Genomic DNA, 55370 nt, shown 5'->3' with positions numbered 1-55370 from the left:
AGCCACGCGTCGAGGACGACAAAGTCCACCTCGCTGAGACCACGACGGGCGTCGACACGATGAAGCAGAGCCCGGCCGTCGTGATGGGCGGACACCCAGGCCCTGTCGACGTCGGTGATCTCATCATCGACCCAGACGAACGACCGCCCGGCTGCCCACTCGACGAGAGCACGGGTCTTCCAGTGCAGCCCGCGACGTTCGTCCTCGCCCTCGTCCTCGACGTCGCAGCCCTCAGCCCAGGCCACCACCGCCAACTCGCCCAGTCCGAGTCGGGGCCCGACGCTCTCGTTCGCCTCGCCCATCCATGTCGTGGCCCAAACCAACTGACACGGAAGCGCCTTCAGCCGCGGCCCAAGCGCGGGATCGATCCGCCCCAGCAGCGGATTCGAGTCGTCCCTGACCGATCCGGAATCCACCGAATACGTCGGATACCCGTCTGGATACATCTCCGGCCCCGCCCCGAACGGAATAAGCGGCCCGTCAACATCAAGAAAGAGCAGGGGAAGCTGCACAGAACCGGCCACGACCGCACGATATCGGCTCTCGCGGAGGCGCGACCGGCACGTTTGCCTCCAGAATCACAAACTTCCCGTACCCGGCAGCATTGAGCCCCCCCGATCCCCGCTTCCCGACCGCCCCCTTTCGGGCCGCCCGGTCAAGAGGAACTCACCCTGGAACCGCCACGCTTGGCAAAACCGGGGCGGCCCTGGGCGCCTTGTAAACCGACTTCACCGACTCCCCGGCCCCGCCCCGTACGGCACCTCAGAACCACGCGATCTCCTGAACCACGCCCCAGCCGTCCCCTGATTGAGCAACGCAACAACAGTGACCGCCCCGGCCAGCGTATTCATGAGGTGCCACCGCCGGGCAGTTCCCATGCAGGTCCGTTGGGCGCCTTGTACCAGACGGTTTGCCGGCTCGGGGTGATGGTCACACGGAACTCATCGCGACGCGGTACGGCGTCGAAGGTGGCGGCGAGGTCTTCGACGACATCCCACAAGCGGCGCGGTCCTACCTGGCGCACCGCGCCGGATACATGGGCAGTCGCTGTCGAGCCGTCCTCGGTCCACAGACCAACGGCGGTGAGTTCGCCGTCGTCGTCGCGCCAGGAACACGAGCTGTGGCCGGGCAAGGCAATCGACAGGGGGAACCGCATGTGGTCGAGGACGTGGCCGGGGGCCACCTTGGTATCCGTGGGTCCCACACTGCGCGCGGCATCGAACGCAGGGGCAGTAGCGGGGGTGCGTCGGGGCATGAAGTGAGCGGGCGTCGGCAGAAACCGTCCGGTGGCGTGGCCAGGGGCGGTGACGGTGGCGCGTAGCACGCCGTACCCGATGGGGGCGACGATCACCGCGCCGGGCGCGGCCTGGTCGAGGAACGCCGCTGGTACGGCCCGGAGGGCGGCGGTGGCGATGACGCGCGTGTAGGGGGCACGCTGCGGCCAACCGCGGGCGCCGTCGCCGGTGGTGACGAACGGGCGATATCCCGCCTGTTCGAGTCGTTGGGCCGCTGCCTTGACGAGTTCCGCGTCGACGTCGAGGCTGGTCACGTTGTTGTCGCCCAGCCGGTGCGAGAGCAACGCGGCGTTGTAGCCGGTGCCCGTGCCAAGCTCGAAGACCGTGTCGCCGTCTCGCGCGTCGAGGGCGTTCAGCATGGCCAGCATGAGAGCGGGTTCGCTTGATGAGCTGGTGGGGATGCCGTGGTCGTCGAGCTGAGTGGTGAGTGCCTGGTCGGAATAGACGGTCTCCAGGTAACCGGGATCGCCCAGGTAGACCTTTCGCCATGATCTGTCATCGGCTTGCGTGTAGAAGCGGGGGACGAAGACGTGCCTGGGCACGGCCGCGAACGCATCGGCCCATCCGGTGTCGTGTTCGGGGTCGAGCGCGGCGGCGAACTTCTTCCGCAGCGCGGCCGACCTTCTGGTATCCGGCCAAGTCATTCGATGCCTCCTCGCAGATACTCGGCGTGCGCAGCGGCGATGGGCAGCCCTGTGCGGTTCTCTACCCATGCCCACGTGCCCGCAGGGTTGTTCTCGAAGAACACCCACTCGTCATCAGGGGTCACAGCGAAGTCGAACGACCCGAACACGATCCGTCGGTTGGGAACCGCCCACCGAGGACGGGTTTGCAGATGATCGGCGCGTTGATCTGCTGGGCAAAGGTTGGGGCGGCGTTTGGATCGTTGTGCCCATGGCAGAGAGCGAGATCGACCACGAATCGGCGACCCCCGTGGACCAGCAGATCGCCGCGTACGTGATCGCGGACATTGAGCGCGGCGTGTCGGCGGTCGGGCTGCGCATCTCCTCGGAATCGGCGGTGGTCCAACGGCTTCGGGGTCGCTCGTGAGACAGTTCGGAACGCCGTCGGCCATCTGCGCGACAAGGGGTACGTGCACACCGTGCCGCAGCACGGGTCATTCGTCGTGGACCGGTCAGGAGAGGGCGGCGACTAGCGCGGCGTTACCTGCGTGACTGCCAGTAGTTCAGCCAATGGTGGGCCAAGTGGGACATGTTCTTTTTCCACACTTGGGGATCGTTGCGGGCGATCTCGTCCCACGTTCGGGCGTTCGCCCCGGAGAAAGCCAGCACCGACGCGTCGGGGGCCGCTGCCCACGTGGGGAACTGTTCGCGCGCCCACGCGTCCGCCGAAGGAGCGGAGTGCCCGGCTTCCATGAGTCGCAGGATGAGTACAGCGGGGTCAATCCAGGCTGCTCCGCGGGTCGGCCATGCCCAATCGATGAGGTGCCCGCGCGTCGTGATGAGCATGTTGTGCGGCGCGAGGTCTGTGTGCAGCAGCGTGTCGCCGACGAGCTGCTCGATGCCGGCAAGGCCCGCGTATCCGCTCCATCGGTCCTCGGCGCGCTTGAGCTCGATGTCAGGGCATGGGATGTTCTGGAGCTCGACCAGGGCGCGGGCGACGAGTGGCAGATCGGGGGAGCCGGGGGTGTATTCGGCGTGGCGGCCGAGGATGCGCTCGTATCCGATCAGGTCCCATCCGGCGGCCTGGACGTGCCACAGCAGCCGGGGACACGACGGCGGTAGGTACGGGTTGATCGCGGCCTCGCGCTGTTGTGTCCGGGCCTGCGGGTGATCGCTGGGCACGCCCTTGACGAACAGGATCGCGTCGGCGGTGTGGACGGTGGCTGCGATGCCGGAGTTGGCGCCGGCGGCTGCGGTCTTGGCGCGCACAACCGGGCCGGTGTGCTGCTCGACGGCGTTGCGCGCGGCGAGCGGTAGGTCGTCCCAGTGGATGCGGTCTACGGGCATGTGGAGTTCCTGGGAGTGGAGGGACGAGCCGCCCCCGACCTTACGCAGGCGGGGGCGGCTCCGTGGTGCGTTGGGGATTAGTACGGCTGGTCGTCGTCGGCCTGGCACGAGCAGCCGAGGCTCTCGGAGAACGTGCCGATCTCCTTGGTGATCCGGAACTCGTCGTCGGCGATCGGCCGGGACGTAATCGCGACCGGGAGCGGGCCATCGGTCGGGGCGCCCCGCGGGGTGCCGTCAAAGACAGGTGCCGGAACTGAGCAAGATCTGCGTGACCGCGAGAGTCCGTGACCACACGGAGCTCCGCCTGCGGGGGCGCCAGAGCCTTCGGGATATCAGCTGCTGAACGTCGTCGGCTGCTGGCCTCCGGCATGGCTGTCCAAGTAGTCGATCAGCGCAGGCTCTTTACGAAGCAGCCGTTCCCGTTGGCCCTCGGGAAGCGATGCCAGGGCGTCGACTAGAACTCGCGTCCGGGGCACATGAACCATCGCCCCGGAGTAGATCTGGCAGCCGGAACACCACGACAAGCCGACGCATCGCTCGAACGTCGAGGACTCAGGCGGATGGAAGCGGAACTGGTAGGAGCGGACGACTGTCCCGCAGGCAGCGCACCTTCGTCGATCCCCGTCCTGGACCGTGTCCCAGGTCGAGACCTTGACCCAACGCTGCCTCTCGGCCGGTGCTCTTCAAGTTGTCATGCGCGGCATTCTCTCCCATGACTACCCCGCGAGGTATTCGCCCCGCCCTCGGATCGGAGGAAGCGACTACCCCAGGCCTGGGCCACTTCGAACCGCTAACGCCAATGGGGACACTGCCAGCCTGCTCCTGTGCCCTAGCGGTCTAGCGATTCCCACCCAAGCAAGGCCCACACGAACGACTGCCAGGCGTGGGCAGGTATGGAAACCTCGGGGCCATCAGGTGTCTTGGAGTCGCGGACGAGGGTCCTGTCACCGACGCGCGCGCACTCGACGCACTCGGTCTCGTTCCCGCCGCTGTACGACGACTTGAACCAGGCGGCATCCGGTACGGCGTCGGAACCACTGGGCATCTCACAACTCCTCACGCGCACGCTTGATCATCGACGACGAGGCGCCAATATCCAAGGCTTGTGCGCGCAAGTATTCGAATGCAAGTCGATAACGCTCCAGTTCCTCCTCCTTCTCCATGAAGAGAGAGCCGACATGGAGGTCGACGTACACCACGTCGAGTGAGGCCTCGACCCCACCGAGGATCACGAAGCTCCCTAGTGCAGCCGCATGGGCACCTCGGGCGAATGGCAGGACTTGGAGCGTGACGTTGGATGACTCGCCGGCACTCAGCAACTGGCCTAGCTGCTCCCGCATGATCTCGCGCGACCCGACTACACGACGGATCACCGACTCGTCGAGGACGGCCCAGAGGTGGGGCGCGTTAGGGCGCGCCAGGATCTCCTGCCGCTTCATGCGGATATCGACCAGTCGCTCGATCTCCTCCGGCGTACGCCGCATCTCGTTGGCCTGCTGCAAGGCGGTCGTGTAACTCCGAGTCTGCAGAAGCCCGGGCACGTACACGCAGGCGAGGTGATCCTCCCGAACGGCTTCGTCTTCGAGCGTGAGCAACAGATTCATACTCTCCGGGATGGAGTCGGCGAAGGAATTCCACCAGCCCTGTTGCTTCGCGTCCTTGGCAAGTGCCACAACGGCCCGGCGCTCAGCGTCACTTACTCTGTACGCCTGGCAGAGCGCATCGACGACGAGCCACTTCACTGGCCCGGTCTGAGTCTCATAGCGGCTGACCGTTGCCTTCGAGACCCCGACGAGCTGTCCTGCCTCCTCCAGCGTCATGCCCTTGCGTGCGCGCAATTTGCGCATGGTGGCGCCGAGTTGGCGGCGACGAGTTGTAGCCCTCGCGGACATGGTGTCTTCCTCCCCGGTGTGGTGGCGCACCACATGCCTGGTGAGCGCCAATCAGGCTAGGCCGAACGGGAGTTGGCGTACTACCAGATTCACTCGACTGAGTTTCATGAGAAGTTACACAGCGAGACTTCTCAATGCCATACTCGCAACGAAGCGCTACGCAGCGCAGCCGTACGGACACGGCAGGTGGACTGTGGTGCGCGGGAAGGAGTGTGGAACATGTCCCGTTACGACAATTTTGAACCCGGGCTTCGGTGCGTGATGCCTTTCGAAGCCGCCCCACCTGAACTGAGGCTGCTGCGACAGAGGCTTCGGGGTGCGCTTGGGCAGTGGGGTGCGTCGGCCGTGGCAGAGGAAGCGGAGCTGGTCGTTACCGAGCTCGCCACGAACGTCATCAAACACGTGGGTGAGGGAGCTGCCGCGACGCTCGTCCTGGAACCCAGACAGGGCCGCCTGCGTGTGGAACTCCACGACAAGAGCCATGCCGTCCCGAACCTGGCATCCGAGAGCTGCGATGCGGAGTGCGGGAGAGGGCTGCACCTGCTTTCCGCAATGAGCCTGGACTGGGGCACCCTTCTCACCGTCACCGGCAAGGCCGTGTGGTGCGAGCTCGCACTGGAGCCCGCGCGCCACTGCCTGCGGGTCCAGCGAGCCGCGGCACTGCTGGACGAGTACAGGCGGGTGGCTGGCGCCGGTTCCTCCACCGTTCCGACGTACTCCGTCCTCGAGGAGTCGGCCACCGACGCCATTGCGGACCTGCTCCACTGGCTGGCGGCGCAGGGCGGCGACCCGGACGAAATGCTCGACCGGGCTCAGATTCGCTACGAGGCGGAGGCCGAAGCGGCGTGAGGAGTGTCTGCGGCGGATCTGCGGATCAATGCCCGCAGCGCATCGGGCGTGCGCCAGGATTCTCCGGGAGAGCTCCTGTGGCACATGCGGTGGCAGTTGGCGCACAGGCACGCGAGGTCGTCGAGCTTGGTCTCTCGGGTCCCGGATATGTGGAGCGGTGTGACGTGGTGCACTTCGATGTAGTCCTCGCCGAGCCGTCCGTAGACGCGCGCAAAATCGAAGTCGCAGACCTCACACGTGAGAGGCAGGCCGAAGCGGCGAACCTGCTGGATCTTGAGCTTGCGGAGCTTGGGGTCACGCTCACGGACGAGTGCCCGACGGGCAAGAAGACGCCCCTCGACGGCCGTGGATCCGGTGTCGTCGACCTCGTCGGGTTGCCGCGGGAGGAGTTGCAGCTCGCCGGACCCGATGCCGTCCTCGATTGCCTGAGCAGCCTGCAGCATCTCGGCCTCACGTTCCGTGAAGGCTTTGATCATCAGACGCGTGGGCTCACCGCACCGAGTGGGCTTGCCGGTGTAGGGCGGGTAGTTGGTGGCGAAGTCCGTGGTCTTACGGCTGACACTGTCAACGGAGCGGAAGCCGGGGAGGCGAAGGGCCTCGGGGCTGTGGAGGGGAAGCGCCCGCAACAGCTCAGACAGCTCCTCGACCTCCCGGTCGCCGGTCCGCAACTCACGCCAGCTGTTCTTCACGACGAGCGCTCCAGCCAACACAAGCTCGTCCTCAGTCCACGCAGGGCTCCGCATGAGCAATATCGTATGAGTGTTCGGCGTGACGGAGGGTGCGTTCTGCGAACTGGGGGGCGTGCTGCACACTTGGTCGGGTCTCGTTGTCAGTGGGGTCTGTCACCCTCAGTGATGGTGGATTGCAAGATGTGTCTGCCGCTGTACGACTGTAAGGAGGGGGCATGACCCGCACGAACGAACTCAAGTACACCTCGGTGGAGATCTGCGCTGGTGCCGGGGGGCAGGCTGTCGGCCTGCACAATGCGGGTTTCAAGCACGCCGCTCTGATCGAGATCGACAAGGACGCCTGCGAGACCCTCAGGACCAACACGGATGGGAATCCGGAGTGGGACGGCTGCAAGGTCATCGAGGCTGACCTCAGAGAGTTTGACCCAACCGATCTGGGGTTGAAGCGTGGAGAGCTTGATCTTTTGGCCGGCGGAGTGCCGTGTCCTCCGTTCTCGGCCGCGGGCAAGCAGCTCGGGCGCGAAGACGAGCGTGACCTCTTCCCGACCATGCTTGATCTCGCTGACTACCTCGATCCCAAGGCCGTGATGATCGAGAATGTCCGAGGTCTGCTGGATCCGAAGTTCGCCGAGTACCGCCAGGAGATCATCAAACGCCTCGAATCGATGGACTACGAGGTGTGCTACTGGGACATCCTGGAGGCCAAGAACTACGGTGTGCCGCAGCTGCGTCCCCGAGCCATCCTGGTCGCGATGAAGCCGGAATACGCCCGGTACTTCGAGCACCGGAAGCCCGCGGAGAGCAAGCAGGTCAGCGTGGGAGAGGCCTTGGAAGACTCGATGCGGGCACGGTACGACGCACTGGCAGGCGACCCCAGGGCCGAGAAGGCGTTCAAGAACTGGTACGAGAAGGCGCTGGAGGGCGTGGCGCCCACGGTCGTTGGAGGTTCCAAGAAGCACGGCGGTGCCGATCTGGGGCCGACGCGCGCGAAGCGGGCCTGGGCAGATCTCGGGGTGTGCGGGCTGGGTGTCGCCAACGAGCCACACGAGATGAAGGACGCGGAACGCGATCTTTTTGCTCCGGCAGGCCCCAAGCTCACAGTGCCCCAGGCCGCCCTTATCCAGGGGTTTGACGAAGACTGGAAGTTCTCCGGGCGTAAGACGGCTGCATACAGGCAGGTGGGGAACGCGTTTCCGCCGCCGGTTGCAAAGGCCGTTGGCGAACAGATCTACGCAGCGTTTGAGGCTGCTGAGAAGGAGCCGAAGGGCTGAAGAGCGGTTCGGCTCACTGTTTGGTCACCTGGAGACGACTGACTGTAGCCGCGATCTTGACTGCGCAGTCTTCGGCGGGATCGTGCTCCCAGAAGCGGAGCACGGTCCATCCAGCTGCCTTGAGCTGCTCATCGGTGTCGCGGTCGCGGGCCATGTTCCGGGCCACCTTGTCAGACCAGTAGCCAGGGTTTGTCTTCGGCGGGACGTAGTGCTCAGGGCAGCCATGCCAGTAGCAGCCGTCGATGAACACAGCCAGCTTTGCGGGACGAAAGACGATGTCAGCGGTCCGGCGAAGATCTGGAAGTGGCTTGGCGGCTACTCGGTACCGCAATCCCCGGGCATGCAGGAGGCTGCGCACCAGCCGTTCGGGTTTCGTGTCGCGGCTACGAATCGCCTGCATGTTCCGCCGCCGGGCCGCGGATGACGCCCACGATCCGGTGGGTGGTTCCCAGTCGTCATCGGGCATTTCCGTCCCTTTCCTGTCGTTGCTCACAGGATGTCGCCGCTACTCCGTAGGGCATCAACACGACTCTTGATCCGGGGTGAGTGGCATTATCCTTCCAGAGATTCGGCCCGAGGTATTGCTTGGGACAATCGGTTATGCGTAAGACGTGTGGGCCGGTAGCTGTGGGGCCGTTTCGGCGGGGTCGCTGCCATCGGCGACCACCCAGCTCTGGCCGTCGAGGGTTATTTGTGGTGCCGAATGATGGCGAGCCTGAGCCCGGGCTACGCGTACGCTCACGAACTCCCCTTCGCTAGGAGGCAGAATGCCTAGCTTCTGGGCGACCGCTCGGTGGCTCTCGTAGTCACCCATGATGAGGATTCCCTCGGGCCTCAGCGCCGAGCGCGAACCGCCATTGCCCCGTACCCGCTTCATGTAGTCCTTCTGCTGGGCCACCGTGCGGACCACGTTCCGTCCGATACGCCGTTGTTGCGCGCGTCGGAAAAGTTCATTGAGGCGCTGCTGTCCTGAGTTTGATGCGAACACCGCTTCACGGTCGAGGGGGTCCATGTGCAGTAGGACGTTCTCCGGCAGCTCTGCATCACGCCAGAGCCAAAGGATCTTGTCACGGTGTTCGGCCTTGACCGTGAGCTTCAGATCCCGATTGTTGCCACCGTTGAGCCACTCCCGCCGTATGCGGAGTATCCCGGCGCTCCACCGAGTCTTGTAGTCGTCCGCCCACACCAGCAGGCACAGGTGGCCCAGCGCTTCTGGAGGGATCATCCAGCCGCCGAACTGCTGTGAGTACTTGCAGTCCACGTCGATGCCGGCGATTTGGTAGTCCATCTTGATACCGTCGCCAAACCTGAACTCACGCTGGAGATTGATCTCGACGAGGGTTCCGGCGTGGGTCTTCTCGGTCTTGAACAGGGTCTTCCAGTCGTAGCGGCCAGTGACTTCGCCATTGAGCAGTTGGTCGATGGTGTCACGTAGTATCGAGGCGAACCGCTGCCCGGTGGGGTCGAGGGAGTGGATGTGCTCGTAGACCGTCTTGAGCTCAAGGTCGCCCATTGCCGCTGGCGAATTGGCGATCTGCGAGGCGGCTCTGATGTCTTCCTCGAATGGAAGCAATTCATATCCCCGTTCTGTGTGTTGGGGGCACGGATGCAGTTGGAAGCCCTAGAGGGAATCGACGATAGCGGCGTCTGGACGACTTGAGTCCTTGGTGCGGAAGCGAACGAGCTGGCGCTTGGAATCGATGGCTGAGCGGGGAGGGATTACGGTGAAAGCCATGATGACCTGAGAGGTATCGGCCGAACCGCTGGCCGCGACGTCCTTGACCTCAGCGTCTTGTTCAGCGTCGACTACCGGGTACAGCAGCACCACTCCGCGATGCGGTCCCACATCCGGAACACCGGCCCCAGACTCTCCGGACTGGATCCCGTCGATCAACTGCTGTGCGTAGGCGCGGTGTTCCACACCCGAGATTCGGCCGAAGGAGACCTTGCCGGCCTGTCGGCTTCGCCGGAACAGAGAGAAGGGACCGTAGCCGAGTACAGATGCCTCGATGCGGTTGAGCGCAGTCCTGCGTGGTGCGATCACGAGCCAGTCATCAACCCTGGCTAGGCGGCCGTCGAGTTGAGAGAGATAGGTGAGGTGTGGAGCGAGGACGTTCCCGCCGTCCCACTCCAAAGAGCTCAGGACGCCCAGCAGCGTTGCATGCGATATCACTGTCGTGGCGGCTTGGAAGCTGCGTGGCAGCGGAGTCGTGCTGTCCGGCAGAAGACGGCATGTCGCTGCCCCGCAGCTAAGTGCCGCGAGTACAGGCCGCCAGCGCTCCGTGTTGAGTGCGGTGCTTTTGGGGTCCCGCGGGTAGGCGGCGGGTTCGATGGGCTTTCCCGGTGAACGCACCTCCACCAACTCCGCGTTGAACATCTTGTTCCGCGCCGACGGCTTCACCCAGGGTAGATGCTGTGCAACCAGTGGCGGAATCTGGGCAGGTGTCACTTGCGGGCGACCGTCCACCAGCGGTGCATATCGTGCGAGTTCCGAGCGGAAGAGCTCTTCGTCGCGACAGATGGCCTCGAACGCCTCGTACAGGTCGACTGTCTTCGTCTTCGTGAGTGGTTCCTCACGGCCGATGTACAAGCGGACGAGATCCCGGTAGCCAGGACGGAAACCGAACCACCGTCCCATCTGCATCAGTGTGTCCGCCTGCTGGGTCGTCCGGCGGTAGTACGTGACTGTCAGGCCTTCTACGGTGAATCCGCGGGACAGCTTTGTGCCACCGACGAGGATCTTCCACACGTTCGGGGTCCGGTCGAAGTCCAGGTCGATCTGGGAGAAGAAGCGGTCGGTGTCGCCGTTGACGACGATGACCGGGCCGCCGCCGGAGTTGATGAGCTGGCGGGCCCTGAAGACGTACGGCTTCAAGTCGGCATAGGAGGCGGGGGCGGGCAACCCGCCGTCAGCGTATTGCTGGAAGTCCGAGGAGAGGAGGGCCTTCAGCCGGGCATGGCCGTCCGCCCCGGTGTAGTCCGCCTGACTCCACATGGACTTGATCCGCCCCGCCAGTTCCGCGTGGTCGTTCGTTCGGACTGACTGGTGTACGAGCATCGTGTGGTGGCGGAACGGGCCTGCTGGTACGTCGTGGTCGGCACGATAGAGCTTGAGGGCGCCTGCGAGGACGAAAGCGTCCATGGCCTCCTGGAGGCGGTCGCCTGTGTCCTCGTAGATTCCGCGGATGTGAGTCTGCTCCGCGGTACCTTCAGGTTTGTCGAGGTCGTGAAAGTCCTGGACCCCCATGTAGCCGGAAGGGCGGGGGAGCGAAACCAGGAAGTCCCGGGGAAAGATGTCCTCGCCGTCGCCAGGATCGACGAAGACATTGGCGAAAGGCGTGGCTGTGTAGCCGACGTACTGCGCACGGGGAAGAATTTTCAAGAGGTCCGATATGAGACCGTTGATGGCCGTCCTGGAAACCTTTCCAGCTTCCCACTTCTTAGGGTCCGTGGTGTTTACGGAAGCCTGATCGGACTCGTCGTCGATGATCAGGGCCGGGATCTCCGTGAGGAGGGGACCGATCTTGCGCAAATCCTGGACCAGGTTGGACAGGACCGTCTTGTTCTTCTTCACGACCATGATGCGAGCCGCCGTGCGGTGCAGGTTCGCCGCGTCGTAGAGCGGGCGCGTGCGGTCGTGCTTCTCGAACTCCAGCGTCCGGATGCCGTTGAGAAGCCTGCGGTAGTCGTCGTCCCGGGTGGTGAGCCGCTCGATATCGAAGGCGCCGAGCAAGGAGGGGCGTCCGCCGTGGGAGACGAATTTGGCCGGCCAGTCCTCATCGTCCTGGTAGTCGATGCCTACGAGGGCGTCCAGGTCTGCTGAGTCAGCGCCGCGCAGGATGTTCTCCTGGCCGATCAGCTCCATGTCGAGACGGCGCTGGGTCTGCGCGCGGAGCAGGTTGAGAGTTCCACCGAGGACGATCACCAGGCGGTATCCCGCGTCGATGGCTTTGGCGGTCACGCCGGTGAAATTTGCGGTCTTTCCGGACTGGACATAGCCGACCACCAGCCCGCGGGTACCAAATGCTTCCTCGCGGGTCGGGTCCGAGAACCGTTCGACGACGCTGTGTGCGGCCTCGTCGAGGCTGGAGACTGCGGCGTCGGTCCAGCCCTTGCGCCGCAGGAGGCGTTCGTATGCGTTCCAGTAGAAGGAACGGGCTGCTGCGGTTTCCCGGGTGTACCAGGGATGGAAGTCTTTGCTGATGACGACCGCGCCCGGCTCCTTGAAAACAGGCACGGCAGAATCCAGGGCCTTGCGCAGATCAGCGCCGAAGCCGAGCCGCGTGTAAGCGTCGGCGCGCCGTTCATCCGTGCGCGCGGTGGCGCTGGACCAGGTGGCGTGCTCGTCCAAGTCCCAAGCTGTGAGGGTGCGATGCCATAGCGCCGTCAGTTCATCCCCGGCGGCAGCAGCCAGCAGACGGTCGCGGAAGCGGCCGAGGTCAGTGTCGGTGGGCTCGTGTTCCTCTGAGAGGACAAATGCAAGTTTGGCGAACGGTTTGGGCCCGCCACGGTGCATTGCGGCCAGGACGTCGACGTGGAGGTTGAGCAGGTGGTCAGTCACAGGGTGTCCAGTCGTTGTTCCGGTCGGCAGCTCAGCCGGTGGCGTCGTAGCGGGCCATCTCGCAGCTGGCTGCGGAGATCAGGACGCTGTTCCACAGCGCCATCTCGTCGTCGCGCTGGGCGCTGGAGCGGCCCATGCGGAAGTTCTTCTCAAGAACGAGGTAGAGCAGGCCCTTGAGGACGGGTGCATCGTTGGAACCTGCGTGCCGGTCGCCGTTGAAGGCCTGCCGGTATGCTTTGTTCAGGCGCACGACATGCTCGTCGCGGTCGATTCCGAAGAAGGCGTCGGGAGGCATGGACTCCCAGCGGAAGGTGATGGCGGCTTCGCCTTCCAGCTGCGGCAGTTCGTCGCGAAGTGTCCGCTTCAGTTTCGGGTCGATGCCCTTGCCGGGTGGGACGACTTCCGCGCGCTTGACCTCTGTGGAACGTCGAGAAGCCTCCCGGTAGACACTCTCGGCCTCCTGCAGATACGCGGCGAAGGTGTGGCCTGTGTCGTTACTGGCTTTCTCCAGACCGCGAGCGAATGCAGGCGTGACATTCACACCGTCCTTTTTGACGGTGAGGCTGAAGACATCGTTCGGGGCTGAGGGCAGATCGACGGCGATCCGGGCCAGGTTGTGGTGGGTCTCGGCGCTACGGGTTCCGTTCCAGCCGCCCGCCTGGACGAGCCTGTCGTGACGGTAGATGTAGAAACCCTGGCGTTCAGCGAGCGCCCCTATGCCCCGATAGGCGACGAGCGGCGACCTGGGCGGCCAGACGTGCGCGGTCAGCGTGACACCGCCGACGCCCTCGACGGGGGCGGTGTACGTCCGCGGGTAGCCTGCCCGGCCCGGGATGCGGTAGCCGAACGGGTCGATGGGCTCGACGCCACGATGGTCGAGCTCCTCGCGGGTGCGTACGTCCTCAACGACGATGTCGATGTGGAGGTCCCCGCGCCCGAGGAAGCGGTGCAGATAGAGGCCGAGGTGCGTTTCCAGCTTCTCGATCGCGTCATTGAGGAAGCGGTCTGTCTGGCCGGCTGTCACGGTCTCAAAGGCGCGTACGCCATCCCAGCGCACGATCGTGCCGTGCCATTCGATGACGCCGTCGTAGCGGTCCACCAGGTTCTGGCAGTAGCGGGCATCGACGATGTCGCAGCTGAAGTCGGCCTCTGCGGCTGCTGTACGCCAGCGGCGGCCGGCTGACGGGCTTCGCTTCGTACGGCTGATGACCGTGAGGGCTTCGGCATGCGAGAGCGAGGCGGCCTTCAACCCAGCGCCGAAGTGGCCGAGCGCCGAGTGCCCGTAGTCGGTGCGGCCTCCCACGGTCATCGCGACGTCCAGCTCGGCCTCGTTCATGCCGCCGCCATCGTCGACGACGAGCAGGCTGACCAGTTGCTCGCCATCACGCAGAAAGCTGACGACGACCTTGCTGGCGTCAGCGTCGATTGAGTTGTCGATCAGGTCGGCGATGGCCGCCTCGAAGCCATAGCCCTGGTGAGACAGGGACTGCACATAGCGCGCGGCAGGCGGGAGCCTCTTGCTTCCGCTGGTCGGGACTTCGTACTCCCAGCCGGCGGACGGAGCGTAAGACATCGGTGGCGGTAGCTCCCAGACACAGGACGGGACCTGTGGGGGAGGGCGGCCCGTCAACTCCTAATAGTTACGAATGACGGTACTGCAAGCAGCCGATACGGCGTCTGGTGGTTCGAGAAAAGTACGAGAACGTCCCAATCACGGTCGCGGGATACAGACTCAAGAGCCGCCCCGCTCGCGAAGTTCGTAGTCGGGTTGAATGATTTCTGGGTCCGCACCGGAAGCCCAAGGCCAGCCAGCCTGCCGCGAAGAGGTGGGGGATGGTCAGCCAAGGTTGGGTGGGCGCCGCCACGCCTAGGCGGGCGCCCCGTGACACCCCCCATAAACCCGCCCCGACCCGCACCAACAAGCCGCCCCCCGCTGCGGCGGCCAAGCCACCGCCCGCCCCCGGGCCGCCAGCGTCGTCGCGTACTGCGGCAGCAGGGTTCCGTCTGCCGGGGACGACGCCTCTGAGGCCGCGAAGGCCTCGTACGACGGGACCGTGCCCGTGACGATGCCCAGGTTCGGGGTGCCGGAGGCGGCCAGTTCGCGCAGGGAGGCCTCTATGGTCGCGAGGTGTTCGGCGTGGGAGGGGTACTCCGAGGTCAGCGACGGGTATGCGGCGAGCAGCTCGGCCAGTTCGTCCGTCGGCCAGTGGAGGACCGCTACCGGGAAGGGGCGGGAGAGGGCCTGCCGGTAGGTGCCGAGTTCCGCTCGGAGGCGGGAGATCTCCGCGGCCAGTTCCACGGGGTTGTTCGAGCCCAGGGACCACACCCGCTTGGGGTCGTGGAGTTCGTCCAGGGAGATCGGGGACGAGTGGAGGGTGTCGGCCAGGGTGTCCCAGCCGTCGTGCGAGGCGCCCAGCATGCGGCGGACGCGGTGGCGGCCGAAGAGGACGGGGTGGGTGGAGTACGGGGGCTCCGGCACGTCTGTCAGAAGGAGGGTGGCGGCCTGAGTGAAGGTTTCCTGCGCCGCTTCCAGCTCGTCGTGGGATTCCAGGGACTCCGCCACGATCACCCAGGGCGCCGGGTCGCTGGGCGCCTCCGCGCGGACTCCGTCGATGATCGCGCGGGCTTCCGCCTCGTGGCCGTACTCCCAGAGGTTCGACGCCTTCAGGGCTCGTACCAGATGGGGGTTCTCGAGGGGGCCGGCGGACGACAGCAGGCGGTCGTAGAGCGCTGTCGCGCCTGGGCGGTCGCCGGCCAGTTCCCGGTGGGCCGCGGCCTGCAGCAGCAGGTGTTCCGCGTCCTCCGGGTACAGGTCGGCGGTCCGCTCCAGGCGTGCCGCTTCCGCGTGGTGGTCGACGTACTCGGCAGACGTGTCGGGGCGCATGGGGGACACCGTACTGCCGCCGAACGACAAATAAGAGGGAGGTGCAGGCCAGAGGGGGGAGCCTCACACCACGACCCCGTCCACCTGCAAGGTCTGCACCGCCCCCGCCGCGAACGGCACGGCGATCGACTTGCCGCTCAGATACGTGTCCGAGTGGGCCGCGTACAGATCGCCGCCGCCCGAGGTGAGCGTGTTCCAGCGGGGGACCAGGCCGCTCGTGCCACCGGACACGGAGGTGAAGCGGGAGAGGTCGAAGGTGAGGGTCTGGGCGGAGGTGGACTTGTTGACCGCCGCGATCACCAGGCGTTTCGCCGTCGAGTCGTATGCCGCCGCCGCGTAGTCCACGCCCGTGTCGACGATCGTCATGCCGGGGCGGATGTGCCGGGTGAATTGGGCCATTACGTAATACTTCGTCTGGACTGCCCCGGGCGTCAGCGTGCTCGCGTCGTACGCGATCGTCGCCCAGCCCGATGACGGGTCCATGACCTGCCAGTAGACCCAGGCGGTCGGGTGCAGCCAACGGAAGTCCAGGCACAGGTTGCTCGCCAGGGTGAGGCCCGTGCCGTCGCTGTCGCCGTACTCGGAGTTCCACAGGCCCTTGCCGGCGGTGGTGACGGTGTCGGTGTAGAGGAGGTCGCGGCGCCCGCCCGAACCCTGGTAGCCGTGTACGTTGACGCGGTTGACCAGGGACTTCGTCGTCGAGCTGAACGAGTTCCAGGTCGTACGGGCGAGGTCGTAGCTCGTCTCGTCCGAGGCCGAGATCTTCGTACTCGTCAAGCCGCGCTTGTCCAACTCGCTGCGCAGGTACGGGAGTACGGCCGACTGGACCGAAGAGTCCATGTGGCAGCCCTCCTGGGTGCCGGTGGACGTCCACCAGCTGGAGGAGGGCTCGTTGAAGGCCTCCACCGTCGCGAAGTTCACGCCCCAGTTGTTCTTCGCGTACAGCGCCACCGCCGCCAGGTGCGAGGCGTGCTGGCGGTAGTTCCAGGACTGGAGGTTGTTGCCGCCGCCGGAGGCTCCTGACGGGTTGTGGTTCAGGCACATCCACCACATCGGGGAGTTGGCGAACAGCTCGCTCGTCGCGCCCCGCGCGGTGGCTTTGACGAGCGCGGCGCGCTGGGTGGCGTCCGCCGTCCACTTCCACGCGGAGGACGTCGGGTCCTCGTTGTTCCAGTCCTGCCAGTAGCCCTCGATCTGCTTGAAGGAGGGGATGTTGGCGGAGGCGACCATCGACGCGCCGCTCACGGTGTTCCAGCTGCACGCGCCCAGGTTGTAGCGGGCGATGTTCAGGCCGAGGCCTGGGAGCGAAGTGCCGTTGTACGTCGTTGACTTGGTGGTGAAGAAGAGGTCGGCGAAGTCGTCCCGGGCGCCGAAGACGTTGGCCCACCACGCCAGCGATGTGCCCCAGCCCTCCCATTTCCCGTACGTCGTCGCGGGGTTGACGGCGATCGTCGCGTCCGCGCGTGCGGTGCCCGTCGCCAGGGCGCTGCCCAGGACCGTACCGCCCGCGGCGGCCAGCAGTGTTCTGCGTCGGATCATGGCTTCTCCGTCCCGCCCGGCCGCCGGTCGTCCAACCGTCGCCGCGCGTCCACTCAACGACCGGTCGTCCTCCGGGCGTTGACCTGTCCCGCTGATGCCATCAGGAAGCATCGGGTGTGGCAGGTGGGGTTGTCGAGGGGTGTGACAGCGCTTTCCGCTAATTCTTCCAATGGTTATGAGAAGGGGGAGAGTAAGGGGGCGCGCACGGGCGCCCGGTCACTCGCGCGGATGGCCGCTCGGCCGGACATCCGTACGCCGTGCCGTCGGCCGGCCACAACCGGCGGGCGGCCGGGCCGGGCGGCGCAGTCACCGCCCTGGTACGGCCGCCATCTAGTAGCGGTATCGCGGCGGCAGGAGCGTCGCTATCCGGATCAGCACCGCCGTCAGCGCCCCGGCCCACAGCAGCACTCCCAGCCACACGCCGAACACCGCCGTCCGGTAGCGCTCCGGCGAGTCCAGGGCCACCGTGTCGGGGGCGCCGGGCGTGCACAGGAGGTGGACGCGACTGCCTTCCGGAAGGGCGTGGGCGCCCACCGCGTCGGGCACGGCGCGTTCGTACTCGCCGCCGTCCTCGTCGGTCCAGCGGACCACCGGGTGCAGTGCCGCGTAGGTCCCCTCCCTGGACGCGATGTGACCCGTCACGATCCCGTCGACGCGGCGGGCCATGCGGCGCAGGAGATGTTCGGTGATCGCCGTCCTGGCCTGATGGCCGGTGACGGCGAGGCCACCGAGGAAGGGGATCAGGGCGAGGAACCAGTACGCGCTCATGATCGGGGAGCATATGGGGCTGGTGAGTTGAGGAGACAGCCCTTATCGTGCGGCCCCGGCCAAGGAGGCTTACGCATGCGAGTTCGCGTGGTGCAGCACAGCACTCGGCGGCGACACGCTCTGCGCCGGCGCACCCTGTGGACCGGCGGCGAACTCCTCGTGACCGTCGGGGTGGTGCTCCTGCTGCTCGTCGTCGATCAGCTGTGGTGGACCAACCGGCAGGCCCAGCACAGCGCCGAGCGCAAGGTGCGGGCTCTGGAAAGGGAGTGGGGGACGAGTAAAACCGCGGATCCTGCAGCCGCGGGCACCAAAGAGGGTGACAGCACCGGTGCCGTGCGGAAACACTCCTCGCGGCGGCGGTCAAGTCGGGCAACCGTCAACAGCCCGCGGCCCCGTTGGTCCCAGGCCTACGCCATCCTCGCCATACCCCGGCTCTCCCTCCGCGTCCCCGTCGCCGAAGGCGTCAGCAAGCAGGACGTCCTCAACAAGGGGTACGTCGGCCACTACAAGGGCACCCAACAGCCGGGCCAGGCAGGGAACTTCGCGCTCGCCGGGCATCGGAACACCCACGGTGAACCGTTCCGCTACCTCCCCAGGCTCCAGCGCGGCGACACGATCACCGTGGAGACCAAGACCGCGCTCTACACGTACGTCGTCGACAAGAGTCTTCCGCAGACCTCGGCTCGGGACAGCGGAGTCATCCGCGGCGTGCCGCGCAGCACCGTCCATTCCTCGTACGGGTACAGCGAGCCCGGGTACTACATCACCCTCACCACCTGCACCCCCGAGTACACGTCCAAGTACCGGATGGCGGTGTGGGGCAAGCTGCGGTCCATGCGGCCTCGCTAGGCCGTCTTTTTGGAGCGATCTGCCGCAGCAGGTCTCGCGGCAGGGACTCGCGCCATGAACAGCCTCGTGACGATGGTGTGGCAGCCACGGAACGGTCGGCGAAGTAGACGGGCTGAAGGTTTTCCCCGGTTTCGGTTTCGGTTTCGGCGAGGTAGAGGAGTTGAAAGGTTGCCCCTGGCCGGCGAGGTGGTCAGCCCCGCTCTCGAAGCGCCAGCACACTCACCGCCGCCAACCCCGCCAGCCCCGCCGAGACCCCGATCGCGATGTCCGCGCCGTGCGCGAGCCCACCCGTGGAGGTCACCAGGGCGATCGTCAGGGCGACCCCCGCGCAGGAACCGATGTAGCGGAACGTCTGCTGTGCCCCCGAGCCCATCGCGGCGCGTGCCGTGGGTACCGACTCCACCGCGAGCAGCGGCAGCGCGGCGTTGAGGAGGCCGCTGCCCACCCCGGAGACCACGAAGCCGGGGAGCAGACGCGTCCAGGAACCGGCGTCGAGTGCGCCGAGCATCGTCAGGACGCCGGCCGCGTGCAGCGCGAAGCCGAGCGCGAGCTGGTGGCGCGGTGAGACCCGGCCCGCGAGGCGCCGGGCCTGCAGCGCGACCGCGAAGGAGAGGCCGGACCAGAGCAGGAGCAGCCACGCGGTGTCCATCGCGGACAGCCCGAGCGTCCGCTGGAGCAGCGCCGGCAGGAAGCTGAACAGGCCGATCACCGCGAGGCCCGTGAACAGTCCGCCGGCGGAGGAGGCGAGGAAGCGGCGGTGGCGGAGCAGCCCGAGGTCGATCATGGGCGTACGGCTGCGGCGCTCGACGACGACGAACACGGCCGTCAGGACGAGGAACGCGGCCAGCAGGAGGCCCACCGGTGCGCGCAGCCAGCCGTCGCGGCCCAGGGTCAGCGCGGCCACCAGGGCCACCAGCGCGAGCCCGAACGTCAGCGCGCCCGCCAGGTCGGGTCGGCCGCCCCGGGGCGCGCGGGACTCCGTGAGGGCGCGGGTCCCCAGCAGCGCCACGACCAGCGCGGCGGCGCCCAGGACGGCGTACGCCACCCGCCAGTCCAGTGTCGAGGCGATGCCGCCCGCGAGCAGCGGGCCCGCCGCGATGCCGCCGCTGACGAAGGCGCCCCACACGCCGGTCGCGTGCAGCCGTCCGCGCGGGCTGGGGAAGGCGTGCACGATCAGCCCCAGGCCGCTGGCGAGGATCGCCGCGCTCGCCGCGCCCTGAGCGATACGGGTCAGCGTGAACAGCCAGGTCGAGTTCGCGAGCGCGCCCAGGGCCGTCGTGATGCCGAGCGCGACCGTGCCGGACAGGAAGATCCGACGGCGGCCGTAGTCGTCCGCGAGGCTGCCCGCGACCAGGAGCAGCGCGGCCAGGCCCAGCGGGGTGCCGTTGAGGAGCCATGCCTGGGCGGAGACCGAGGTGTGCAGCGCGGCGGCCGTGTCGGGGAGCGTGACCATCGGCGCCGTGTACGTCATCAGGGCCACGGCGGTGGCGGCGCTGGTGAGGGCGAGAGTGCGGGTCGGGGCGGCGTGCGCGGTTTCGGGCACCGGAGGCGCCGCGGAGGTCGTCACGGTGGTGCGGTCGAGCCGGTTCATGGCGCGCCCCTTCGAGATCCGTCGGTTCGTTCATTGAACCTGCTGTTGCTCCTACCGTAACACCATGGGTTCGTTCACTGAACCAAGTCGTCGGAAAGTGGCTACAGTGGGGGTATGGCACTGGGCAAGGACTATGCGACGCAGGAGTGCTCGATCGCCCGCGCGCTCGAGGTGGTCGGTGAGCGCTGGACGCTCCTGGTCGTCCGCGACGCGCTCTACGGCGTACGGCGCTACAACGACTTCCTTGTGCACCTCGGTATCCCGCGCGCCGTCCTCGCGGCCCGCCTCCAGACGCTCACCGCCGAGGGCATCCTCGAAAAGCGCCGTTACCAGGACTCACCGCCGCGCGACGAGTACGTCCTCACCGACCGCGGCATCGCGCTGTGGCCGACGCTGCGCTCGCTCGGACTGTGGGGCCGCGAGCACTTCTCGGAGACGCAGCTGCGCTACTTCCGCCACGCGGTCTGCGGCACGGAAGTCGGCCCGTACGGCGAATGCGCCGCCTGCGGAACCGTCGTACCCGTCACGGACGTCGAAATGATGCCGGGACCCGGACTCGACCCGGCCCCGACGAATCCAGTCAGCCGCGCCCTGCTCAAGCCGAAGCGGCTGCTCGAGCCGATCGAGACGGACTCCGGAAAGCCGACTGAGACGGATTCCGTGAAGCCGGTCGAAACGGAGCCTGTATAGCCGGGGCGGTCGAGACGGAGCCTGCATAAAAGCAGGACTTGTACGCGCGAGGCGTCGACGAGCATGTGTTCCCGACGCGGCGGGGCGCAGGCGTCCCCGAGCGCCGGGGCGTGCCCTCCCGACGGCCGCGTAGGGCACATCTCCTTCTGTCTGTAGAGACCCACGCGGGTCGTCGCGCCGGCACTCACCATCCCGGCACGACGAGAGGCGCGGGAGGGCTCACCCATGTCCACGTTCACGTCCGTTTTCGCGAGCCTGGTCGGCCGGCTCCCGAGGCCTTGCGGAATGCGGTGCTGTATCGCTGAGGGGCCCGGCGGCCGCAGTCCAGTCCAGTCCGTGAACGGGTGTTGCGGACTGGACGCTCAGCTTGGAGGATCGACCAGTCCTCCGATGGCTGCACCCATCGGTCGACGGTCCGCGATCGAAGGAGATTGTGATCATGAAGCTTCTGCGAGTCGGTACGGCAGGTTCGGAGCGGCCCGCGCTGCTCGATGCCGAGGGGACGCTCCGGGATCTGTCGGGCATCGTCCCGGACATCGACGGGGCGCTGCTCGCCGACGACGTGGCGCTCGGCCGGATCCGTTCCGCCGCCGAGGCCGGGGAGCTGCCGGCGCTGGACGCGACCGGGCTGCGCGTCGGGCCGCCGCTGGCCCGCATCGGCAAGGTCGTGTGCATCGGGCTGAACTACCACGACCACGCCCGCGAGACCGGCGCCGAGCCGCCCGCCGAGCCGGTGATCTTCTTCAAGGCGGCGGACACGGTGATCGGCCCGAACGACACGGTGCTCGTGCCGCGCGGTTCGGTGAAGACCGACTGGGAGGTCGAGCTGGCGGTCGTCATCGGACGTACCGCCCGCTACCTGTCCTCGCACGAGGAGGCGCTCGCACATGTCGCCGGGTACGCGGTGGCGCACGACGTCTCCGAGCGCGAGTTCCAGATCGAGCGCGGCGGCACCTGGGACAAGGGCAAGAACTGCGAGACCTTCAACCCCCTGGGTCCCTGGCTGGTGACCGCGGACGAGGTCCCGGACCCGCAGAACCTGGCGCTGAGGCTCTGGGTCAACGGCGAGCTCAAGCAGGACGGCACGACGGCCGAGCAGATCTTCTCGGTCGCCGAAGTGGTCCGCTACGTAAGCCAGTTCATGACCCTGTACCCGGGCGACGTCATCAACACCGGTACGCCGGCCGGGGTGGCGCTGGGCCAGCCCGAGCCGAAGCCGTTCCTGCGGGCCGGGGATGTCGTGGAGCTGGAGGTCGAGGGGCTGGGGCGGCAGCGGCAGGAACTCAAGGACGCGTAGGCGCTCCGCCGGGGGCGCCGGGAACTGCCCGTTGTTTGTGCGTGAGCTGCGGGTTCGGTGTGGCTGATTACGCCCGCGCGGCTGGTCGCGCCCGCGCGGCGGAGCCGCGTGATGTCACGGCCCTGCGCCCCTTGCGGCCCTCTGCGCCCGTGGCCCTGGGCGCCTTGCGGCCCTCTGCGCCCGTGGCCCTGCGCGCCTGCGCACCTTGCGGGCCTGCGCGCCCGCGGCCCCGCGCCCCTTACCGCCCTGCGGCGCCCGAGGCCCAGCGCCCCTACGAGGCCGCCATGAATTGTTCCAGCGCCTCCACCACCAGGCGGTGGTCCTGGAGCTGGGGCAGGCCCGATACCGTCACTGCGCCGATGACCCCCGCGCCCTCGACGGTGATCGGGAACGAGCCGCCGTGGGCCGCGTAGGTGTCGGGGTCGAGGCGGGAGGACTCCTCGAACGTCGTGCCCTTGGCGCGGAAGCGGGTGCCCACCAGGTAGGACGAGCTGCCGTAGCGCTCCACCACCCGGCGCTTGCGGTCGATCCACGCGTCGTTGTCCGGGGTCGAACCGGGCAGCGCCGCGTGGAAGAGCTGCTGGCCGGCGCGGCGGATGTCGATCGCGACGGGGGCCTGCCGCTCCCGGGCCAGCTCCACCAGCAGCGTGCCCAGGGCCCACGCGTCGTCGAAGGTGAACTGACGCAGTACCAGACGGCGTTCCTGGGCTTCGAGTTCCTCGACCGACGGGGTGATCTCCGGGGTGATCTTCGGGATGCTCACAGCGCCACCGCCACACCGTCGCGGGCCGAACGCCGGGCCGCTTCCAGGACGTCGAGGGCGGCAGCCGCCTCGAGCGCGGTGACCGGGTTCTCGCCGGTGCCCCGGAGCGCGTCCGCCACGGCCGCGTAGTACGCCGGATACGCGCCCGGCAGCGTCGGTACGGGGCGGCCACCGCCGGTCAGCGGGGACTCGCCGGAGCCGATGCGGCCCCACAGCGACTCGGGTTCCAGGCCCCAGTCCGTTCCGTCGCCGGGCCGCTTGCCCTCGCGCAGGGCGGCCTCCTGCGGGTCGAGACCGTACTTCACGTAGCCGGCCGCCGAGCCCAGCACCCGGAAGCGGGGGCCGAGTTGGGCCGTGGTCGCGGAGACGTAGAGGTGGGAGCGCACCCCATTCGTGTGCGTGATCGCGATGAAGGTGTCGTCGTCGGTCCGGGCGCCCGGGCGGCGGATGTCCGCCTCCGCGTACACGGACGCGGCCGGGCCGAACAGGACCAGCGCCTGGTCGACGACATGGCTGCCGAGGTCGTAGAGGAGACCTCCGATCTCTGCCGGGTCGCCGGACTCACGCCAGCCTCCCTTGGGCTGCGGGCGCCAGCGCTCGAAACGGGACTCGAAGCGCCATACGTCGCCCAACTCGCCCTCGCCGCAGAGCTTGCGCAGGGTCAGGAAGTCGTTGTCCCAGCGGCGGTTCTGGAAGACGGAGAGGAGAAGTCCGCGTTCGTCGGCCAGCGCCGCCAGCTCGCGGGCCTCGGCCGCCGTACCGGCGAGGGGCTTGTCCACGACCACGGGCAGGCCGGCCTTCAGGGCGGCCGTCGCGAGCGGGACATGGGTCTTGTTCGGGGACGCGATGACGATCAGGTCCAGTTCGTCGGCGCGCGCCCACAGTTCGTCGGGCGTGGCGGCGAACCGGAGGGCGTCGCCGAACTCGGCGCGGGCCTGCTCCTGCCGCTCCGGGCTGGACGTGACGACCGTGTCGAGGGTCAGTCCGTCGGTCGCGGCGATCAGCGGGGCGTGAAAGACGGAGCCCGCGAGGCCGTAGCCGACGAGGCCCACGCGGAGGGGGGTACCAGTCATGCCTGTCATGGGTCCCACTTTCGCAACGCTGTTGCCAAAGTGCAAGCGCGGGAGACAATGGGTGGCGTGAACAGGACCAATGTGGGCGGGGCCGGAGGGCCGGGGAGCGCCGAGAGCTCGGGAGCCGCCGGAAATGCCGGGCCGGCCGGGGTGAACCTCCTCACCCTGCGCAGTCACAATGCCGCGCTGGTGCTCGATCTGCTGCGTACGGCGGGCGCGGAGGGCATCAGCCGGCTCGAACTCGCCGAGCGGACCGGGCTGACCCCGCAGGCCGTCAGCAAGATCACGGCCCGGCTGCGGACGGACGGCCTCGCGGCGGAGGCGGGTCGCCGCGCCTCCACGGGAGGCAAGCCTCGTACGGTGCTGCGCCTCGTCCCCGAGGCCGGCCACGCGGTCGGGCTCCACCTCGACCGGGACGAGCTGACGGCCGTCCTCTGCGATCTCACCGGGGCCGTGGTCGCGCAGCGGCGGGCGCCGCTGGATCTGGGGGCCGGGGCCGACGCGGTCGTCGAGGCGGCGGCCGGGGAGGTGTCGGCTCTCGTGGAGCGGGTGTCCGTGCTGGGCGTGGGGGTCGCGCTGCCCGGGCCTCTCGATCACGCCCGGGGGGTCCTGCACCGGGTCACCGGGTTTCCGGAGTGGGACGGGTTTCCGCTGCGCGACGCGCTGGCGCAGCGGTTGGGGGTGCCGGTGGTCGTGGACAAGGACACGAACGCGGCCGCGCTGGGAGTCGCGGTGGGCGGTGCGTCGTCCGCCCGGAGCGTCGGCGGGTCCTTCGCCTATCTGCATCTCGGTACGGGGCTGGGGGCCGGGCTGGTGATCGGTGGGACCGTGCATCGGGGGGCTCGCACCGGGGCGGGGGAGTTCGGGCATCAGGTGATCCAGCTGGACGGGCCGGTGTGCGGGTGCGGTAACCGGGGGTGCGTTGAGGTGCTGTGTCTGGAGGCGGTGCGGCGGGGGGACGTGGGGGAGGCGGCGCGGGTGCTGGGGGTGGGCGCGGGGAATCTGGTGGGGCTGCTGGACATCGATCTCGTGCTGCTGGGTGGGCGTACCGTCGCCGCCCACGAGGAGACGTTCGTACGAGGGGTCGGTGCGGTGTTGGCCGGGCGGGCCCGGAGGGAGGGGGCGGACTCGGCGGTGCCGGTGCGGGTTGCTCCCGGTGGGGCGCGCGGGGTCGCGGAGGGGGCGGCGCAGTTGATGCTGGCGCCGTTGTTCGGGCTTTAGCCCGTCCGGCGTTTGAGCACGAGCGCGGAGCGCGAAAGGGAGGGTCTGGGGGCGGAGCCCCCAGGGACGATCGAGGTCCCCCGACTCGAGCGAAGCCGAGAGTGGGGAAGGGGGGTAGGGGCGGCGGGGGCGAAACCTCCACGCCCACCACGGCGGGCCCGTGGTCGTCCGCCGTGCGGGGGGAATTCGCGGCCGGACCGGGCGCGTAAGGCGTGGCGGGCCGCTGTCGGCGGCGAGGGCGTGGCACGGTCACGGGGCCATTGCCCGTTACCGCCGACGTTTCGACACCGACCGACCCCCGCCGTCCTCGATCGGCAAAGGCCCCTCATGCGACTGCGCACGTCTCTCCCGCCCATCCTGACCGCCGCCGCCCTCGCCCTGGGCCTGACCGCCCCGGCTTCCGCCGCCCCCCGCCCCAGCTGCGCCACGCCCCAGACCGGGGACTTCCCTCTCAAGACCCGGATCCACGGCGGCCCCACCGCCTACGAAGCCGGCGGTGACTTCGAGACCTGGTACATCGATCTCACCAACACCACCGCGCACACCTGCGGCGGCATTCACCCGGTCGTCGTCCTCGTGGACCAGAAGCGGGCGTTGCGGCCGGGGCAGGCGCGGCTGGAGTTCTATGAGGGTGAGCGGACCCATGCGGTGACGTTCCAGAAGAGCGACCGGGACGAGAACGTGGGCGCGTTCGACGACGGGTTCCCGGGGTTCACCGTGGGACCCGGGCGGACGCTCACCGTGAAAGTGCGCCTCTCGCTGACCTCCGACGCGACCGCGCCGAACGACATCGTCGCGAACGCGGCCGTCGTCCAGCGCCACAACGACGACGGCGACTGGGTAGGGCAGTCGAACGACTACCGGTTCCGCGTCGGGGACGGGGGCGAGGACCCGGTCGAGGCCGAGGCCGAGGACCAGGCCGGACGCACGGGCATCGACGGTGGCGCCAGCGCCAGCGCCAGCACCGGCAGCAGCACCAGTACCAGTACCGGTAGCGGTGACGGCAGCCGTAGCGGGAGCGGTGACACCGCAGGGGAGAGAGCGACGCCGTCCCCGGACGAGCTGGCCCGGACGGGGCATGGCGCGCCCCACTGGCTCGGCCTGACAGCGGGCCTGGCACTGCTCGCCGTCGGCGCCGCCCTGCTCGCCGCCTCCCGCCGGTCGCGCCCGCGCCGCCCCTGAGACGCGGACTTCGCGGGCGGCGCCTGTCGGTGCTGTCGCGGGATGGGGGCGTCGTCGGGAGGTCGCCGCTCCGCGCCGCCGCGGGATGCGCGGGGCACGGCCGTCCGCGTCGCCGCGAGAGGCGCCCCTCGCTCGGGCGCTCCCGTCCGCGTCGCCCCTGACACCTGGAACGCGTACGAGAATCCCGTCTGCGACGATCACCCCGTGGACTACCCGAACGACCAGGCCCCCGGCGCCCCCGTCCGGTCCGGCATCCCGGAGCACGGCCGTATCCCGAAGTACTACGCGGTGAAGGCGCATATCGCCCTGCTGATCGAGGAGTTGGGCGAGGGGGGCCCGCTCCCCACCGAGCGGGATCTCGCCGAGAGGTACGAGGTCGCCCGGGAGACCGTGCGGCAGGCGCTGCGTGAGCTGTTGCTGGAGGGGAAGCTGCGGCGGCAGGGGCGCGGGACAGTCGTCGCCGGGCCCAAGCTGGCACAGCCGCTCTCGCTGGCCAGTTACACCGAGGGCGTACGACGGCAGGGGCGCACCCCCGGCCGTACGCTCATCTCGCTCGACCGCTTCCCCTGCCCCGAGGCTCTCGCCGCCGAGGCCGGGCTCGAGCGCGGCGAACCCGTCTGGCACATGGAACGCGTGCTGCTCGCGGACGACGAGCGGGTCGGGCTCGAGAGCACGTACGTCGCCGTGGCCCGCGTGCCGGACCTCGACCGCGACTTCGACCCCGACTCCTCCTTCTACGCCTACCTCCACGACCGGCTCGGCATCGCCTTCGGTGACGCGGACGAGCGGATCGAGACCGTGCTGGCCACTCCGCGCGAGGCGTTGCTCATCGGTACGCCGCCCGCGTTGCCGATGCTGCTGATCCACCGGATCTCGCGGGACACCGAGGGACGGCCGCTGGAACGGGTGCGGACCCTTTACCGGGGGGACCGCTTCTCCTTCACCACCCACCTTCGAGGCTGAGACCGGGAGGGCTCGGACACTCCTGTCGATAACGAAGAGATAACGGGTCTAGCCCAAACGTGATGGGCAGTTCACCATCTGGTTGCCGGTCGGACCCGTCCGGTTCCCCCGTCCCCAGGAGCGTTGCCACCGTGAGAGTCATAGTCGTCGGCGCCGGTGTGGTGGGCACCCTGCATGCCTGGCAGGCAGTGGAGCGCGGCCACGAGGTCGTACAGATCGAGCGTGAGGCGGAGGCCCGCGGGGCCTCGCTGCGCAACTTCGGGCAGATCTGGGTGAGTGGTCGCGCCGGAGGAGAGGAGCTGGAAACCGCCCTGCGGGCACGGGAGTTGTGGGAGGAGATCGGGGTGCGCGTGCCCGGGCTCGGGTTTCGGGCCAACGGGTCACTGACCCCCGTACGCGGCGACCTGGAACGCGCCGTCGCCGAGGCCGCCCTGGCCCGCCCGGACGCCGCCGCCCGCGGCTACAAGCTGCTCACGGCGGACGAGGCCCGCGCGGTGAACCCGGCGCTGCGGGGCGCGTTCGACGCCGCCCTGTACTGCGAACGCGACGCCGCCGTCGAACCCCGCACCGCTCAACTCGCCCTTCGTTCCGAGCTGTTGAAGTCGCCGCGCTACACCTTCCTGCCGGGTCGCGAAGTCCGTGACGTCGTCGGGGAGCACGCCGTCCGCGACGATCACGGGGACGTGCACGACGGGGACGTCGTCGTACTGTGCACGGGGGCCTGGCTGGGCGGTCTCGTACGGGAACTGGCGGGTCCCGGTCTGCCCGTGCGGCGCGTACGGCTGCAGATGATGCAGACCGACCCGCTGGGCGAGCCGCTCACGACGTCCGTCGCCGACGCGGACAGCTTCCGGTACTACCCCGCGTACCGCGGCCCGGCCCTCGACGAACTCAACGCGCACGAGCCGCAGTCCACCACCGCCGCAGACCACCGGATGCAGCTCCTCATGGTGCAGCGCGCGGACGGCGGACTGACCATCGGCGACACCCATGAGTACGAGCACCCCTTCGCGTTCGACACCCTCGAAGACCCCTACGAGCACCTCACCGAGGTCGTCGAGTCCTTCCTCGGGCGGTCGCTGCCGAGGATCAGGCGGCGCTGGGCCGGGGTGTACGCGCAGTGCACGGACCCGAGCCGGGTCGTGCACCGGCAACGGGTGCGGGACGGGGTGTGGCTGGTCACCGGGCCCGGCGGGCGCGGCATGACCTGCTCACCCGCGATTGCCGAGACGACCGCCGACGAGCTGGGATGGTGACCGAGTTGGACGACATACGACTTGTGGTGCTCGACATGGCCGGGACCACCGTCGCCGACGGCGGGCTCGTCGAGCGGGCCTTCGCCACGGCCGCGGCCGAGCTGGGCGTCGAGCCCGGGTCCGCCGACCACGCGGAGAAGCTCGACTACGTCCGGGCCACCATGGGCGAGTCCAAGATCTCGGTCTTCCGCCATCTGTTCGGTGAGGAGTCCCTCGCCCAGCGGGCCAACTCCGCCTTCGAGAAGGCGTACGTGGAGCTCGTCGACGGCGGGCTCATCGCCCCGGTCGCCGGGGCGCGCGAGGCGATCGAGGAGCTGGCTCAGGACGGGCGGACGGTCGTGCTCACCACCGGGTTCGCCCGTGTGACCCAGGATGCCATCCTGGACGCCCTGGACTGGCGGGAGTTGGTGCCGCTCACCCTGTGTCCTGCCGACGCGGGGGGCCGCGGGCGGCCGTACCCCGACATGGTGCTGCAGGCGTTCGTGCGCACGCGCGTCGCGGAGGGCGTCCAGCAGATCGCCGTCGTGGGCGACACCTCGTACGACATGCTCAGCGGCGTACGCGCCGGCGCGGGCGTGGTGGCCGGTGTGCTCACCGGTGCGCACGAGGAGGAGGCGCTGCGCGCGGCGGGAGCCACACGGGTGCTCGCGTCCGTCGCCGAACTGCCCCGTCTGCTCAGGGGAGTCGGGCCATGAACGGCGGTATCCGCTTCGACCGGGTGTCCGTCGCGTACGGCGGCACCACGGTTCTCGATCCCTCGAGCTGACCGTCGGGCCCGGCGAGGTGATGGCCCTGCTCGGGCCGTCCGGATCCGGGAAGACCACCGCCCTGCGGGCCGTCGCCGGATTCGTGCGGCCCGCCTCCGGGCGGGTGTTCATCGGCGACCGCGATGTAACCGGTCTGCCGCCGTACCGGCGCGGGATCGGCATGGTGGTCCAGCAGTACGCGCTCTTCCCGCGTGTCGCCTTCGGCGGGGCGAAGCTGAAGCTCGATACGGGGGGTGCGGCGCGGGGCGCCTCGGCGACCTTGGCCACGCCCTGGGGAGCGCTCCTCGCACGGCGTGGAGATCTCCGAACCGGACTGGACCGAGATCGACAAGAACCTGCAGAGTTACGTCGAGGACTGGGAAAACGCGACCGGCAGCTGATCGCGAGGGATCGCTAGGCTGGGGCCACGCAGCACCGCGTACGTCAGGAGACCGGCACATGGCAGAGCGCAAGCCCATCGAATCGTGGCTCACCGACATGGACGGTGTGCTCATTCACGAGGGTGTGCCGATCCCCGGCGCCGACGCCTTCATCAAGAAGCTGCGGGAGTCCGGAAAGCCCTTCCTGGTGCTCACCAACAACTCGATCTACACCGCCCGCGACCTGCACGCCAGGCTCCGGCGCATGGGCCTGGACGTGCCGGTCGAGAACATCTGGACCTCGGCCCTGGCCACCGCCAAGTTCCTGGACGACCAGCGCCCGGGCGGCACGGCGTACGTCATCGGCGAGGCGGGCCTGACCACCTCGCTGCACGACATCGGGTACGTCCTGACCGACCACGAGCCGGACTACGTGGTCCTCGGCGAGACCCGTACGTACTCCTTCGAGGCCATGACCAAGGCCGTCCGGCTGATCAAGGACGGCGCCCGTTTCATCGCCACCAACCCGGACGAGACCGGCCCGTCCACGGAGGGCCCGCTGCCCGCCACCGGCGCGGTCGCCGCGCTGATCACCAAGGCGACCGGCAAGCAGCCGTACTTCGCGGGCAAGCCGAACCCGCTGATGATGCGCACGGGCCTGAACGCCATCGGGGCGCACTCCGAGACCAGCGCCATGATCGGCGACCGCATGGACACGGACGTGCTGGCCGGCCTCGAGGCCGGGATGGAGACGTTCCTGGTGCTCACGGGACTGACCACGCCCGCGGAGATCGAGCAGTACCCCTACCGGCCGTCGAAGATCGTGGACTCGATCGCGGACTTGGTCGACCGCGTCTAAACCATTCGGCACCCGTACGGAGCAGTCGCGGGCGCCTGCGGATGCGCCGAGCGGCCGACAGGGGGAGTCTCCAGGTAACTGGAGGTTCACGATGCGCTCAATGCGACTCACTCTCTGTGCCGGGGCGGTGGTCGCGGCCGGGTTCACTCCCACCGCGTACGCGGCCGACGCGGGCGGCGCGGGTGTCTTGGTGACGCCCGCGTCCCCCGGCCCCGGCGGCGACATCCAGCTGCGGGCGGCGGGCTGCGGGGAGCGGACGGGCACCGCGACGTCGGCCGCCTTCGTCGCGGACGCGCAGCTCACCGGCGAGGGCGGCGGCGCGCTCACCGGCGAGACGCGCGTGCTCAGCTCGCTCACCGCCGGCACCTACGACATCAAGATCAGCTGCGGCAGCCACGGCGACCAGGTCAAGGGCACGCTCACGGTGGCCCGGCAGGGGAGCACGCCGAATGCCACGCCGAGTGCCTCCGTGCACGCCTCGCCGGTCGCACCCGTGCACGCCTCGCCCGTCGCACCCGTGCACGCGGGCGGCGGCGGCACCGCGCACGTCGCCTCGGTGGAAGCCCGGGCGACCGGTCCCGGCACCAAGGAGGCGGTGATCGGTCTCGTCCTCGCGAGCGTCGCCGCGGCGGCCGTGGCGGTGCGCAGCGCGCGCCGGGGCCACGACCACCGCGACTGACATGGGCGACACGTCTCGCGAAGAGCGTTCCTCCGGTGCCGGGCGGCTGGTGACCGGGGTCGCCTGGGCGGTGCTGCTGCTCGGACTGTGGCTGTGGGGCCGTGAGGTGACGGACGTACGGCAGGGGATATCGGCGCCGACCACCGGGGACATCGCGGCCGTGGGGCGGCCGCCGGACGTGCGGCTGCCGCCCGCGCTCAAACCGCTCGGCAGCGCCCGGCCGCAGCGCATCGACATCCCGTCGATGCGGGTGCAGGCACCTGTCGTGGCCCGCGGCCTCGACGGGCGGGGCGCGATCGACCCGCCGCCCTTCGACCAGCCGGGCGTGGTCGGCTGGTACGCGGCGGGGGTGAAACCGGGTGCGGCCGGGACCGCGCTGTTCGTGGGGCATGTCGACACCGAGACACGGCCCGCGGTCTTCTACAAGCTCAGCGCGGTGCGGCGTGGCGACAGCGTCCGGGTGATCCGCGACGACGGGACGGTCGCCGAGTTCACCGTGGACGACGTCCAGGTGCTCTCCCGCGACCACTTCGACCCCCAACAGGCATATGGCGTACGGAAGTCGGGGCGGGCCGAACTGCGGCTCATCACCTGCGGCGGCACCTTCGACCGGACGAGCCGCACCTACACGGCGAACGTGATCGTGTCCGCGTATCTGACGGGCAGTGGACTGTGAGCCGCGCGGGCTGTCCGCAGGCGTCAGCCGAGCGGCCCGGTCGACGGGCAGCGGACTGTGAGCCGTGCGGCTGTCCGCAGGCGCAGCCGACCTGGCCCGGTCGACGACCCGCTCCCCCCAGGGCCGCCGACCGGGCTGGTCCTCGACCGCGCGCGCACGGGCTGCGGGAGTAACCCGGCGACCGGCGCGGGAGGTCTGGGGCCCGTCCGCGGGGTGTGCGGGCGGGGACAACCGGCCGGGGGCTGGGGCCGTTTGAGGCAACTCTAGAACGGATGAGCGTTCGAGCCTAGAGGCTGTTTGACGCCAAGTCGACACCTGGTGGCCCTGTGTCATCCGCGCAGGTGGGGCGTGCTTTCAGGCGAGCCGAGGTGGTCAGTCGCCCGGCCCGCACGGGTCCACCGAGCCGTCGATCACCCCGGCCACCACCTCCTCCAGCGGCAGCCGGTGCCGCCGCGCGTGCTGACGCAGCGTCCTGAACGCCCGGTCGGCGCCCGTGCCCCAGCGCTCCGCGAGCATGCCCTTCGCCTGCTCGATGCGGACGCGGCTGGACAGGGCCACCTGCAACTGCCCGGTCAGGGCGCGGTACTGCGCGTACAGCCGATGGTTTTGCAGGCCGACGGCCGCCGCGTCGGCGAGGACCTGGGCGAGCCGTACGCTCCAGTGCTCCTCGGGAGGTGCGTGGTGGTCGGGAAGGGCGGGCGCGAAGACGTTGAGCGCGCCGAGCAGGCTCTCGCGGCGGCGCAGCGGGACCGCGAAGGTCGCGGCGATGTCGTGGCGCAGCGCCCGCTGAGTGAAGTCCGGCCAGCGGGACGCGGCATGGGCGGCCCCGATCGAGACGGGCGGTACGGGCCGTCCCGTGCCGTAACTGTCGAGGCAGGGACCGCCGAGGTGCTGGACGGCCAACAGGTCGAGCGCGACGTCCTGTTGCCGGCTGCTGGCCGCGAGAGACACCGCCTCCCCGCCGTCGATCAGCATGATCCCGGCCGCCCGCGCGCCGACGATCTCCACGCAGTGGTCGGACACGCGTTGCAGATAGCGCTCGGCGTCGAAACTGTCGGACAGCGTGTCCGCGGCCTCCAACAGGGCCGACGCCAGCAGCGCTTCCCGGCTGCCGTGCTGCATGTCCCCTACCCCGATTCCGTTGGCCCCGTCCCCCCGGATTCCCTCGCTCAGCCGCGTCTACCCGAAGCGGCAGGGCTGTAACAGCTCTCCGACAAGGCTCGGGCGACCTCGTGGGCGGCACGACAGGTATGTCAGGATTGAGGCTTAGGACCGCGCACCCAAGGGGGAGTTGGATGTACGGCACAAGGGGGGCCGGGGTTCGGGCGTCCGTGGCGGTGGCGGGAGCGGCACTGCTGCTCGCGGGGTGTTTCTCCTCCGGGGGCGGCGGCCAGCACGAGGGGTCCGGCTCCAAGGTCACCCAACAGCCCAAGAACGCGGACCCGTTCTGGGTCAACCCGGACGGCAACGCGGCCGAGCAGGTCGCCACCTATGTGAAGTCGGGCAAGGACGACGACGCCGACCAGATCCGCAAGATCGCCGAGCAGCCGACCGGGGAGTGGATCGGCCCGGAGAACCCCGAGGCGGAGGCGCGCGGTTTCACCGAGGCCGCCGAGAAGGCCGACCGCGCCGCGATCCTGGTCCTCTACAACATTCCGCACCGCGACTGCGGCCAGTTCTCGCAAGGCGGCGCCGCCGACGGCAACGCCTACCGGGCCTGGATCGACGGGGTCGCGAGGGGAATCGAGGACCGCCCCGCCACGGTGATCCTCGAGCCGGACGCCCTCCTGCACCTGGTCAACCAGTGCACTCCGGCCGAGTTCCAGGAGGAGCGCTACGACCTCCTCAAGGGCGCCATCGGCAAGCTGAAGTCCCTCAAGAACACGAAGGTCTATCTGGACGCGGGCAACGCGGGCTGGGGTCACCCCGACCAGATCTTCCAGCCGCTGCAGCTGGCCGGCATCGACCAGGCCGACGGCTTCTCCGTCAACGTCTCCAACTTCTACTCGACGCAGGACTCCATCGCCTACGGCAGGCAACTGTCCGCGAAGGTCGGCGGCAAGCACTTCGTCATCGACACCAGCCGCAACGGCAAGGGTCCGTACACGGCCGACAAGGCCGACGAGAACTGGTGCAACCCGCCGGGTCGGGCGCTCGGCGAGAGCCCGACGACCAAGACCGCCGACCCGCTCGTCGACGCCTACCTCTGGGTCAAGCGTCCCGGCGAGTCGGACGGCACCTGCAAGGGCGGCCCGAAGGCGGGCCAGTGGTGGCCGGAGTACGCGCTGAGGCTGGCGAAGGCTTCCAAGTAGCGGCATCCGGTACGGGACCGGGGGCGCCCTCCGCGAGTAGCGGACGGCGCCCCCAGCAACGTAACCCTCGAGGGATCAGGGCACCTTGACCCACTGCGCCTTGCTCGGCGTCCCCTGATCGTCCGTCACGAACAGCATGTACCAGCCGGACTCGACTAGATTCCGGCTCTTCGGCACGGTCACCGTGATGCCGTTCTTCGTCTTCTTGAAGTCCAGTGCGATGGACCGCTGGTCGACGTCGGTGACATGGGTGGACGCGCTCGGCCGGATCAGCCGGGCCGTCTTGATGGACGAGGCGTGCGCCGAGGTGAAGGTCGCCGAGGCGCCGCGGGCGATCGTCTTCGGGCCGCCGGAGAGCGAGGGCCGCGCGTCGCGGTAGAGGTACGGCGGGGTGTAGATCTCGATGCGCTGCTCGAACGTGGCGGGCTTGGTGTTGGCCTTGTCGGCGTAGAGCGAGTTGGAGCCGAAGAACATCACGCGGCCGTCGGGCAGCAGGATCGAGCCCGAGTGGTAGTTGCGGCCCACCAGCGGGTCGGCCACCCGCTCGAAGCTGTCGGTCTTCGGCTGGTAGATCCGTGCCTGGAGGATGTTCGAGGCGTCGCGCCCGCGGTAGTCCTCGGAGCCGCCGGACACCAGCACGGTGTCGTCCGGCAGGATCGAGGACTGCGGATAGCGGGTGCCCTTGTCCAGCTCGGGCCCGTCCTTGAACGTCGGGTTCGGGCTCTTCAGGTCGATGAGCCGGGTCTTCTTGCTGGACAGCTTGGACTCGCCGACCCCGCCGCCGCCGATCACCAGATACTTCTCGTCCTGCGCGGGGGGCAGCAGCACCGTGCCGGACGTCTCCATCATGTTCGGGTCGCTCAGGCCCTTGAGCTTGGTGAACTTGTTGGTCTCCAGGTCCCAGACTCCGGGGTCGCGGCCCACGTTGTCGGGCCCGTAACCGGCGTTGGAACCCGAGTAGAAGAGCTTGCCGTTCTGCATCAGGGAGATCGCCGGGTAGGTCGGGAACTGCCGGATGCCCTTGGTGTACGTCCACTTCTTGGTCTTCGGGTCGAACACCTCGTTCTTGCCCGGCACCAGCTGGCCGATCTCGTCGAGACCGGAGAGGCTGAGGACCTTGCCGTCCGACAGGGTGGTCAGCGTCGGGTACCAGCGGGCCTCGTTCATCGGGTCGACCTTGATGTACTTCTCGGCGACCGGGTCGAACTCGTAGGCGTCCCTGATCCCCTGGAAGTCCTTCTTGTCCAGCGCGAGCTTTTGCGCGATGCCGTAGGTGTTGCGGGCGTCCGCGCCGGTCAGACCCTGGATCCGGTAGTTGTCCTGGGTGCCCGTCTCGTGCTTCTGGCCGCTCTTTTGCGCCTCGACGTAGATACGGCCGAGGCCCGGGTCGTTGCGCAGGAACTTGCCGGTCGCCTTGTCGAAGACCTTCTTGGCCCGCGGGACGAGCACCGGGTCCTTGGAGACGAACGTCTTGCCGTTCTCCTTGCCGGTGAACTTGGTGCCCGCGGGCAGCGTGATCGGCTTGTCGGGGTTCTCGTTGTGGACGACCATCAGGCCGCCGGCCTTGGTGACGTCCCCCTTCAGCGTCTCGTACCGCTTGGTGCCGCCGGCGATCAGCAGATTGCCGTTGGCGAGCTGCGTGTGCCCCGTGCAGAACAGGTCCGCCGGTGTCGGGATCGCCTTGATGGTTCCCTTGACCGGGTCCCAGATCCGGGTGTCGAACTTCTTCGCGTCGAAGTTGTCCTGATTGTTGCCCGAGCCCGCGATCAGCAGGATCTTGCCGGTGTGCAGCAGGGCCGCGTGGATGGTGTTGAGCCGGTACTGCTGGGGGAAATTGATGATGTCCCAGTGACCGTTGGCGGCTTTGTACTCCGGCTTGTTGATCGTGTACTGGTGGTATTTGTCCGATCCGAAGCGATACAGCCATGGACCGTTCATCCCGGCCAGAGCGAGCACCACCACCCCGGTTATCCCGAGGCGGCGGACACGGCGGCGGCGGGCACCGTCTTTCATTTCTTACGTCCCCCAAGGGCGATCTGCATGGTCTGGTCGTTGCCCCCGTGCGCGGCTGCCCAACTGGGCTTGTGCTGCGGCGAGTGCGGGGCGTGCTGCTCCTGCTGGGGCACGGAGGCCCCGGGCGGAACGGCGACGGACTCGGGCGGCACCGGCGGCTTCTTCCTCTCCTGGCGCATGGTCCAGCGCCAGGCGAAGATCGGCGAGGCGGTGATCAGCAGGGCGAAACAGGCCCAGGTGATCATCGCGGGGTGGGAGTGCCCGAGCAGGACGCCGGCGGCGATCGAGCCGGCGAAGACCAGAATGAAGAACAGATGGATCCGGAAGGTCCCGAACAGTGTGTCCGGGCTTGCCGAATCACCCTTGGGCGTCACCACGAACTTGCTCTTGCGGCGCAGTACGGCGTCCATGAGGGAGCGGGCGTAGATCGGCGCGGACAGGGCCGACATCACCATGCCCGCGACACCGCCCGAACCCTCCGGCTCGTGCGGGGAGACATTGTGCCGGCGGTTCCAGATGTACAGGCCGATCTGGAGCGCGGACGCGTTGCCGTACAGCATCAGCCAGACCGTCGGGTCGATGTTCACCCCGGATGCGCCGAGGCCCAGGAACAGCGCGCAACTCAGCGCGGCGAGGATCCAGTTGAGGGCCGACATCGGGTAGAAGATGATCATCATCGTGTAGTTGAAGAGCTTGCCCGGAGGCATCGAGAAGAAGCCCTTCCAGTACTGCTTGAGGATCGTCTCGTAGGTGCCCCGGGACCAGCGCAGCTGCTGGGTGAAGAAGTCCGTCCAGGCGCTCGGCCCCTCACCGACGGCGAGCACGTCCGGGGTGTACACGGACTTCCACTTCTTGCCGGTGGCCGGGTTCTTGGCGCGGTGCATCTCGAAGCCGGTCGCCATGTCCTCGGTGATCGAGTCGTACAGGCCGCCGATCTGCTGCAGCGCCTTGATGCGTACGGCGTTGGAGGTGCCCACGAACATGGGGGAACCGTAGAAGTTGCCGGCGCGCTGGATGAGGGCGTGGAAGAGGAACTGCTGCGACTCGGCGGCCTTGGTGACGAAGGTGTCGTAATTGCCGTACACCTGGGGGCCGATGACGAAGCCGACGTCCGGGTCGCGGAAGAAGCCGAGCATCCGCTCCAGGTAGTTGGGCAGCGGGACGTGGTCGGTGTCGACCGAGGCGAAGTAGTCGTAGTCGCCGCCGTGTGCTTCCAGCCAGGCGTTGTAGTTGCCGTGCTTGGTCTTGGCCCGGTGCGCGCCCTTGGCCTGGTTCCACTTCGCGACGCCCTTGCGGGAGAAGTGGTGCACACCCAGGCGCGCGCACACCTCCTTCACCTCCGGGTCGTCGCCCTCGTCGAGGAGCCAGACGTGCAGAAGCCCCCGGTGGCGCAGCTTGACGGCCGCCTCCAGGGTCTTCGTCACCATGGCGAGGGGCTCCTTGCCGGGCACGAAGGAGGTGAGGAAGGCGACTCTGGTACCGGTTTCGGGCACCACCGGGACCGGGTCGCGGGCGACCAGCGTGGCGTGCGCGTTCGACAGCACGTTCATGCAGCGGAAGAACTCGATCAGACCGATCGAGACCAGCATCACGATGTCGAGCGCCGGCAGGAAGTCGTAGGCGGGATAGTCCCGTTCGGTCCAGTGCTCGGGCTGCAGTAGCCAGCCGAGCAGGATCAGCGAGAGCAGCGGCGCGGCGCCCAGCATGAGGGCGGCCCGTATGCGGTGGGGCTCCTGCGACAGCAGCGACCGGTACTGGACCTTGTACGGCTTGTTCGGGTCGGGCTGTGTGAGGGGTCCGGCGAGGCGGCTGTAGTGCTCGTAGTCATATCTTGGAAGCGACTTCTTGATCCTGCGGAAGCCGCCGGTCCGGTGCGATGGCACCCGGAGCTGGGTCGTTTCTGACGGGTCGAAGTCCTGTCGGGCGCCCGTCGGCGTCGACGTCATGAGTCATCCCCCCGCACGCACGGTCACGTGCGTATTCGTCGGTTCTCTGTCGTCCGCTCGGGTCCCCCTCGACCGTCCCGGACGCGTCACTGGCCGGCCGCCCTCACCACATCATCCACACCAATAGACATGGAAAGACGGCCTTCCGGTTGCATGATGCCCCCCTCGGCATCGGTTCATGAACGGGGCCCCCAGCCCCCCACGGACACAACCGGCCATGCCCCCAACTGTCGCAACTGGCATGTATCGACAGTCCCTTGAAGCCCAGGGTTCTACGCCCTTCCTCATGATCGCAAGATGCGAAACGAGGTGTTAACCGGTCATACGCGCTAATTGGGACGTGTGTACGAAGAAGGGGCTCCCCCGCTGCTGCGAGGAAGCCCCTTCCGCCGGTGCGCCGCCAGGGACTCGAACCCCGGACCCGCTGATTAAGAGTCAGCTGCTCTAACCAACTGAGCTAGCGGCGCGCACTGACCCGAGAACTCTACCCGACCCGCGTGGGTGCTCCGGACCGAGAGGCTCCGGGGCAGGAGGGGCCGCCGGGGCCCGGGTACATCATTCGGACCGTCAACATGCGACAGCGGACGACAGTTGCGAAACTGACGCGTGTGCACAACCGCGTACATTTCGACCTGGAGTGTGAGGGGAATCGCATGGAGGCTCCGGTATTCGAGGAATTCGATCCCGCGAGCGACTGCGACTGCCCCGGATGCGTTCACTGGCGGCGCGTCATGCCCCCGTCCTCGCTGCCTGGGCCCGTCGGCCATCCGGCGGCCCGCAAGGCGCTCGTCATCGCCGCGGCGGCGGGCACCGTCCTCGGCGTGGGCCAGGCGACACCGGCGGTCGCGGCCGCGTACGGACCCGCTCGGCCGGGCGTTCCCGCAGGTGACGAGCCCGAAACCCCGCAGGGAGGCAAGGCCCCGCTGCACGGACCGTCCGGGAAGCCGGCGAAGCCCAGCACCGTGGCCAAGACGCCCACGACCTCCCGGGCCGAGATCATCAACCGGGCCAAGGAATGGGTCGCCGCGCGAGTGCCGTACGACATGGAGTCGTATTGGCCGGACGGCTACCGGCAGGACTGTTCCGGCTTTGTCTCGATGGCGTGGAACCTGCCGGGAAATGAATGGACGGGCAGCCTCGACACCTTTGGCCTACAGATTTCCCGCGATCAGCTGCAACCCGGCGACATTCTTCTCTTCCACAATCCGGAGAACCCCGAGAACGGCTCGCACGTCATCCTTTTCGGCGGCTGGACGGACTACACGCACAGCTATTACCTCGCGTACGAGCAGACCCGCCCGCAGACCCGGAAGCAGGCCACCCCGTACCCGTACTGGAGCAACTCCGACCGCTATGCGGCGTATCGCTACAAGGGGCTGGCGGAGGGCGTGAGCGGCGCGGGCGCGTCCACGACCGCCCGCTACCCGGGCTCCGCGTCCTTCGGGCCCGGCGCGGACAACTCGTACGTCACCCAGCTGGGCCGCCTCCTCGTGGAGCGGGGCGCGGGCCGCTTCTACACCTCGGGCCCGGGCCCGCGCTGGTCGGACGCGGACCGGCTGGCCACCCAGGCGTTCCAGCGGGCGCAGGGCTGGAGTGGCGCCGACGCGGACGGGCTGCCGGGGCCGCAGACGTGGTCGTACCTGGTGGGGAAGAAGGGCAAGGACATTCCGGCGCCCCCGGCGGGCAACCCCGGAACGAAGCCGGGCGCCTCCTCGCATGGGGTGCCCGGCTATCCCGGGCGCGGGATGTTCCGGCCCGGCGCGGACAACGAGTACGTCACCCGGCTCGGAAAGCGGCTGATCGAGAAGGGATTCGGCAAGTACTACACATCGGGGCCCGGGCCGCGCTGGGGCGAGGCGGACCGGCGCGGCGTCGAGGCGTTCCAGCGGGCACAGGGCTGGCGTGGCGGCGCGGCGGACGGCTGTCCGGGGCCGGAGACCTGGCGGCGGCTCTTCTTCTGAAAACCGGCACCACGGTGTTCCGGCGCAGCTCGTGATCACACTTCCAGGCGCGGAGGCATGGAGGCACCTATGAGTACGACGACTTCACACACCCCGGAGTCCGAGGGGGCGTCGTCCCGGCGCCCCGGCACCGAGGGCGCACCGGAGGGCGGCGCCGCGCGGTCCGCCCGGCTCATCCAGAACGAGGTGACCACCGAGATCCCCGTCCATCTGCTCTTCCGGGACGATCCCGAGCCGCTCTCGGTGCCGCTCGCGCCCGCCGTCGTGGGCCGCCGGCGCGGCACCGGCGAGCAGCCGCGCATCCGGCGGCCCGTACTTGGAAGGGCGCCGCGCCCGGTGCCGGAGGTGGACCCCGAGCTCGTGGAGCGGCCCGCGCGGGTGCTGCCCGGAGTGGCAGGTGTGCTGGCCGGGACCTGCGGTGTGGCCGGATGTGCGCTCACCTCGTGGTGGGCGGGCGTACTGCCGCATGCCGTGCTGGAAGCGCTGAAGCTGCCCGGGTACGCGGGCGCCGGGCTCGGACTCGCGCAGTGGGCGGCGTACGCCGGGGCCGTGACGCTCGGCCTGTTCGGGTTCGGCGGTCTCGCGCGCGGCCGGACCGGGCAGGCCTGGGTGCTCGGCCTCTTCGGGCGCTACCGCGGCACGGTCCGGCGCACCGGGCTGATGTGGGTCAACCCGCTGGTGCTGCGCCGCCGGGTCGACGTCCGGCTGCGGCACTGGCGCAGTGAGCCGATGTCCGCGGTCGACGCGAACGGGGTCGCGCTGCGGGTGGTCGTGCTCGTCGTCTGGCGCGTCAAGGACACCGCGCGCGCCACGCTCGCGGTGGAGGACCACCAGGCCTACCTGCGCGAGTGTGTGGAGGCGGCGCTCTCGCGGGTGCTCTCGCAGCTCCCGGCCGAGCTGCCGCCCGCCGTCGTCAAGGACGCCACCCTGCGCAACACGGAGGCCGTCGGCGAGGCGCTGACCCGGCTGGTGGCCGCGGACACGGCGCCGGTCGGCCTGCAGGTGTTCTCGGCGCAGCCGACTCGGATCGAGTACGCCCCCGAGATCGCCGCCGTGATGCAGCGCCGCCGTATCGCGACCCTGGACGCCCAGCACCGCGACACCGTGCTCAGCTCGGTCGTCGACTCGGTCGAGGACACGGTGACACGGCTGACCGTGCGGGGGCTCGTGGAGCTGGACGACTACGAACGCAAGGCGCTGGTGAAGGACCTGACGGTGGCGTTCTGTACGGGGCGCAGGGAGACGTCGTCGTGAGAGGGCCTTCCCGGAAACGCCGCCGCGATGGGTATGGACACGTCGTTGATATGGACACAGTCAACTCTCGGCAATAATCTGGGACTTGGTCTAGACCTGAGCTTGGCGCGCACAGCTCATGAGAACCTCCCCCACGTCCTCCAGGAGCGGCAGCATGCGCATACGGACGACCAGGAAAGCCAAGTTGTACGCGGCCGTCGTCGGCCTCGCCACGGCGGGCACCTTCGTGCTCTCCACCGGTGGCGCGGGCGCCCACGGCTACACCGACCAGCCCCTCAGCAGGCAGAAGTTGTGCTCCGCCAACGGTGGCAGTGTGGCCAACTGCGGTGACATCCAGTGGGAGCCGCAGAGCGTCGAGGGCCCCAAGGGCTTCCCGGCGGCCGGTCCGGCCGACGGCCAGATCTGCTCCGCGAACCACACCAACTTCGGCCAGCTCGACCAGCCCAGGACGCCGGCGGGCACGGCCTGGCCGACGACCAAGGTCACGGCGGGACAGAGCTACAGCTTCCGCTGGCAGTTCACCGCCGTGCACGCCACGACCGACTTCAAGTACTTCGTCACCAAGACCGGCTGGAACCAGAACCACGCGCTGACCCGCGCGGACCTGGAGACCACCCCGTTCCTGACGGTCCCCTACAACGGACAGCGCCCCCCGTCCACGTTCTCGCACACCGGCACCCTGCCGGCCGGCAAGAGTGGCCACCACATCGTTCTCGGCGTGTGGACGATCGCCGACACGGCGAACGCGTTCTACTCCTGCGCGGACGTCACTTTCTGAGGCTCCCTTGAGCCGCACCCCCGGCCCCGGAGGGTATGTTCCCCGCACGTCGACATGACCATGACGGCGTGCGGGGAGCTGTACCGAACACCGGGGGACCTGATGAGCCTGTTCTTCTACGCCATGCCCGGACTGATCATGGCAGTAGTGATCTTCGCGGCGGTCCGGGTGATCCGCCGCTCATGGGAGCTGCGCAGCGCCTGGAGCAGCGGGCTGACCGCCGAGGCGCGCTGCCTCAGGTCGTACACGACGACCAGCGGCGGCGGTGGCGACACCTCCGTCACCACGACACTGCACCACGTCTACGAGTTCATGACGCGCGAGGGCCGCACGGTCCGCTTCGAGGAGGGGAACGGTCCCTCGACCGTCGTCGAGGGCGACATCGTCACCGTGCACTACACGGCCACGCGCCCGGAGAAGGCCACGGCGCACGCGCCGAGCCCGGTAAAGGCCGCCGCGAGCACCATCGCCTTCCTGGTGTTCTTCGGCGTGATCATCGTCTTCTGCGTCGGCTTCATGGTCGCGTACCACGACATGTCCCAGGCGGACGACGGGTTCTTCGGCGGGATGTAGGGCGCACGCCTCCACATCTGACGGTGCGTCAATTATGGTGCGCCCCTATGGGGTCCATGAGGCGCACCGTCGCGGAGCTCGTAGCGGAACGGTGGGGTGACCACCGCCCGGGGCTGTGGTTCGAGGGCAGGGTCATGAGCCATCACCGGGTGGCGGCGGGCGCGGCGGCGCGGGCGGCGCTCCTGGCCGACCTGCTGCCACCCGGCGCCGAGCCGCATCTCGGGGCGCTGCTCGACAACACACCCGAGTATCCGATGTGGTTGAGCGGCGCCGCACTCGCCGGCGCCGCCGTCGCGGGGATCAACCCAACCCGGCGCGGCCCCGAACTGGCCCGCGACATCCTGCACACCGAGTGCCGCGTCCTGGTCACCGAGCGGACCCACCTGCCCCTCCTCGACGGCCTCGAACTCCCAGGCGTACGCGTCCTGGTGACCGACACGGAGGCCTACGCACAACTCCTGAAGCCGTACGAGGGCGCGAAGCCGGACCCGGCACGGGCGAGCCCCGACGACCGCCTCCTCCTCTACTTCACCTCCGGCTCGACCGGCGCCCCCAAGGCCGCGATCTGCACCCAGGGCAGACTCGCCGCGGCCGGGCAGTCGCTCGTCGACCACTTCGGGGTGCGGCCGGACGACACGCACTACGTCTGCATGCCGATGTTCCACGGCAACGCGGTGATCGCCGACTGGGCGCCCGCGCTGGCGGCCGGCGCGGCGGTCGCGCTGCGCCGCCGCTTCTCCGCGTCGGGGTTCCTGGCGGACGTACGGGCCAGCGGGGCCACGTACTTCACCTACGTGGGCCGTGCCGTGCAGTACCTGCTGGCCACGCCCGCCCGCCCCGACGACCGCGACAACCCGCTGCGGACGGGCTTCGGCACGGAGGCCGGCGCGGTCGACGCGGCCCGCTTCGAGGAGCGTTTCGGGGTGCGGCTCGTGGAGGGGTACGGCTCCTCGGAGGGCGGCGCGGCCGTCCAGCGGACGCCCGGTACCCCGGCCGGGGCGATCGGGCGGGCGGCGCCCGGCTCCGACCTCGCCGTGGTCGACCCGGCCACCCGGAGCGAATGCCCGCACGCCGTTTTCAGCGAGGACGGCAGGCTCCTCAACGGGTCCGACGCCATAGGCGAGTTGGTGAACCGGGGGTCCAACCCCTTCGAGGGCTACTGGCGCAATCCGGAAGCGGAGGCGGCCCGCCTTCGCGACGGCTGGTACTGGACCGGCGACCTCTTCTACCGCGACGCCGACGGATACCTCTACTTCGCCGGACGCACCGACGACCGGCTGCGCGTCGACAGCGAGAACCTCGCCGCCGCGATGATCGAGAACATCCTCGCCCGGTACGAGAGCGCCGCCGCCGTGGCGGTGTACGCGGTGCCGGACCCGGTGGCCGGGGACCAGGTGATGGCGACGCTGGCCCTCGAAGCGGCCGAGCGCTTCGATCCGCTCTCCTTCAGTGAATTCCTTCTCGCACAGCCGGACCTGGGCACCAAGATGGCACCCCGTTTCGTGCGGATCGTGCGGCGGATGCCCGTCACCGCCACCAACAAGATCCACCGGGTCGGGCTGCGGCGCGAGGGCTTCCGGTGCCCGGACCCGGTGTGGTGGCGGGCGCCCGGGGAGACGGCGTACCGCAGGCTGGAGGAGGCGGACGTCGAGGAGCTGCTGGTGCGGTACCGGGAGCGGGGGCGCGAGGACCTGCTCGGGAGGTGAGGTGGGGCAGGGCCTACCTCGCCTCTGCTCCTCGCCCCCCTCTGGCCGCTCGCTCTTACGCCCGGAGCTGAGCCGTGTCCACCTGATGGGGGTGTGGGTGGCGAAGCCCCCACAACGCGCGGCGAAGCCGCGCAAAAACGACGATGGCGAGGAGGTTCGCGCTTTCCCGCGAACATCCTCGCCATCGACATTGTGCGCCGCCAGGGACTCGAACCCCGGACCCGCTGATTAAGAGTCAGCTGCTCTAACCAACTGAGCTAGCGGCGCATGACTCCCGCCTCCCGCTCTCGCGGTCGGCGACAAAAGAAATACTACCTGGTCCGTGGGGGTGCTTCCGACCACCCGGCGGCGCGCTAGATCGCCAGGGAGAGCAGGACCGGGGCGGCTCCCCGGTTCAGCGTGTCCGCGGCCTGCCGCAGGCGGTGGGCGTGCTCGACCGGCAGGGACAGCGCGAGGCAGCCGACGGAGGAGCCCGCCGTGATGGGGACGGCCGCGCAGACCGTGCCGATGGCGTACTCCTGGAGGTCGAGGACGGGCACGGTGGGCGGCTGGGCTTCGAGGCGGGACAGCAGCAGCCGTTCGTCCGTGATCGTGCGGGAGGTGAGACGGGCCATCTTGTGGCGGGCGAGGTGGTCCCGGCGGCCATGGTGGTCGAGCTGGCCGAGCAGGCTCTTGCCGATCGCGCTGGCGTGGGCGGAGGAGCGGAAGTCGACCCACTCGTTGACCGCCGGGGTGGCCGCGCTGGTGGCGCACTGGGTGATGTGGATCTCACCGTCGACGTACCGGCTGAGGTAGATCGCGGCGCCGACCGAGTCGCGCAGCCGGTCGATGGTCTGCTGGAGCTTCTCGCGCAGCGCCTGCTCGCGGCCGTGGGCGGAGCCGAGCCGGCCGAGGGCCGCGCCGGTGACGTACGCGCCGTCGGCGATCTGCTGGACGTACCCCTCCCGGCGCAGCATCCGCAGCAGGGCGGTCAGCCGCTCGGTGTCGAGGCGGGTCTTGCGAGCTAGTTCGGCGTCGGTGACACCGGTGGTGTGCCGCGACACCGTCTCCAGGACGCGCAGGGCGTCCTGGGCCGAGTGGTACGGCGCGGTCGGCTCGTTCATCAGCGCCACGGTTTCCCCCCGCGCTTCATGGGCCCGGCTCAAAAAGACACAGCCCGGACAGCTGGGCTCCCCCCACGATAACCACCAAAGGGCGTTCTGTGAGCGTCTGTTGACGAGATTGATGGCGCCTTCCACCCCTCTCAACAGGAAGGCGCCACCCTGGCATATGCCAACGTCATGGCACATTGGGCATGCCCCAGCGACCGGACCTCGCACCTTCCCGCCCGCCTCCGCCTTCACCCACCGTAGTCACAGAACGGCGCTGAGAAATTCCCGGGTCCGCTCGTGCTCCGGATCGCTGAAGATCTTCTCCGGCGGACCCGACTCGATGACGTGGCCGGAATCGAACATCAGCACCTGATCGGAGATGTCCCGGGCGAAATTCATCTCGTGGGTCACACACAGCATCGTGATGTCGGTGGTGTGGGCGATGTCACGGAGCACATCGAGGACGCCCGCGACCAGCTCGGGGTCGAGCGCGGACGTCACCTCGTCCAGGAGCAGCACCTGCGGCCGCATCGCCAGCGCCCGGGCGATCGCGACCCGCTGCTGCTGCCCGCCGGACAGCCGGCCGGGCCGCTCGTCGCACTTGTCCGCCAGGCCCACCAGCTCGAGCAGCTCGCGGGCCCGCGCCTCGGCCTCGTCCTTGGGCAGGCCGAGAACGGTGACGGGCGCCTCGGTGATGTTCCTCAGCACGCTCATGTTCGGGAACAGGTTGAACTGCTGGAAGACCATCCCGATCTTCTTGCGGACCTCGCGGATCTGCTTCTCGCCCGCAGGGAACAGCCGCTCCCCGGCGACCGTGATCATGCCCTCGTCCGGCTTGAGCAGGGTCATGAGCAGCCGCAGGATCGTCGTCTTGCCGGAGCCGGACGGTCCGATCAGCGTGACGTGCTTCCCGGAGTCGACCCGGAAGTCGAGACCGTCGAGAACGGTGTTGTCCCCGAAGCGCTTGGTGACCTTGTCGAAGCGGATCAGCTCCGCGCCGTCCACCGGGGGATTGGCGTGCGCGTCGGGTTCTTTCATCAGGGGGGTGTCAGCGGACAAGACGTCGCTCCAGGGCTCGCAGAAGCAGGGAAGCCGGATAGGAAATGAGGATGAAGGCCACACCGATGACCGTGAGCGGCTCGGTGAACTGGAAGTGCTGCTGCGAGTACAGTCGCGCCTCGCCGAGCATCTCCAGCACGGTGATGGTCATCAGCAGCGGGGTGTCCTTGAGCATCGCGATGACGTAGTTGCCCAGCGCGGGCACCACACGGCGGATCGCCTGCGGCAGGATCACCGCCGCCCAGGTGCGCCGCGCGGGAAGGCTGAGCGCCGTGGCCGCTTCCCACTGGCCGGCGGGCACCGCCTCGATGCCGGCCCGGTAGACCTGCATCGTGTACGTCGAGTAGTGCAGCCCGATCGCGACGACACCCGTGGTCAGCGCGGAGAAGGTGATGTTCCACTCGGGCAGCACGTAGAAGAGGAAGAACAGCTGCACCAGCAGCGGGGTGTTCCTGACGAACTCGGTGACCACGCCGACCGGCCAGCGCACCCCGCGCGTCGGCGCCCGCATCAGCAGCGCCCACACCAGGCCAAGGGCGAACGAGATCAGCGAACCGAGGGCCAGCGCCTGCAGGGTGACCAGCAGCCCGTCCCAGAAGTGCGGCATGAAGTCACCGACCGCTCTCCAGTCCCACGTCATGAGGCACCTCCACTAGCGGCTCCCACTCCGGTGGTCTCGGCCCGGCGCAGCTCACGCGCGGTGACACCGCGCTCGGGTTCCTTGCCGACCCCGGCCTTCAGCCGTTTCTCCAGAGCGCGCATGAGCCGGGTGAGAGCGAAGGCGATGACGAAGTAGATGAGCAGGACGTACGTGTAGATCTCGGCGCTCTGCTGCAGCGCGAGCCGCACCAGATTGCCGCTGAAGGCCAGATCGCCCATCCCCATGACGGAGACCAGCGCCGTGCCCTTGAGCAACTCGATCAGCAAATTGCAGAAGGAGGGGATCATCTCGGGCACCGCCTGCGGCAGCAGGATCAGCCGCATCCGCTGCCAGGTCGTGAAGCTGAGCGCGATACCGCCCTCGCGCTGCGCGGGGTCGACCGCGTTCAGCGCCCCGCGCACGATCTCCGAGCCGTACGCCCCGTACGTCAGCCCCAGCGCCAGCGTGCCCGCCCACATCGGGACGAGCTGCCAGCCGAAGGCGAGCGGCAGCACGAAGTACACCCAGAAGATCATGATCAACGCGGAGGTGCCGCGGAACACCTCGGTGTAGAAGCCCGCGAGGAAGCGGACGATCCACCGGCGCGAGGTACGCGCCATCCCGGCGGCGAAGGACACGGCACCGGCCAACAGGGCGCTGAAGAACAGCAGTTGGAGGGTGACCCAGATCCCTTTGAGTACGAGTTCCCAGAGTCCCGAAGTCATCCGCGGCACAGCTCCTTCGCGGTCATGTCGGTCATCTCGGCCTTGGTGAAACCGAAGGGCTTGAGGATGCGGAACAGTTCGCCGCTGTCCTTCAGCTTCCGCAGCTCCACGTTGAAGGCGTCCCGCAGTTTCGTCTCCGCGGACCGGAACGCGAAGCCGCCGCCGTCGATGTGCGGCTTGCCCTTGACCAGCGGTGCGAAGGGCTTCGTACTCTCCGCCTTGCGGGACTTCTTGACCACTTCGCGCGTGGTCAGCGCGGTGCCCGCGAAGACGTCGACGCGCCCCGCCTCCACGGCGTTCAGCCCGGCCACCTGGTCCGGCACGACCAGGATGTCGCTCTCCTTGTACCCGGCCTCGACCGCGTACTGGATCTCCGCGTACCCGGTGCCGGTCGCGAACCTGGCCTTCTTCGCCACGACGTCCTTGTAGTCGTGCAGGCCCTTCGGATTGCCCTTGCGCACGATGAAGGCGTCGAGCATCTGATAGTCCGGGTCCGCGAAGATGACCTGCTGGCAGCGCTCGGGGTTGATGTACATCCCGGCGGACACGACGTCGAACTGCTGCGAGTTGAGCCCGGGAATGAGCGAGCCGAACTCGGTCGGCACCGGCTGCACACGGTCGATGCCCAGCCGCTTGAAGACGGCCTTCGCGAGTTCGGGCGCCTCCCCGGTCAGTTCGCCGTTCTTGTCGATGTAGCCGAAGGGGATCTCGCCCGCGATGCCGAGCCGCACGACCCCCTGCGCCTTCAGCCGGTCGAGGAGATCACCGCCGTCGGTGCCGGCCGCCGTGGCGACCCGGCTGCAGCCGGCGGCGCCCAGCGCGCCGACGGCACCGAGCGCGGAGGCACCGACGAGCAGCGACCGGCGACTCGGCCGTGGTATCTCCGCTCTTTTCTCCGTGTCATTCCCGTCATTCCCAAGTGGTGGAGCCATGGGCGCGCGGCTACCCGACTCCATGCGATGTATTCGGATCGATTTGAGCCCCGTACGCGCGACGCGCCCTTGACCTCCGGGGGACCATGGAATGCATGGCTGATCGATTCCTCGAAGTCTCCCTGGTCAAGCGGGGAGTCCACTGCACGGCGAAACTGCTCGACGACCGGGCGCCGATCACCTGCGCGGCGGTGTGGAACGCGCTTCCGCTGGGCGGCGACGTCTACCACGCGAAGTACGCACGCAATGAGATCTACGCCCTTTTCCCGCCTTTCGTGAAATTGGAGCCACCTCTGGAGAATCCGACAGTTACCCCGATCCCGGGAGATCTCTGTTATTTCTCGTTCGCGGGTACGGAACTGGGCACGGGGGCCTACGGATACGACCGCGAGGTCCGCGCGGGGACGACAGTGGTGGACCTGGCGCTGTTCTACGAGCGCAACAACCTGCTGCTGAACGGGGATGTGGGCTGGGTCCCGGGCATCGTCTGGGGCCAGGTCGTCGAAGGGCTCGACGCGATGGCCGAGGCCTGCAACGACCTGTGGCGCTCGGGCGCGGCGGGGGAGACGCTCAGTTTCCGACGGCTCTAGCGACTCCCGCCTCGTACAGCGCGTGCGCCGTGCGCAGGACGAGCTCGTCGCGGTGCCGGGCGGCGACGATCTGCAGCCCCACCGGAAGGCCGTCCGCGTCCACCCCGACGGGGACCGTCGCCGCGGGCTGCTGCGACATGTTGAAGGGGTACGTGAACGGGGTCCAGCCCGTCCAGCGGCGCAGGCCCGACCGGGCGGGAACCTCCGCGCCCGCCTCGAACGCCGTCAGCGGAAGAGTGGGCGTGACCAGCAGGTCGTACGACTGGTGGAAGCGGCCCATCCGCCGCCCCAACTTCATCCGGACGTCCACCGCGGCCAGATAGTCCAGCGCGCTGAAACGGGCGCCGAGACCGCAGATCTCCCGCAGGCCCGGATCGAGCAACTCCCGCTGATGCGGCCCGAAATGCTGGGTCACGCGGGCCGCCCCGCTGAACCACAGCACATGGAACGCCTCCACCGGGTCGGTGAAGTCGGGATCGGCCTCGGTGACGTACGCGCCGAGCCCCGCGAGCCGCTCCACCGCCCGCCGTACGGCCGCCGCGACGGCCGGGCGGACCGCGACCTGCCCGCCGAGGGACGGCGAGTACGCGACCCGCAGGCCCCGCACCCCGCCCTCCAGCGCGTCCACGAAGGAGCCGGTCACCGGCCCGAGCGCCGACCAGTCCCGCGGGTCGGGACCGCTGATCACGTCCATCAGCAGGGCCGCGTCGGCGGCGTCCCGCGTCATCGGGCCCACATGCGACAGCGTCCCGAAGGCGCTCGCGGGGTACAGCGGGACCCTGCCGTACGTGGGCTTCATGCCGAAGATCCCGCAGAAGGCGGCCGGGATGCGGACGCTGCCGCCGCCGTCCGTGCCCAGGGACAGCGGGCCCGCGCCCATCGCCACCGCCGCCGCGCTTCCGCCGCTGGAGCCGCCCGCCGTGCGCGAGACGTCGTGGGGATTGCGTGTCACCCCCGTCAATGGCGAGTCCGTGACGCCCTTCCAGCCGAACTCCGGTGTCGTCGTCCTGCCGAGGAAGACGGCGCCGTGCTCGCGCAACCGGGCCACCGACGGCGCGTCCTCGTCCCAACGGCGCCGCGGGTCAACCGTCTTCGAGCCGCGCAGGGTCGGGACGCCGCGCATCAGCAGGATGTCCTTGACCGTGACCGGAACCCCGTCCACCAGCCCCGCCGGCTCCCCGCGCCGCCACCGCTCGGCCGAATCCCGGGCCTGCGCGAGAGCCCCCTCCGCGTCCAGGCGTACGAACGCGTTGACGACGGGCTGGATCCGGTCCGCCCGCTCCAGGGCCGCCCGGGTCGCCTCCACGGGGCTGAATTCGCCCTTGCGGTAGCCGTCGACGAGTTCTACGGCGGTCAGCTCGGTGAGTTCCGACATCGGCCCCTCCACAGGGAGTTCAGTGACCCGGCACGTACCCGCGCTTCTTGTCGACGATGTTCAGCAGTGGCTTGCCCGCCGCCCAGCGCTCGTACAACTCCACGAACTGTCTGCCCAGTTCGTCCCGCCAGCCGACCGTGTCCCCGCTCATGTGCGGCGACACGATCAGCCCCGGGACCTCCCACAACGGGCTGCCGGGGCCCAGCGGTTCGTGCTCGAAGACATCGAGGGCCGCGCCCGCGATCCACCGCTTCGACAGTGCCTCGGCGAGCGCGTCCTCGACGACGAGCTGCCCGCGCCCGACGTTGATGAAGCGCGCGGAGGGCTGCATCATGCCGAAGCGCCGCGCGTCGAACATGCCGTACGTCGCCTCCGTGAGCGGCGCCGCGGACACCACCCAGTCGGCGCGAGCCATCAGCCGGTCCAGTTCCTCGGGGCCGTGGATGCCGGTGCGCGGGGTGCGTCCCACCAGCGCCGTCGTGATGTCGAGCGCCTTGAGCGTCTTCACGATCGCCCGCCCGATCGGCCCGGTCCCGACCACGCACGCACGCGTCCCCGCCACCCGCTGCGACTCGCGGTGCCGCCACTCCCGCCGCCGCTGCAGATCCCAGGTCCGCGGCAGATCCTTCGCCATCGAGAGCACCAGCGCGGCGACGTACTCCGCGATCGGCTGGTCGAAGACACCGCGCGCGTTGGTCACCACCGTGTCGGACGCGGCGAGCTCCGGGCACATCAGATGGTCCACGCCCGCGCTCGCCGTGTGCACCCACCGCGGCCGCGGCCCTTCGCCCGGCCAGGCCCGGCGTACGGCGTCCGAGGCGAAGTCCCACACCAGCAGCACGTCCGCGTACGGCAGCCGCTTGGCCAGCGTGGCCTCGTCGGCGTGCTCGATCCGCACCCGCCCCGTGAGCCTGCCGAGGCGGGGGAGGGGATCGGCGTCCAGGACGAGGAGTGTGGGGTCGGGCGGCACCGTCCGGGGTGCGGAGTGGGACATACGGGCGTTCATCGGGGGATACCGTTTCGCAATGCGGGTCCGCTTTTCTGGGAGGGCTGAGGCCAAATGGGTGACGAGGGCGGGGGCGGTGCGACGTTCCGGGGGAGCGTGCGGTGCTGGAGCCGTCTGATTCCGGGAGGAGGCCGGAGCTGTCTGACTGTGCGGGTGAGGCGTGCGGGCGGAAAGGGGCCGGAGCCGTCTGAGATGCGCGGATTGACCACGCTCGCACCCGAACCTACCTTCGTCAACACGGGCCCGCACACGGTCCGTTGCCCGCCCGTTTCCCTTCGTGAGGCCGGTGCCTGCCATGGACGTCTCCTTTCTCGGCGGCCCCCGGCCGCAGCGCGGCATCGGCGTCGTCGCCCCCTTCGACTTCGCCCTCGACCGGGAGCTGTGGCGATGGGTGCCGGACGACGTCTCCCTGCACCTCACGCGCACCCCGTTCGTGCCGGTCGAGGTCAGCCTCGACCTGGCCCGCCTGGTCTCCGAGCACGAGACGCTCGGGAACGCGGTACGCGCCCTGAACGCGGTCGCGCCCGAGGTCGTCGCCTATGCCTGCACCTCCGGCAGCTTCGTGGGAGGCGTGGCCGGGGAGCGCGCGATGTGCGAGGCGATGACGCGGGCCGGCGCCGTCCCCTCGCTCACCACCTCCGGCGCCCTCCTAGAGGCGCTGCGGGAGCTCGGCGCCCGCCGCATCACCCTCGTGACCCCGTACACGGTTTCGGTCACCCAGTCCCTGGAGGAGTACCTCGCCGAGGCGGGCATCAAGGTCACCGGACGCGCCTCACTCGGCCTGACCAGGCACATCTGGAAAGTCCCGTACCGCGAGGTGGTCGACATGGCCCGCCGGGCGGTACGGGGCGCCGCGGACGCCCTGTTCATCAGCTGCACCAACCTTCCGACGTACGACGTCATCCCCCAGCTGGAGGCCGAACTGCGGATTCCGGTCATCTCGGCCAACCAGGTGACGATGTGGGCGGCGCTGCGTCAACTGGGTACCCGGGCGGTGGGCCCCTATCAGCGGCTGATCGATCAGTCCGCGCGCCGGGGACCCGTACTGCCGGAAGAACAGGAAGGTTGGGCATGACCGCACTCGGATTCCTCTACCCCGGCCACTCGGCCGAGGACGACTACCCGCGCATCGAGCAGCTGCTCGGCAGCGACATCCGCCTGACCGTGATCCACACGGACATCGGGGAGGACGCCCACCGCGTGGACGCGCTCCTCGAGATGGGTTCGGCGGCCCGGCTCGCGGCGGGCGTCGAGGAGCTGCGCCTGTCCGGCGCCGAAGCGGTGGTGTGGGCGTGCACCAGCGGCAGCTTCGTGTACGGCTGGCAGGGCGCCCATGATCAGGTCCGCGCCCTGGCCCGGGCGGCCGGTCTGCCCGCGTCCTCGACCTCCTTCGGCTTCGTGCACGCGGTACGGGAGGTGCGGGCGAGCCGGGTGGCGGTCGGGGCGACCTATCCGGACGACGTGGCCGCGCTGTTCTCCTCGTTCCTCAAGGACGCGGGTGTGGAGGTGGTCGCCGTGCGTGGCTCGGGCGTGATCACGGCGGCGGAGGTCGCCACGTGGGAGTACGACCGGATTCTCGCGCTGGCCCGCGAGGCCGACCAGCCCGACGCCGACGCCGTCCTCCTCCCCGATACCGCCCTCCACACCGCCTCCCACCTCCCCGCCCTCGAACAGGCCCTGTCCAAACCGGTCCTCACCGCCAACCAGGTCACCGTCTGGGAAGCCCTCCGCCTGGCAGACCGCCGCGTCAACGCCCCAGAACTGGGCTCCCTCTTCACCAAGGAACCGATCGTGCAGGTATAAGCGGTTTCAGCCCGTCGTGGGGGTCCCCCCGCTCGAGCGAAGCCGAGAGTGGGGGAGTTTGAGGACGAGCGCGAAGCGCGATACGGGGGTCTGGGGGCGGAGCCCCCAGGTACGGTGGGGGTCCCCCCGCTCGAGCGAAGCCGAGAGTGGGGGAGGGTAGGGGCGGAGGGGGCGAAACCCGCCTTACGCCGGCCCAGCGCCGCGCAACGGCTCCGGCAGGTCGCCGGTGTGCAGGACGCCCAGCGACTGCGTGGCCCGGGTCAGGGCGACGTACAGATCGCTGGTTCCGTACAGGCCGGGCTCGACCACCAGCACGGAGTCGAACTCCAACCCCTTGGCCTGCCGAGGATCGAGAAGGACGACCGCGCGGGTGAGGTCGGGCTCCTCCCCCGCCGCGACCCCGTCCAGGCGCGCGGCCAACGCCGCGTGCAAAGACCGGGGCGCGATCACCGCGAGCCGCCCCTCCGCAGGAGTCAGCTCGGCGACCGCCTTGGCGACAGCGCCGGGAAGATCGGAGCCCGCGTCGCGCACCCACGGCCGTACACCGGTGGACCGAACAGACCGCGGCGGCTCGAACCCGGGCCGCTCCGCCCGCACCACCCCCGCCGCAAGGTCCATGACCTCGGACGGTGTCCGGTAGTTGACGGCGAGACGCGTGTGATCCCACCGGTCCTCGACGTACGGAGCGAGGATCTCCTTCCAGGACCCCACCCCCGCCGCCTCCGCCGTCTGCGCGGGATCCCCGACGAGCGTCATGGACCGCGTGGGACTGCGACGCATCAGCAACCGCCAGGCCATCGGCGACAGTTCCTGCGCCTCGTCGACGATGATGTGGCCGAAGGCCCAGGTCCGGTCGGCGGCGGCACGCTCGGCGGCGCTGCGGTGGTCGTCCTCCTCATGCCGCTCCGCCATCCGCTCGGCGTCGATGATGTTGTGCGCGGAGAGGACCTCGGAGTCCTCCTCGTCCTTGTCCTCGAACTCGTAGGTCCGAGAGGCGTAGGAGACGTCCAGCACGCCCTGGGCGTAGGCGACTTGGGTACGGCGTTCCTGGTCGGCGAGGGCCCGCGCCAGTCGGCCGTCCTCGCCGAGCAGCTCCGCGGCCTCGTCGAGAAGAGGAACGTCCGCGGTGGTCCACTCACTCGTGACCGGCCGCCGGATCGCCGCGGCGTCCTCGTCCGGCACGTACCCCTGGGGCTCGGCGAGGAAGTCCGCGACGACCTGCTGCGGAGTCAGCCTCGGCCACAACTGGTCGATGGCGTCCCAGACTTCGTGGTTCTCGGCGAGTTCGTCGCGGATCTGGGTGATGTCGCTCGGGTCGAGGAGGTTGGAGCCGTCGAAGGGGTCGGTGCCGATGCGTTCGGCGAGCATGTCGGTGAGGGTGTTGAGGATGTGGCCCTCGAAGTACTCGCGGGCCACGTTGTGGGGCAGGTCGGCCTCGCGGGTGCGTTCGCGGGCGACCCGCACGAGGCCCGCGTCGAGCATCAGGATGTCCCGGTCGTGCTCGATCGCGATCACCGGATCGGGCAGGGCCTGGCGGTCGCGGACCACCGAGGCCAGTACGTCGGCCATCTCGGCGCGGCCCTTCACGGCGGCCGCCTCGGGGGTGTCGGCGGCCGTCGCGTGCACGCCGGGGAACAGTTCGCCGACCGTCGCGAGCAGGACA

At 69.0% G+C, this 55370-nt stretch carries 51 protein-coding genes, 2 tRNA genes and 1 pseudogene (2 of these 54 cut by a window edge); 25 read left to right on the top strand and 29 right to left on the bottom strand.

What is annotated here, in order from left to right:
• Together AB0D27_RS02910 and AB0D27_RS02905 are read right to left on the bottom strand one after the other, a co-directional pair.
• Positions 1 to 524, bottom strand: the 5' portion of a protein-coding gene (locus tag AB0D27_RS02910; RefSeq protein ID WP_362501317.1) for an HAD domain-containing protein. Its footprint begins 55 nt before the window's first position; the window shows 524 of its 579 coding nt (coding positions 1-524); the start codon lies at positions 522 to 524; the stop codon falls past the left edge of the window.
• A gap of 323 nt (positions 525 to 847) precedes the next feature.
• A complete protein-coding gene (locus AB0D27_RS02905) occupies positions 848 to 1939 on the bottom strand; it encodes a methyltransferase domain-containing protein (RefSeq protein ID WP_362501315.1) in 1092 nt (363 codons plus the stop codon).
• A 250-nt stretch (positions 1940 to 2189) separates the two neighbouring features.
• On the opposite strand from AB0D27_RS02905, the gene AB0D27_RS02900 reads away from it, so the two are divergent.
• Entirely contained in the window at positions 2190 to 2345 is a 156-nt protein-coding gene (locus AB0D27_RS02900) for a hypothetical protein (RefSeq protein WP_362501313.1), read from the top strand.
• A 113-nt stretch (positions 2346 to 2458) separates the two neighbouring features.
• Here AB0D27_RS02900 and AB0D27_RS02895 read toward each other — a convergent pair whose 3' ends face one another.
• The 3 genes from AB0D27_RS02895 to AB0D27_RS02885 all read right to left on the bottom strand — a co-directional run bounded on the left by AB0D27_RS02895 (position 2459) and on the right by AB0D27_RS02885 (position 5157).
• The gene (locus AB0D27_RS02895; RefSeq protein ID WP_362501311.1) at positions 2459 to 3265 is read right to left on the bottom strand and encodes an aminoglycoside phosphotransferase; all 807 of its coding nucleotides are present in this window, start codon (positions 3263 to 3265) and stop codon (positions 2459 to 2461) included.
• Positions 3266 to 4094: 829 nt separating this feature from the next.
• On the bottom strand, positions 4095 to 4310 hold the full coding sequence (locus AB0D27_RS02890; protein WP_362501309.1) for a DUF397 domain-containing protein: 216 nt from the start codon (positions 4308 to 4310) through the stop codon (positions 4095 to 4097).
• Position 4311: 1 nt separating this feature from the next.
• On the bottom strand, positions 4312 to 5157 hold the full coding sequence (locus AB0D27_RS02885) for a helix-turn-helix transcriptional regulator (RefSeq protein WP_362501427.1): 846 nt from the start codon (positions 5155 to 5157) through the stop codon (positions 4312 to 4314).
• Between the two features lie 219 nt (positions 5158 to 5376).
• Between AB0D27_RS02885 and AB0D27_RS02880 the strand changes: the two genes are divergently transcribed.
• Complete coding sequence (locus AB0D27_RS02880) at positions 5377 to 6006, top strand: ATP-binding protein (RefSeq protein WP_362501307.1); 630 nt, start codon at positions 5377 to 5379, stop codon at positions 6004 to 6006.
• Here AB0D27_RS02880 and AB0D27_RS02875 read toward each other — a convergent pair.
• The gene (locus AB0D27_RS02875; protein WP_362501305.1) at positions 5979 to 6749 is read right to left on the bottom strand and encodes an HNH endonuclease; all 771 of its coding nucleotides are present in this window, start codon (positions 6747 to 6749) and stop codon (positions 5979 to 5981) included. The genes AB0D27_RS02880 and AB0D27_RS02875 overlap by 28 nt on opposite strands.
• A gap of 161 nt (positions 6750 to 6910) precedes the next feature.
• On the opposite strand from AB0D27_RS02875, the gene dcm reads away from it, so the two are divergent.
• Complete coding sequence (gene dcm / locus AB0D27_RS02870) at positions 6911 to 7966, top strand: DNA (cytosine-5-)-methyltransferase (RefSeq protein WP_362501303.1); 1056 nt, start codon at positions 6911 to 6913, stop codon at positions 7964 to 7966.
• A gap of 13 nt (positions 7967 to 7979) precedes the next feature.
• Here dcm and AB0D27_RS02865 read toward each other — a convergent pair whose 3' ends face one another.
• The 7 genes from AB0D27_RS02865 to AB0D27_RS02835 all read right to left on the bottom strand — a co-directional run bounded on the left by AB0D27_RS02865 (position 7980) and on the right by AB0D27_RS02835 (position 17718).
• A complete protein-coding gene (locus AB0D27_RS02865) occupies positions 7980 to 8432 on the bottom strand; it encodes a very short patch repair endonuclease (protein ID WP_362501301.1) in 453 nt (150 codons plus the stop codon).
• A 132-nt stretch (positions 8433 to 8564) separates the two neighbouring features.
• A complete protein-coding gene (locus tag AB0D27_RS02860) occupies positions 8565 to 9539 on the bottom strand; it encodes a NaeI family type II restriction endonuclease (RefSeq protein ID WP_362501299.1) in 975 nt (324 codons plus the stop codon).
• Between the two features lie 48 nt (positions 9540 to 9587).
• Positions 9588 to 12527: a Z1 domain-containing protein gene (locus tag AB0D27_RS02855; protein ID WP_362501297.1), complete on the bottom strand. Its 2940-nt coding sequence runs from the start codon at positions 12525 to 12527 to the stop codon at positions 9588 to 9590.
• A gap of 31 nt (positions 12528 to 12558) precedes the next feature.
• Positions 12559 to 14100 carry an ATP-binding protein gene (locus AB0D27_RS02850; RefSeq protein ID WP_362501295.1) on the bottom strand — a complete coding sequence of 514 codons (1542 nt, stop codon included), beginning with the start codon at positions 14098 to 14100 and terminating at the stop codon, positions 12559 to 12561.
• Between the two features lie 294 nt (positions 14101 to 14394).
• Positions 14395 to 15411, bottom strand: a complete 1017-nt coding sequence (locus AB0D27_RS02845; RefSeq protein WP_362501293.1) for an SEC-C domain-containing protein — start codon at positions 15409 to 15411, stop codon at positions 14395 to 14397.
• 63 nt (positions 15412 to 15474) lie between these two features.
• Complete coding sequence (locus AB0D27_RS02840; RefSeq protein WP_362501291.1) at positions 15475 to 16950, bottom strand: beta-1,6-galactanase; 1476 nt, start codon at positions 16948 to 16950, stop codon at positions 15475 to 15477.
• Positions 16951 to 17280: 330 nt separating this feature from the next.
• On the bottom strand, positions 17281 to 17718 hold the full coding sequence (locus AB0D27_RS02835; protein ID WP_362501289.1) for a DUF3592 domain-containing protein: 438 nt from the start codon (positions 17716 to 17718) through the stop codon (positions 17281 to 17283).
• Between the two features lie 75 nt (positions 17719 to 17793).
• Here AB0D27_RS02835 and AB0D27_RS02830 point away from each other — a divergent pair, with 75 nt between their 5' ends.
• Entirely contained in the window at positions 17794 to 18567 is a 774-nt protein-coding gene (locus AB0D27_RS02830) for a class E sortase (RefSeq protein WP_362501287.1), read from the top strand.
• Between the two features lie 190 nt (positions 18568 to 18757).
• Here AB0D27_RS02830 and AB0D27_RS02825 read toward each other — a convergent pair whose 3' ends face one another.
• Positions 18758 to 20158 (bottom strand): MFS transporter, encoded by a 1401-nt coding sequence (locus tag AB0D27_RS02825; protein WP_362501285.1) that lies wholly within the window; start codon positions 20156 to 20158, stop codon positions 18758 to 18760.
• 114 nt (positions 20159 to 20272) lie between these two features.
• On the opposite strand from AB0D27_RS02825, the gene AB0D27_RS02820 reads away from it, so the two are divergent.
• The 3 genes from AB0D27_RS02820 to AB0D27_RS02810 all read left to right on the top strand — a co-directional run bounded on the left by AB0D27_RS02820 (position 20273) and on the right by AB0D27_RS02810 (position 22145).
• Positions 20273 to 20848 carry a helix-turn-helix domain-containing protein gene (locus AB0D27_RS02820; protein WP_362501283.1) on the top strand — a complete coding sequence of 192 codons (576 nt, stop codon included), beginning with the start codon at positions 20273 to 20275 and terminating at the stop codon, positions 20846 to 20848.
• A complete protein-coding gene (locus AB0D27_RS02815; protein ID WP_362501425.1) occupies positions 20841 to 20981 on the top strand; it encodes a DUF6412 domain-containing protein in 141 nt (46 codons plus the stop codon). The genes AB0D27_RS02820 and AB0D27_RS02815 overlap by 8 nt, the downstream gene beginning before the upstream one ends.
• A gap of 306 nt (positions 20982 to 21287) precedes the next feature.
• Positions 21288 to 22145 carry a fumarylacetoacetate hydrolase family protein gene (locus AB0D27_RS02810; RefSeq protein ID WP_362501281.1) on the top strand — a complete coding sequence of 286 codons (858 nt, stop codon included), beginning with the start codon at positions 21288 to 21290 and terminating at the stop codon, positions 22143 to 22145.
• Between the two features lie 271 nt (positions 22146 to 22416).
• On the opposite strand, the gene AB0D27_RS02805 is transcribed toward AB0D27_RS02810, so the two are convergent.
• Together AB0D27_RS02805 and AB0D27_RS02800 are read right to left on the bottom strand one after the other, a co-directional pair.
• On the bottom strand, positions 22417 to 22908 hold the full coding sequence (locus AB0D27_RS02805; RefSeq protein WP_362501279.1) for a heme-degrading domain-containing protein: 492 nt from the start codon (positions 22906 to 22908) through the stop codon (positions 22417 to 22419).
• Complete coding sequence (locus AB0D27_RS02800) at positions 22905 to 23990, bottom strand: Gfo/Idh/MocA family oxidoreductase (protein WP_362501277.1); 1086 nt, start codon at positions 23988 to 23990, stop codon at positions 22905 to 22907. Before AB0D27_RS02800 ends, AB0D27_RS02805 begins: the two co-directional genes overlap by 4 nt.
• A 48-nt stretch (positions 23991 to 24038) precedes the next feature.
• Here AB0D27_RS02800 and AB0D27_RS02795 point away from each other — a divergent pair, with 48 nt between their 5' ends.
• The 9 genes and pseudogenes from AB0D27_RS02795 (at position 24039) to AB0D27_RS02755 (ending at position 31943) form a co-directional block, all read left to right on the top strand.
• A complete protein-coding gene (locus tag AB0D27_RS02795) occupies positions 24039 to 25202 on the top strand; it encodes an ROK family transcriptional regulator (RefSeq protein WP_362501275.1) in 1164 nt (387 codons plus the stop codon).
• Positions 25203 to 25529: 327 nt separating this feature from the next.
• Entirely contained in the window at positions 25530 to 26384 is an 855-nt protein-coding gene (locus AB0D27_RS02790) for a hypothetical protein (protein WP_362501273.1), read from the top strand.
• Positions 26385 to 26588: 204 nt separating this feature from the next.
• On the top strand, positions 26589 to 27347 hold the full coding sequence (locus AB0D27_RS02785; protein ID WP_362501271.1) for a GntR family transcriptional regulator: 759 nt from the start codon (positions 26589 to 26591) through the stop codon (positions 27345 to 27347).
• A gap of 131 nt (positions 27348 to 27478) precedes the next feature.
• A complete protein-coding gene (locus tag AB0D27_RS02780; RefSeq protein ID WP_362501269.1) occupies positions 27479 to 28603 on the top strand; it encodes a TIGR03364 family FAD-dependent oxidoreductase in 1125 nt (374 codons plus the stop codon).
• A complete protein-coding gene (locus tag AB0D27_RS02775; RefSeq protein ID WP_362501267.1) occupies positions 28597 to 29298 on the top strand; it encodes an HAD family hydrolase in 702 nt (233 codons plus the stop codon). Before AB0D27_RS02780 ends, AB0D27_RS02775 begins: the two co-directional genes overlap by 7 nt.
• Positions 29295 to 29560, top strand: a pseudogene (locus tag AB0D27_RS02770) (ATP-binding cassette domain-containing protein); the annotation flags it as partial. The gene AB0D27_RS02775 and the pseudogene AB0D27_RS02770, both read left to right, overlap by 4 nt.
• A 248-nt stretch (positions 29561 to 29808) precedes the next feature.
• Positions 29809 to 30588 (top strand): HAD-IIA family hydrolase, encoded by a 780-nt coding sequence (locus tag AB0D27_RS02765; RefSeq protein ID WP_362501265.1) that lies wholly within the window; start codon positions 29809 to 29811, stop codon positions 30586 to 30588.
• A gap of 100 nt (positions 30589 to 30688) precedes the next feature.
• Positions 30689 to 31267, top strand: a complete 579-nt coding sequence (locus AB0D27_RS02760; RefSeq protein ID WP_362501263.1) for a hypothetical protein — start codon at positions 30689 to 30691, stop codon at positions 31265 to 31267.
• Position 31268: 1 nt separating this feature from the next.
• On the top strand, positions 31269 to 31943 hold the full coding sequence (locus AB0D27_RS02755) for a class F sortase (protein WP_362501261.1): 675 nt from the start codon (positions 31269 to 31271) through the stop codon (positions 31941 to 31943).
• A gap of 372 nt (positions 31944 to 32315) precedes the next feature.
• Here the strand turns inward: AB0D27_RS02755 and AB0D27_RS02750 are convergent, their stop codons facing one another.
• On the bottom strand, positions 32316 to 33065 hold the full coding sequence (locus tag AB0D27_RS02750) for an ANTAR domain-containing protein (RefSeq protein ID WP_362501259.1): 750 nt from the start codon (positions 33063 to 33065) through the stop codon (positions 32316 to 32318).
• A gap of 173 nt (positions 33066 to 33238) precedes the next feature.
• On the opposite strand from AB0D27_RS02750, the gene AB0D27_RS02745 reads away from it, so the two are divergent.
• Positions 33239 to 34255, top strand: a complete 1017-nt coding sequence (locus tag AB0D27_RS02745) for a glycoside hydrolase family 6 protein (protein WP_362501257.1) — start codon at positions 33239 to 33241, stop codon at positions 34253 to 34255.
• A gap of 75 nt (positions 34256 to 34330) precedes the next feature.
• Here the strand turns inward: AB0D27_RS02745 and AB0D27_RS02740 are convergent, their stop codons facing one another.
• The 3 genes from AB0D27_RS02740 to AB0D27_RS02730 all read right to left on the bottom strand — a co-directional run bounded on the left by AB0D27_RS02740 (position 34331) and on the right by AB0D27_RS02730 (position 38681).
• Positions 34331 to 36268: a kelch motif-containing protein gene (locus AB0D27_RS02740; RefSeq protein ID WP_362501255.1), complete on the bottom strand. Its 1938-nt coding sequence runs from the start codon at positions 36266 to 36268 to the stop codon at positions 34331 to 34333.
• A complete protein-coding gene (locus tag AB0D27_RS02735; protein WP_362501253.1) occupies positions 36265 to 38214 on the bottom strand; it encodes a glycosyltransferase family 2 protein in 1950 nt (649 codons plus the stop codon). The genes AB0D27_RS02740 and AB0D27_RS02735 overlap by 4 nt, the downstream gene beginning before the upstream one ends.
• A 393-nt stretch (positions 38215 to 38607) precedes the next feature.
• Positions 38608 to 38681: transfer RNA gene (locus AB0D27_RS02730), tRNA-Lys, on the bottom strand.
• 186 nt (positions 38682 to 38867) lie between these two features.
• Between AB0D27_RS02730 and AB0D27_RS02725 the strand changes: the two genes are divergently transcribed.
• The 5 genes from AB0D27_RS02725 to AB0D27_RS02705 all read left to right on the top strand — a co-directional run bounded on the left by AB0D27_RS02725 (position 38868) and on the right by AB0D27_RS02705 (position 44486).
• The gene (locus AB0D27_RS02725) at positions 38868 to 40175 is read left to right on the top strand and encodes a peptidoglycan-binding protein (protein WP_362501251.1); all 1308 of its coding nucleotides are present in this window, start codon (positions 38868 to 38870) and stop codon (positions 40173 to 40175) included.
• Between the two features lie 69 nt (positions 40176 to 40244).
• The gene (locus tag AB0D27_RS02720; protein ID WP_362501249.1) at positions 40245 to 41429 is read left to right on the top strand and encodes an SPFH domain-containing protein; all 1185 of its coding nucleotides are present in this window, start codon (positions 40245 to 40247) and stop codon (positions 41427 to 41429) included.
• A 154-nt stretch (positions 41430 to 41583) separates the two neighbouring features.
• Entirely contained in the window at positions 41584 to 42207 is a 624-nt protein-coding gene (locus AB0D27_RS02715) for a lytic polysaccharide monooxygenase (RefSeq protein ID WP_362501247.1), read from the top strand.
• A gap of 54 nt (positions 42208 to 42261) precedes the next feature.
• Positions 42262 to 42780, top strand: a complete 519-nt coding sequence (locus AB0D27_RS02710; protein ID WP_362501245.1) for a DUF3592 domain-containing protein — start codon at positions 42262 to 42264, stop codon at positions 42778 to 42780.
• Between the two features lie 47 nt (positions 42781 to 42827).
• The gene (locus AB0D27_RS02705) at positions 42828 to 44486 is read left to right on the top strand and encodes a long-chain-fatty-acid--CoA ligase (RefSeq protein WP_362501243.1); all 1659 of its coding nucleotides are present in this window, start codon (positions 42828 to 42830) and stop codon (positions 44484 to 44486) included.
• A 193-nt stretch (positions 44487 to 44679) separates the two neighbouring features.
• Here AB0D27_RS02705 and AB0D27_RS02700 read toward each other — a convergent pair.
• From AB0D27_RS02700 to ehuB, 6 genes are all read right to left on the bottom strand, one after another.
• Positions 44680 to 44753: transfer RNA gene (locus AB0D27_RS02700), tRNA-Lys, on the bottom strand.
• A gap of 86 nt (positions 44754 to 44839) precedes the next feature.
• Complete coding sequence (locus tag AB0D27_RS02695) at positions 44840 to 45598, bottom strand: IclR family transcriptional regulator C-terminal domain-containing protein (protein WP_362501241.1); 759 nt, start codon at positions 45596 to 45598, stop codon at positions 44840 to 44842.
• 240 nt (positions 45599 to 45838) lie between these two features.
• Positions 45839 to 46615 carry an ectoine/hydroxyectoine ABC transporter ATP-binding protein EhuA gene (ehuA, locus tag AB0D27_RS02690; RefSeq protein ID WP_362501239.1) on the bottom strand — a complete coding sequence of 259 codons (777 nt, stop codon included), beginning with the start codon at positions 46613 to 46615 and terminating at the stop codon, positions 45839 to 45841.
• A 10-nt stretch (positions 46616 to 46625) separates the two neighbouring features.
• Entirely contained in the window at positions 46626 to 47276 is a 651-nt protein-coding gene (ehuD, locus tag AB0D27_RS02685) for an ectoine/hydroxyectoine ABC transporter permease subunit EhuD (RefSeq protein ID WP_362501237.1), read from the bottom strand.
• A complete protein-coding gene (gene ehuC, locus AB0D27_RS02680; RefSeq protein WP_362501235.1) occupies positions 47273 to 48001 on the bottom strand; it encodes an ectoine/hydroxyectoine ABC transporter permease subunit EhuC in 729 nt (242 codons plus the stop codon). The genes ehuD and ehuC overlap by 4 nt, the downstream gene beginning before the upstream one ends.
• On the bottom strand, positions 47998 to 48933 hold the full coding sequence (gene ehuB / locus AB0D27_RS02675) for an ectoine/hydroxyectoine ABC transporter substrate-binding protein EhuB (RefSeq protein WP_362501234.1): 936 nt from the start codon (positions 48931 to 48933) through the stop codon (positions 47998 to 48000). The genes ehuC and ehuB overlap by 4 nt, the downstream gene beginning before the upstream one ends.
• Positions 48934 to 49028: 95 nt before the next feature.
• Here ehuB and AB0D27_RS02670 point away from each other — a divergent pair, with 95 nt between their 5' ends.
• Positions 49029 to 49523 (top strand): DUF3830 family protein, encoded by a 495-nt coding sequence (locus AB0D27_RS02670; RefSeq protein WP_362501232.1) that lies wholly within the window; start codon positions 49029 to 49031, stop codon positions 49521 to 49523.
• Here AB0D27_RS02670 and AB0D27_RS02665 read toward each other — a convergent pair.
• Together AB0D27_RS02665 and AB0D27_RS02660 are read right to left on the bottom strand one after the other, a co-directional pair.
• Positions 49504 to 50898 carry an amidase gene (locus AB0D27_RS02665; RefSeq protein WP_362501230.1) on the bottom strand — a complete coding sequence of 465 codons (1395 nt, stop codon included), beginning with the start codon at positions 50896 to 50898 and terminating at the stop codon, positions 49504 to 49506. The genes AB0D27_RS02670 and AB0D27_RS02665 overlap by 20 nt on opposite strands.
• 19 nt (positions 50899 to 50917) lie before the next feature.
• Positions 50918 to 51892: a D-2-hydroxyacid dehydrogenase gene (locus AB0D27_RS02660; RefSeq protein WP_362501228.1), complete on the bottom strand. Its 975-nt coding sequence runs from the start codon at positions 51890 to 51892 to the stop codon at positions 50918 to 50920.
• 307 nt (positions 51893 to 52199) lie between these two features.
• On the opposite strand from AB0D27_RS02660, the gene AB0D27_RS02655 reads away from it, so the two are divergent.
• Positions 52200 to 52979, top strand: a complete 780-nt coding sequence (locus tag AB0D27_RS02655) for an aspartate/glutamate racemase family protein (protein WP_362501226.1) — start codon at positions 52200 to 52202, stop codon at positions 52977 to 52979.
• Positions 52976 to 53707 (top strand): decarboxylase, encoded by a 732-nt coding sequence (locus AB0D27_RS02650; RefSeq protein ID WP_362501224.1) that lies wholly within the window; start codon positions 52976 to 52978, stop codon positions 53705 to 53707. Before AB0D27_RS02655 ends, AB0D27_RS02650 begins: the two co-directional genes overlap by 4 nt.
• Positions 53708 to 53890: 183 nt before the next feature.
• Here AB0D27_RS02650 and AB0D27_RS02645 read toward each other — a convergent pair whose 3' ends face one another.
• On the bottom strand, positions 53891 to 55370 hold the 3' portion of the coding sequence (locus AB0D27_RS02645; RefSeq protein WP_362501222.1) for an ATP-dependent DNA helicase. 749 nt of this gene lie beyond the right edge of the window; the window shows 1480 of its 2229 coding nt (coding positions 750-2229); its start codon lies beyond the right edge, outside the window; its stop codon occupies positions 53891 to 53893.

The sequence above is a fragment of the Streptomyces sp. NPDC048415 genome, from assembly GCF_040651675.1.
GTDB lineage: Bacteria > Actinomycetota > Actinomycetes > Streptomycetales > Streptomycetaceae > Streptomyces.
Note: the sequence above shows the minus strand (reverse complement) of the source record. Positions and strands in the feature narration are given on the sequence as shown.

Coding starts and splice junctions, on each gene's coding strand:
- AB0D27_RS02650 (WP_362501224.1), top strand. CDS start 52,976: ATGACCGCACTCGGATTCCTCTACCCCGGCCACTCGGCCGAGGACGAC.
- ehuD (WP_362501237.1), bottom strand. CDS start 47,276: ATGACGTGGGACTGGAGAGCGGTCGGTGACTTCATGCCGCACTTCTGG.
- AB0D27_RS02830 (WP_362501287.1), top strand. CDS start 17,794: ATGCGAGTTCGCGTGGTGCAGCACAGCACTCGGCGGCGACACGCTCTG.
- AB0D27_RS02755 (WP_362501261.1), top strand. CDS start 31,269: ATGGGCGACACGTCTCGCGAAGAGCGTTCCTCCGGTGCCGGGCGGCTG.
- AB0D27_RS02665 (WP_362501230.1), bottom strand. CDS start 50,898: ATGTCGGAACTCACCGAGCTGACCGCCGTAGAACTCGTCGACGGCTAC.
- AB0D27_RS02890 (WP_362501309.1), bottom strand. CDS start 4,310: ATGCCCAGTGGTTCCGACGCCGTACCGGATGCCGCCTGGTTCAAGTCG.
- AB0D27_RS02745 (WP_362501257.1), top strand. CDS start 33,239: ATGTACGGCACAAGGGGGGCCGGGGTTCGGGCGTCCGTGGCGGTGGCG.
- AB0D27_RS02775 (WP_362501267.1), top strand. CDS start 28,597: ATGGTGACCGAGTTGGACGACATACGACTTGTGGTGCTCGACATGGCC.
- AB0D27_RS02800 (WP_362501277.1), bottom strand. CDS start 23,990: ATGACAGGCATGACTGGTACCCCCCTCCGCGTGGGCCTCGTCGGCTAC.
- AB0D27_RS02720 (WP_362501249.1), top strand. CDS start 40,245: ATGAGTACGACGACTTCACACACCCCGGAGTCCGAGGGGGCGTCGTCC.
- AB0D27_RS02760 (WP_362501263.1), top strand. CDS start 30,689: ATGCGACTCACTCTCTGTGCCGGGGCGGTGGTCGCGGCCGGGTTCACT.
- dcm (WP_362501303.1), top strand. CDS start 6,911: ATGACCCGCACGAACGAACTCAAGTACACCTCGGTGGAGATCTGCGCT.
- AB0D27_RS02880 (WP_362501307.1), top strand. CDS start 5,377: ATGTCCCGTTACGACAATTTTGAACCCGGGCTTCGGTGCGTGATGCCT.
- AB0D27_RS02900 (WP_362501313.1), top strand. CDS start 2,190: ATGGCAGAGAGCGAGATCGACCACGAATCGGCGACCCCCGTGGACCAG.
- AB0D27_RS02740 (WP_362501255.1), bottom strand. CDS start 36,268: ATGAAAGACGGTGCCCGCCGCCGCCGTGTCCGCCGCCTCGGGATAACC.
- AB0D27_RS02735 (WP_362501253.1), bottom strand. CDS start 38,214: ATGACGTCGACGCCGACGGGCGCCCGACAGGACTTCGACCCGTCAGAA.
- AB0D27_RS02885 (WP_362501427.1), bottom strand. CDS start 5,157: ATGTCCGCGAGGGCTACAACTCGTCGCCGCCAACTCGGCGCCACCATG.
- AB0D27_RS02825 (WP_362501285.1), bottom strand. CDS start 20,158: ATGAACCGGCTCGACCGCACCACCGTGACGACCTCCGCGGCGCCTCCG.
- AB0D27_RS02790 (WP_362501273.1), top strand. CDS start 25,530: ATGCGACTGCGCACGTCTCTCCCGCCCATCCTGACCGCCGCCGCCCTC.
- AB0D27_RS02865 (WP_362501301.1), bottom strand. CDS start 8,432: ATGCCCGATGACGACTGGGAACCACCCACCGGATCGTGGGCGTCATCC.
- AB0D27_RS02660 (WP_362501228.1), bottom strand. CDS start 51,892: ATGTCCCACTCCGCACCCCGGACGGTGCCGCCCGACCCCACACTCCTC.
- AB0D27_RS02875 (WP_362501305.1), bottom strand. CDS start 6,749: ATGCGGAGCCCTGCGTGGACTGAGGACGAGCTTGTGTTGGCTGGAGCG.
- AB0D27_RS02715 (WP_362501247.1), top strand. CDS start 41,584: ATGCGCATACGGACGACCAGGAAAGCCAAGTTGTACGCGGCCGTCGTC.
- ehuB (WP_362501234.1), bottom strand. CDS start 48,933: ATGGCTCCACCACTTGGGAATGACGGGAATGACACGGAGAAAAGAGCG.
- AB0D27_RS02750 (WP_362501259.1), bottom strand. CDS start 33,065: ATGCAGCACGGCAGCCGGGAAGCGCTGCTGGCGTCGGCCCTGTTGGAG.
- AB0D27_RS02850 (WP_362501295.1), bottom strand. CDS start 14,100: ATGTCTTACGCTCCGTCCGCCGGCTGGGAGTACGAAGTCCCGACCAGC.
- AB0D27_RS02835 (WP_362501289.1), bottom strand. CDS start 17,718: ATGAGCGCGTACTGGTTCCTCGCCCTGATCCCCTTCCTCGGTGGCCTC.
- AB0D27_RS02845 (WP_362501293.1), bottom strand. CDS start 15,411: ATGCGCCCCGACACGTCTGCCGAGTACGTCGACCACCACGCGGAAGCG.
- AB0D27_RS02725 (WP_362501251.1), top strand. CDS start 38,868: ATGGAGGCTCCGGTATTCGAGGAATTCGATCCCGCGAGCGACTGCGAC.
- AB0D27_RS02655 (WP_362501226.1), top strand. CDS start 52,200: ATGGACGTCTCCTTTCTCGGCGGCCCCCGGCCGCAGCGCGGCATCGGC.
- AB0D27_RS02765 (WP_362501265.1), top strand. CDS start 29,809: ATGGCAGAGCGCAAGCCCATCGAATCGTGGCTCACCGACATGGACGGT.
- AB0D27_RS02795 (WP_362501275.1), top strand. CDS start 24,039: ATGGGTGGCGTGAACAGGACCAATGTGGGCGGGGCCGGAGGGCCGGGG.
- AB0D27_RS02905 (WP_362501315.1), bottom strand. CDS start 1,939: ATGACTTGGCCGGATACCAGAAGGTCGGCCGCGCTGCGGAAGAAGTTC.
- AB0D27_RS02895 (WP_362501311.1), bottom strand. CDS start 3,265: ATGCCCGTAGACCGCATCCACTGGGACGACCTACCGCTCGCCGCGCGC.
- ehuA (WP_362501239.1), bottom strand. CDS start 46,615: ATGAAAGAACCCGACGCGCACGCCAATCCCCCGGTGGACGGCGCGGAG.
- ehuC (WP_362501235.1), bottom strand. CDS start 48,001: ATGACTTCGGGACTCTGGGAACTCGTACTCAAAGGGATCTGGGTCACC.
- AB0D27_RS02710 (WP_362501245.1), top strand. CDS start 42,262: ATGACCATGACGGCGTGCGGGGAGCTGTACCGAACACCGGGGGACCTG.
- AB0D27_RS02840 (WP_362501291.1), bottom strand. CDS start 16,950: ATGATCCGACGCAGAACACTGCTGGCCGCCGCGGGCGGTACGGTCCTG.
- AB0D27_RS02820 (WP_362501283.1), top strand. CDS start 20,273: ATGGCACTGGGCAAGGACTATGCGACGCAGGAGTGCTCGATCGCCCGC.
- AB0D27_RS02705 (WP_362501243.1), top strand. CDS start 42,828: ATGGGGTCCATGAGGCGCACCGTCGCGGAGCTCGTAGCGGAACGGTGG.
- AB0D27_RS02670 (WP_362501232.1), top strand. CDS start 49,029: ATGGCTGATCGATTCCTCGAAGTCTCCCTGGTCAAGCGGGGAGTCCAC.
- AB0D27_RS02810 (WP_362501281.1), top strand. CDS start 21,288: ATGAAGCTTCTGCGAGTCGGTACGGCAGGTTCGGAGCGGCCCGCGCTG.